Annotated in this window: 41 protein-coding genes and 5 pseudogenes (2 of these 46 cut by a window edge); 22 read left to right on the top strand and 24 right to left on the bottom strand. The window is 72.6% G+C overall.

Features of this window, described 5'->3' with window-relative positions; translation table 11 throughout:
- The 4 genes from IEZ11_RS16095 to IEZ11_RS16080 all read left to right on the top strand — a co-directional run.
- Positions 1-1,886, top strand: the 3' portion of a protein-coding gene (locus IEZ11_RS16095; RefSeq protein ID WP_189263405.1) for an FG-GAP-like repeat-containing protein. It extends 1,234 nt beyond the left edge of the window; only the last 1,886 of its 3,120 coding nucleotides appear in the window; its start codon lies off the left edge, out of view; it ends in the stop codon at positions 1,884-1,886.
- 264 nt (positions 1,887-2,150) lie between these two features.
- Positions 2,151-5,621, top strand: a complete 3,471-nt coding sequence (locus IEZ11_RS16090) for an ATP-binding protein (protein ID WP_189263404.1) — start codon at positions 2,151-2,153, stop codon at positions 5,619-5,621.
- Positions 5,622-5,834: 213 nt separating this feature from the next.
- A complete protein-coding gene (locus IEZ11_RS16085; protein ID WP_189263403.1) occupies positions 5,835-7,667 on the top strand; it encodes a serine/threonine-protein kinase in 1,833 nt (610 codons plus the stop codon).
- Complete coding sequence (locus IEZ11_RS16080; RefSeq protein ID WP_189263402.1) at positions 7,664-8,368, top strand: hypothetical protein; 705 nt, start codon at positions 7,664-7,666, stop codon at positions 8,366-8,368. The genes IEZ11_RS16085 and IEZ11_RS16080 overlap by 4 nt, the downstream gene beginning before the upstream one ends.
- Before the next feature lie 9 nt (positions 8,369-8,377).
- On the opposite strand, the gene IEZ11_RS16075 is transcribed toward IEZ11_RS16080, so the two are convergent.
- Complete coding sequence (locus IEZ11_RS16075) at positions 8,378-11,824, bottom strand: ATP-binding protein (protein ID WP_229713045.1); 3,447 nt, start codon at positions 11,822-11,824, stop codon at positions 8,378-8,380.
- 142 nt (positions 11,825-11,966) lie between these two features.
- On the opposite strand from IEZ11_RS16075, the gene IEZ11_RS52420 reads away from it, so the two are divergent.
- Positions 11,967-12,089: a hypothetical protein gene (locus IEZ11_RS52420; RefSeq protein ID WP_373294912.1), complete on the top strand. Its 123-nt coding sequence runs from the start codon at positions 11,967-11,969 to the stop codon at positions 12,087-12,089.
- On the opposite strand, the gene IEZ11_RS16070 is transcribed toward IEZ11_RS52420, so the two are convergent.
- Complete coding sequence (locus IEZ11_RS16070; protein ID WP_189263400.1) at positions 12,086-12,922, bottom strand: alpha/beta fold hydrolase; 837 nt, start codon at positions 12,920-12,922, stop codon at positions 12,086-12,088. The genes IEZ11_RS52420 and IEZ11_RS16070 overlap by 4 nt on opposite strands.
- Before the next feature lie 196 nt (positions 12,923-13,118).
- Here IEZ11_RS16070 and IEZ11_RS16065 point away from each other — a divergent pair, with 196 nt between their 5' ends.
- Positions 13,119-14,981: a glycoside hydrolase family 15 protein gene (locus tag IEZ11_RS16065; RefSeq protein WP_189263399.1), complete on the top strand. Its 1,863-nt coding sequence runs from the start codon at positions 13,119-13,121 to the stop codon at positions 14,979-14,981.
- Between the two features lie 111 nt (positions 14,982-15,092).
- On the opposite strand, the gene IEZ11_RS16060 is transcribed toward IEZ11_RS16065, so the two are convergent.
- From IEZ11_RS16060 to IEZ11_RS16040, 5 genes are all read right to left on the bottom strand, one after another.
- Positions 15,093-16,124: a cytochrome d ubiquinol oxidase subunit II gene (locus IEZ11_RS16060; RefSeq protein WP_189263398.1), complete on the bottom strand. Its 1,032-nt coding sequence runs from the start codon at positions 16,122-16,124 to the stop codon at positions 15,093-15,095.
- A complete protein-coding gene (locus tag IEZ11_RS16055; RefSeq protein WP_189263397.1) occupies positions 16,121-17,572 on the bottom strand; it encodes a cytochrome ubiquinol oxidase subunit I in 1,452 nt (483 codons plus the stop codon). The genes IEZ11_RS16060 and IEZ11_RS16055 overlap by 4 nt, the downstream gene beginning before the upstream one ends.
- 49 nt (positions 17,573-17,621) lie before the next feature.
- On the bottom strand, positions 17,622-18,416 hold the full coding sequence (locus IEZ11_RS16050; protein WP_229713058.1) for an SDR family oxidoreductase: 795 nt from the start codon (positions 18,414-18,416) through the stop codon (positions 17,622-17,624).
- Between the two features lie 229 nt (positions 18,417-18,645).
- Entirely contained in the window at positions 18,646-20,226 is a 1,581-nt protein-coding gene (locus IEZ11_RS16045; protein ID WP_189263395.1) for a GMC oxidoreductase, read from the bottom strand.
- Between the two features lie 112 nt (positions 20,227-20,338).
- Complete coding sequence (locus IEZ11_RS16040) at positions 20,339-21,268, bottom strand: cyclase family protein (protein WP_189263394.1); 930 nt, start codon at positions 21,266-21,268, stop codon at positions 20,339-20,341.
- 483 nt (positions 21,269-21,751) lie between these two features.
- Here IEZ11_RS16040 and IEZ11_RS16035 point away from each other — a divergent pair, with 483 nt between their 5' ends.
- The 3 genes from IEZ11_RS16035 to IEZ11_RS16025 are packed head-to-tail and all read left to right on the top strand — an operon-like array spanning position 21,752 to position 24,645.
- Entirely contained in the window at positions 21,752-21,991 is a 240-nt protein-coding gene (locus IEZ11_RS16035) for a ferredoxin (protein WP_189263393.1), read from the top strand.
- Entirely contained in the window at positions 21,988-23,382 is a 1,395-nt protein-coding gene (locus IEZ11_RS16030) for an NAD(P)/FAD-dependent oxidoreductase (RefSeq protein WP_189263392.1), read from the top strand. The genes IEZ11_RS16035 and IEZ11_RS16030 overlap by 4 nt, the downstream gene beginning before the upstream one ends.
- Positions 23,383-23,424: 42 nt before the next feature.
- On the top strand, positions 23,425-24,645 hold the full coding sequence (locus IEZ11_RS16025; protein ID WP_189263391.1) for a cytochrome P450: 1,221 nt from the start codon (positions 23,425-23,427) through the stop codon (positions 24,643-24,645).
- 23 nt (positions 24,646-24,668) lie between these two features.
- Here IEZ11_RS16025 and IEZ11_RS16020 read toward each other — a convergent pair whose 3' ends face one another.
- Both IEZ11_RS16020 and IEZ11_RS16015 read right to left on the bottom strand, forming a co-directional pair.
- Entirely contained in the window at positions 24,669-25,286 is a 618-nt protein-coding gene (locus IEZ11_RS16020) for an NAD(P)-dependent oxidoreductase (protein WP_189263390.1), read from the bottom strand.
- 50 nt (positions 25,287-25,336) lie between these two features.
- Positions 25,337-26,173 (bottom strand): inositol monophosphatase family protein, encoded by an 837-nt coding sequence (locus IEZ11_RS16015; RefSeq protein WP_189263389.1) that lies wholly within the window; start codon positions 26,171-26,173, stop codon positions 25,337-25,339.
- Positions 26,174-26,292: 119 nt separating this feature from the next.
- Here IEZ11_RS16015 and IEZ11_RS16010 point away from each other — a divergent pair, with 119 nt between their 5' ends.
- Positions 26,293-27,222: a LysR family transcriptional regulator gene (locus IEZ11_RS16010; RefSeq protein ID WP_308426477.1), complete on the top strand. Its 930-nt coding sequence runs from the start codon at positions 26,293-26,295 to the stop codon at positions 27,220-27,222.
- A gap of 22 nt (positions 27,223-27,244) precedes the next feature.
- On the opposite strand, the gene IEZ11_RS16005 is transcribed toward IEZ11_RS16010, so the two are convergent.
- The 7 genes from IEZ11_RS16005 to IEZ11_RS15975 form a co-directional block, all read right to left on the bottom strand.
- Positions 27,245-28,141: an alpha/beta fold hydrolase gene (locus IEZ11_RS16005; protein ID WP_189263388.1), complete on the bottom strand. Its 897-nt coding sequence runs from the start codon at positions 28,139-28,141 to the stop codon at positions 27,245-27,247.
- A 34-nt stretch (positions 28,142-28,175) separates the two neighbouring features.
- Positions 28,176-31,010, bottom strand: a complete 2,835-nt coding sequence (locus tag IEZ11_RS16000; RefSeq protein WP_189263387.1) for an AAA family ATPase — start codon at positions 31,008-31,010, stop codon at positions 28,176-28,178.
- Positions 31,011-31,100: 90 nt separating this feature from the next.
- A complete protein-coding gene (locus IEZ11_RS15995) occupies positions 31,101-33,836 on the bottom strand; it encodes an AAA family ATPase (RefSeq protein WP_229713044.1) in 2,736 nt (911 codons plus the stop codon).
- Between the two features lie 208 nt (positions 33,837-34,044).
- On the bottom strand, positions 34,045-34,866 hold the full coding sequence (locus IEZ11_RS15990) for an SDR family NAD(P)-dependent oxidoreductase (RefSeq protein WP_189263386.1): 822 nt from the start codon (positions 34,864-34,866) through the stop codon (positions 34,045-34,047).
- On the bottom strand, positions 34,863-35,675 hold the full coding sequence (locus tag IEZ11_RS15985) for an alpha/beta hydrolase (protein ID WP_189263385.1): 813 nt from the start codon (positions 35,673-35,675) through the stop codon (positions 34,863-34,865). Before IEZ11_RS15985 ends, IEZ11_RS15990 begins: the two co-directional genes overlap by 4 nt.
- 221 nt (positions 35,676-35,896) lie before the next feature.
- A complete protein-coding gene (locus IEZ11_RS15980) occupies positions 35,897-36,100 on the bottom strand; it encodes a cold-shock protein (protein ID WP_189263384.1) in 204 nt (67 codons plus the stop codon).
- 125 nt (positions 36,101-36,225) lie between these two features.
- Complete coding sequence (locus IEZ11_RS15975; RefSeq protein ID WP_189263383.1) at positions 36,226-37,572, bottom strand: glycoside hydrolase family protein; 1,347 nt, start codon at positions 37,570-37,572, stop codon at positions 36,226-36,228.
- A 180-nt stretch (positions 37,573-37,752) separates the two neighbouring features.
- Here IEZ11_RS15975 and IEZ11_RS15970 point away from each other — a divergent pair, with 180 nt between their 5' ends.
- The 4 genes from IEZ11_RS15970 (at position 37,753) to IEZ11_RS15955 (ending at position 42,218) form a co-directional block, all read left to right on the top strand.
- A complete protein-coding gene (locus tag IEZ11_RS15970) occupies positions 37,753-38,772 on the top strand; it encodes a LacI family DNA-binding transcriptional regulator (protein WP_189263382.1) in 1,020 nt (339 codons plus the stop codon).
- A 134-nt stretch (positions 38,773-38,906) separates the two neighbouring features.
- Entirely contained in the window at positions 38,907-40,259 is a 1,353-nt protein-coding gene (locus IEZ11_RS15965) for a sugar ABC transporter substrate-binding protein (protein WP_189263381.1), read from the top strand.
- 87 nt (positions 40,260-40,346) lie between these two features.
- Positions 40,347-41,345 carry a carbohydrate ABC transporter permease gene (locus IEZ11_RS15960; RefSeq protein ID WP_189263380.1) on the top strand — a complete coding sequence of 333 codons (999 nt, stop codon included), beginning with the start codon at positions 40,347-40,349 and terminating at the stop codon, positions 41,343-41,345.
- 6 nt (positions 41,346-41,351) lie between these two features.
- Positions 41,352-42,218 (top strand): carbohydrate ABC transporter permease, encoded by an 867-nt coding sequence (locus IEZ11_RS15955; RefSeq protein WP_229713042.1) that lies wholly within the window; start codon positions 41,352-41,354, stop codon positions 42,216-42,218.
- On the opposite strand, the pseudogene IEZ11_RS50810 reads toward IEZ11_RS15955, so the two are convergent.
- Positions 42,208-42,405, bottom strand: a pseudogene (locus IEZ11_RS50810) (helix-turn-helix domain-containing protein); the annotation flags it as partial. The gene IEZ11_RS15955 and the pseudogene IEZ11_RS50810 sit on opposite strands and share 11 nt — an antisense overlap.
- A 216-nt stretch (positions 42,406-42,621) precedes the next feature.
- Here IEZ11_RS50810 and IEZ11_RS15945 point away from each other — a divergent pair.
- From IEZ11_RS15945 to IEZ11_RS15935, 3 genes and pseudogenes are all read left to right on the top strand, one after another.
- A pseudogene (locus tag IEZ11_RS15945) lies at positions 42,622-43,122 on the top strand (sodium:solute symporter family transporter); the annotation flags it as partial.
- A gap of 822 nt (positions 43,123-43,944) precedes the next feature.
- A complete protein-coding gene (ltrA, locus tag IEZ11_RS15940) occupies positions 43,945-45,696 on the top strand; it encodes a group II intron reverse transcriptase/maturase (protein WP_189263379.1) in 1,752 nt (583 codons plus the stop codon).
- 102 nt (positions 45,697-45,798) lie between these two features.
- A pseudogene (locus IEZ11_RS15935) lies at positions 45,799-46,689 on the top strand (RNA-guided endonuclease InsQ/TnpB family protein); the annotation flags it as partial.
- A 33-nt stretch (positions 46,690-46,722) separates the two neighbouring features.
- Here the strand turns inward: IEZ11_RS15935 and IEZ11_RS15930 are convergent.
- Positions 46,723-47,892, bottom strand: coding sequence for a helix-turn-helix domain-containing protein (locus IEZ11_RS15930; protein ID WP_229713041.1), 1,170 nt, complete (start codon positions 47,890-47,892; stop codon positions 46,723-46,725).
- A gap of 153 nt (positions 47,893-48,045) precedes the next feature.
- On the opposite strand from IEZ11_RS15930, the gene IEZ11_RS15925 reads away from it, so the two are divergent.
- On the top strand, positions 48,046-48,282 hold the full coding sequence (locus IEZ11_RS15925; protein WP_189263377.1) for a hypothetical protein: 237 nt from the start codon (positions 48,046-48,048) through the stop codon (positions 48,280-48,282).
- Between the two features lie 911 nt (positions 48,283-49,193).
- Here the strand turns inward: IEZ11_RS15925 and IEZ11_RS15915 are convergent.
- A complete protein-coding gene (locus IEZ11_RS15915) occupies positions 49,194-50,630 on the bottom strand; it encodes a recombinase family protein (protein WP_189263375.1) in 1,437 nt (478 codons plus the stop codon).
- A gap of 36 nt (positions 50,631-50,666) precedes the next feature.
- On the opposite strand from IEZ11_RS15915, the pseudogene IEZ11_RS15910 reads away from it, so the two are divergent.
- The 3 genes and pseudogenes from IEZ11_RS15910 to IEZ11_RS15900 all read left to right on the top strand — a co-directional run.
- Positions 50,667-50,972 (top strand): annotated as a pseudogene (locus tag IEZ11_RS15910) (zinc ribbon domain-containing protein); the annotation flags it as partial.
- A 72-nt stretch (positions 50,973-51,044) separates the two neighbouring features.
- Positions 51,045-51,835: pseudogene (locus IEZ11_RS15905) on the top strand (sodium:solute symporter family transporter); the annotation flags it as partial.
- Positions 51,836-51,917: 82 nt separating this feature from the next.
- Positions 51,918-52,676 (top strand): class II aldolase/adducin family protein, encoded by a 759-nt coding sequence (locus IEZ11_RS15900; protein ID WP_189263374.1) that lies wholly within the window; start codon positions 51,918-51,920, stop codon positions 52,674-52,676.
- Between the two features lie 85 nt (positions 52,677-52,761).
- On the opposite strand, the gene IEZ11_RS15895 is transcribed toward IEZ11_RS15900, so the two are convergent.
- On the bottom strand, positions 52,762-53,805 hold the full coding sequence (locus tag IEZ11_RS15895; RefSeq protein ID WP_189263373.1) for a cation diffusion facilitator family transporter: 1,044 nt from the start codon (positions 53,803-53,805) through the stop codon (positions 52,762-52,764).
- A gap of 544 nt (positions 53,806-54,349) precedes the next feature.
- Positions 54,350-54,661: a hypothetical protein gene (locus IEZ11_RS15890; RefSeq protein ID WP_189263372.1), complete on the bottom strand. Its 312-nt coding sequence runs from the start codon at positions 54,659-54,661 to the stop codon at positions 54,350-54,352.
- 77 nt (positions 54,662-54,738) lie between these two features.
- Here IEZ11_RS15890 and IEZ11_RS15885 point away from each other — a divergent pair, with 77 nt between their 5' ends.
- Entirely contained in the window at positions 54,739-55,509 is a 771-nt protein-coding gene (locus IEZ11_RS15885) for a DUF1775 domain-containing protein (RefSeq protein ID WP_189263371.1), read from the top strand.
- Between the two features lie 14 nt (positions 55,510-55,523).
- Here IEZ11_RS15885 and IEZ11_RS15880 read toward each other — a convergent pair whose 3' ends face one another.
- The 3 genes from IEZ11_RS15880 to IEZ11_RS15870 all read right to left on the bottom strand — a co-directional run.
- Positions 55,524-55,973 carry a hypothetical protein gene (locus IEZ11_RS15880; protein ID WP_189263486.1) on the bottom strand — a complete coding sequence of 150 codons (450 nt, stop codon included), beginning with the start codon at positions 55,971-55,973 and terminating at the stop codon, positions 55,524-55,526.
- A 171-nt stretch (positions 55,974-56,144) separates the two neighbouring features.
- Positions 56,145-57,557, bottom strand: a complete 1,413-nt coding sequence (locus IEZ11_RS15875) for an alpha/beta hydrolase (protein ID WP_189263370.1) — start codon at positions 57,555-57,557, stop codon at positions 56,145-56,147.
- A 104-nt stretch (positions 57,558-57,661) separates the two neighbouring features.
- Positions 57,662-57,671: the 3' end of a sensor histidine kinase gene (locus IEZ11_RS15870; RefSeq protein WP_189263369.1), read on the bottom strand. Its footprint extends 1,061 nt past the window's final position; 10 of the gene's 1,071 nt are visible here — the last part of the coding sequence; its start codon lies beyond the right edge, outside the window — the gene reads right to left on this strand; the stop codon is at positions 57,662-57,664.

Here is a 57,671-nt window from a genome sequence, read left to right as displayed (position 1 = left end):
TGACGGCGTCCGACGCCACGGCGAGCCGCTCCGTCCACTCCGCCCTCTGCCCGTACGAGGGCACCACGTGCTCGGCGCTGTGGGGGAACCTCGACGCCCGGGACGTCTACCTCGACGCGAACGGCGGCACCGACGAGGGCGAGAGCCCCGGCGACGACCGGCTGGTCGAGATCGGCGGCCACGACCTGGACTTCGGCGGCCAGGGCGGCCACATCGTCGACGTCTCCGACGACTACGCCGTCTTCGACTCCGGCGGCACCGGCCCGGCGCAGTACGTCGGCGAGTTCGGCCAGGGGCAGAGGCTGAAGCGGTCCGTGCGCGCCGCCGCCCTGAACGGCTCCACCCTGTGGAGCGCCACCAGCACCGCCGGCAGGCTCACCTCGTACAGCATCCCGCTGGCGAAGACGCTCACCACGGTGACCGTCCCGGGCCTGGCCTGCGTGCCGAGCGAACTCCAGGCGGCGGGACGCTGGGTGTACTGGGCCTGCGGGACGGACTCGGCGGGCGTGTACGACAGCAAGGCCGGTACGGCGACCGCGGTCACCCCCGGTGACGTGCTGCTCGGTGACGGCTTCACCGTCCGCCACGACCACGGCGCGGACACGCTCGTCCTTGCCGAGGCGGCCACCGGCACCACCCGCACCATCGCCTCCGGTCTGGCCGACAAGGGCCTGACCGTGGACCGCCGTTACCGCTGGACGGTCGACGAGTACACGGGTCTGGTCGCCTGGTTCGACGACTACGAGCGCACCCACGTCACCACCACGGGCATCACCCCGTCCGCCGTGACCGCCTTCGAGACGTCCGTCGGCGACTACGTGGGCCCGGGGGCGCCCTTCGACGGCTCCTGGGTGCTGTCCCGCCCGGTCAGTTCCTGGTCGCTCACCTTCACCTCGCTCCACAGCGGCGCGAACGGCAGGGCCACCCGCACCCTCACCGGCGCCGCCACCCCGGCCCGGGTGACGGCGACCTGGGACGGGAAGACGGCGAGCGGGAGTCACTTCCCGAACGGCCACTACACCTGGACCCTGAAGGCGACCGGCCTCGGCACCGCCACGCAGTCCACGGTGACCGGCGGCGAGGGCTTCCTCCAGGGCGGGGCCCCGGTGCGCCGCGACTTCGTCAGCCCCGACGGCCCGGACGGCCGCGGTGACCTGCTCACCCTGAACTCCTCGGGCGGACTGACCTTCCACAGCGGCACGGGGACGGGGAAGCCCGGCGAGAAGTACACGGGCACCGGCTGGCCCACGAGCGTCACCGCGGTCCCCTTCGGCGATCTCAGCGGCGACCGCTGCAACGACGTCCTCGTCCGCTACGGCAGCGGCGCGCTGCGGCTGTACAAGCCCCGCTGCGGGGCGCCGGTCAAGCCGTCCACGTCGTACACGACCCTCGCGACCAGCGGCTGGACGCAGTACAACACGCTCACCTCGCCCGGCGACGTGAGCGGTGACGGACGGCCGGACCTGATCGCGAGGAACTCGTCCACCGGAGCGGTCTACCTCTACAAGGGGACGAGCACCGGCAAGCTCGCCGCCCGCGTCAGGCTCTACGACAACTGGAAGGGCTACAAGAAGATCGTCGGCACCGGCGACATCACCGGCGACGGCAAGGCCGACCTGCTGGCCCAGGACACGTCCGACAACCTCTACCGCTACGACGGCAAGGGCGACGGCACGTTCGCGGCCCGCGTCAAGGTGTTCTCGAACTGGGGCGGCTCGTACAACGCGGTCGTCGGGGTCGGCGACATCACCGACGACGGCAGGCCGGACCTGGTCTCCCGCGACACCAGCGGCAAGGTGTGGCGCAACAACGGGGACGGAAAGGGCTCGTTCGGCCCGCGGACGCGGATCGCGAGCGGCTGGAGCGGCTACAAGTCCCTGTCGTAGGCGCGGAGTCCGGCTTCCGGAAGGCGCCCGGGGACGTGATGTCCCCGGGCGCCTTCGTGCTGCCCGCGCCATGGCGGGCCCCGCGCGGCCGACCGCACGCGGCGGCACCCGAGCTCTCCCCGCCCCTTCGGCCCGGCGCCGGGAGCGTCGGCCCCGGCGGACGGACGTCGAGCGCCGTACGGCCATACCGATACGAAGAGGGCATGTCCATCGGCTCGCCGGCGTGGTCCAATCGGTCGTACCGCCGAGAGCCAGTGGGGACGTATGGAGCACGCCGACGGAGAGGGGCCGAGACCGGGCGCCCCGGGACCGGAGCCCCGCGGGGTCGCCGGGCTCCGGGTCGGTGTCCTCGGCGAACTGACCGTGACGCACGACGCGCGGGCGCTGAGCCTCGGCGGGCCCCGGCCGCGTGCGGTGTTCGCGCTGCTGGTGCTGGCCAGGGGCGCCGTGGTCACCGGCGACCGGCTGATCGACGCGGTGTGGGGCGAGGGGCCGCCGCCGAGCGCGGTCGGTGCCCTCCAGGCGTACGTCTCGCGGCTGCGCAGGGAACTGGAACCCGCCCGGACGGCCGGCCGCCGCAGCACCGTCATCGTGTGGGAGGGCGCCGGTTACGCGATCCGTCTCGCCGCGGACCAGGTCGACGCCTGGCGGTTCGAGGAACTGCTCAAGCAGGCCGGACCGGCCGGGCGGTCGGAGCCGCCGGCGCGGCGGGCGGCCCTGCTCACCGAGGCGCTCGCCCTCTGGCGGGGCCCGGCCTTCGCCGGGTTCGCGGACGGGCCGTGGGCACGGGCGGAGGCGGCGCGCCTGGAAGAACTGCGTGAGGTGGTGCGGGAACAGTTACTGGCCGCCCGCCTGGAGTGCGGGGAGCACACCGAGGCGCTGCTGGCCGAAGCCGAGGACCTCGTCGCCGGACAGCCCCTGCGCGAGGAGCGCTGGTCCCTGCTGGCCCTCGCCCACCATCGCGCCCGGGGCCGGGCCGACGCCCTCTCGGTGCTCCGCCGCGCCCGCCGCACCCTCGCCGACCGCCTCGGCATCGACCCCGGCCCCGCCCTGCGCGGCGTCGAGGCCGAGATCCTGTCCGACGCGCCGCGCCCCGCGGCCGCCCCCCGGCCGGCCGCACCGCCCGGGAGCGGACCCGCGGCGTCCGGGTCCGGCCCCGTCTCCGGTCGACTCGTCGAGCGGGAAAAGGAGTCGGCCGAGCTCCGGCAGTGCCTGTCGGACGCGGTCGCGGGCCACGGCGGGCTGGTGTGTGTCCAGGGCCCGGCGGGGATCGGCCGCAGCGCACTGCTGGCGGAGGCGGAGCGGCTGGGCAGGGAGTGGGGGACACGGGTGCTGGACGTCGGTGACGTGCGGGCATCCGCGGGGCCGCGTCGGCGCCGCCCGCACGACGTCGTACGCCGGTTGCTCGACGCGGTGGCCGCCGGGCCCGCCGGCACGCCCGCGGACCCGGCCACGCCGGTGTCCGACGGGCAGGCCGTCGACGGGCCCGCCGGATTCGACGTCCTGCACGGGCTCTACCGGATCGTCGAGCGGCTGGTCACCGACGACCACCCGGCACGGCGGCCCCTGCTCCTCCTCGTGGACGACCTCCAGGCGTGCGACACGACGTCCCTGCGCTTCCTGGCCCATCTGCTGCCGCGGGTCCAGAACCTGCCGGTCCTCGTCGTCACCGCGCTGCGCACCGGGGAGCCCGCCGCCCGGCGCGCGAGCGAGCAGCTGCTGGCCGACATCGCGCAGGACCCGGCGGTGGTGCACATCCGGCCCGAGCCGCTGAGCGCGGCGGGCGTCGCCCGGCTGGTACGCCGACTGCCCGGCCGCACGGTGGACGAGGAGACCGAACGTGCCTGTCACCGGGTGTCGGCCGGCCTGCCGCTGCTGCTGACCCAGGTGCTCGGGGCCCTGGAGACGGCGGGGGCGGAGGCGGCCGCGGGCCCGCGCGCCGTGACGGAGTCGGGCGTCCGTGCCGTCTCCGACCTCGTGCGCACCGTGCTGGACCGGCTGCCGCCCGCCGCCACGGCCGTCGTACGGGCGGTCGCGGTTCTCGACGGCGGCGGTGACGCAGGCGGCGGTGACGGCGGTGGCCCGGACGGCGGCAGTGGTGACGGCGGGGCCTCGCTGCCCGCGGTCGCCGCCTTCACGGGCCTGTCCGAGCAGGACGTGGCCACGGCGACGGCGGCCCTCGTACGGGCGGAAGTGGTCCGTGACCAGTACCCGTTGGCCTTCGTGCATCCGCTGGCCGGTGCGGCCGTGCTGCGGACGGTGTCGCCGCGGGAGCGTCCGGCCCTGCACGAAAGGGCGGCGAGACTCCTCGACCGTGCCGGTGCGGCTCCGGAGCGGACCGCCGCGCACCTGCTCCTGGTCCCCTACCGGGGCGACCCCTGGGCGGTCGGCGTCCTGCGCACCGCCGCCGCCCGCGCGACCGCCCGCGGTGCGAACGACACGGCCGCCACCCTCCTCACCCGCGCACTGCTGGAGCCGCCCGCGCGGGACGTCCGGCCCGAGGTGCTGCTGGAACTGGGGCGGGCCGAGGCACTCGTCGACGGGCCCGCCGCGGCCCGTCACCTGCGGGAGGCCTACGAGACGTCGTCGCCCCCGCGCGCCGGTGCCGCGTGCCTGCTCGCGCAGACCCTGATCCACACCGGCAGACCCGGCGAGGCCGCCGCGTTCGCGGTCCGGGCGGCCGCGGAACCGCCCACCGGACAGGAAGCCGTGGACGGTGCCGCCGACGAGCGGCAGGGGCTGCTGGCGCTGGCCCGGCTCGGCGCCTTCGCGCACGGGCTGTACACCGCGGGCGCCGGCGGTCTGGACGTCCCGGTGCCACCCCCCGTCGGGGACGGGCCGGGCGCCCGCATGCTCGCCGCCGAGGCGGCGAGGGACGCCACCGCACGCCGGCTCGACCGCGCGGCGGCCGTCGCCTCGGCCCGGTTCGCGCTCACGGACCGGGTACTGCTGCGCGGCGGAAGGGTGCTCTCGTGGTGCACGGCCGGTGTCGTGCTGCACCTGGCCGACGACGACGTCAGGCTGCTGTGGGACGAGACGCTGACGTACGCCGGGCAGCGGGGGTCGCTGATCGGGACGCTCTCGGCGCACCTGTGGAACGGGTTCACGCAGTGGCGGCACGGCGAGTTGGACCAGGCCCGCCGGTCACTGGAGACCGCGCTCGAACAGTTCGGCGCGTGGGGCGTCCCGCCCGGTGCGCCGCACTGCCACGCGTTCCTGACCGGGGTGCTGCTGGACCTCGGGGACACCGCGGGCGCGCGTGCCTGTCTGGAGCGGATGCGGGCGTGGGCCGGGGGCTACGAGGGGGCGCGGTTGCGCGGCGAGAGCGAGGCGCGGGTGCTGATCGCCGAAGGCCGGTACGCACAGGCGCTGGCCGCGCTGGACGGCGTACGGCATCTCCAGCCGGACGTGCCGAACCCGGTGTGGTGGGACGGGGATCTGCTGCGGGTACGGGCGCTGACCGGGCTGGGGGAGCGGGACCGGGCCGAACGGCTGGCGCGGGAACAGCTGTCGCTGGCCCGCAGGTGGGGCGCGCCCGGCACGGTCGGCCGGGTGCTGCGGCTGTACGGCGAGGCACGCGGGCCCGACGGCGGACCCGAACTCCGCGAGGCGCTCGCCCTGCTGGCCGACGGCCCGGCCCGCCTGGAGCATGCGCGGGTCCTGCGGTCCCTGCGCGCCCTGGCCGGTGGCGAGAGCGTCCAAGACGGCGTCGTACGCCGATTCCCCCCTGCGTGACCGGCGTACGACGCACCGTCGGGACGAGAATCCGACGGCCGACTTGCGATCGGCTTGCAAGCGGTTCGCAAGACCGATGGCGCATCATCCGTTCCGCGGACGAACCAGACGCATCACGAACCAGACGGACCGCACCGCACACCGACCACACAGCGGACGTACCGCGACGAACTGACGGGGGCGGCCCGGGGGACGGGCCGGGGGGCGAAGGACATGGGCGACGCGATACGCGCCGGGGACGGGTGGACGGTCTCCGGCTACACACACGACAAGGAACTGGGCTCCGGAGCCAGCGGGCGCGTGGTCCTGGCCACGCACGGCACGACCGGCACCCGGGTGGCGATCAAGTACCTCGCCGAGGAGCTCCGTGACGACCCCGCCTTCCGCGAGGTGTTCCGCGCGGAGGCCCGGCTGCTGGGCGAACTCCGCTCCCCGCATGTCGTCGAGCTGTACGAGTACGTCGAGAGCCCGCGCGGCGCCGCCATCGTCATGGAACTCGTGGACGGCGTACCCCTGCGCAGCCTGCTGCGGGAGCACGGCGCCACCACCCCCGAGGCCGCGCTGGTCGTCCTCAGGGGTTCGCTGCTCGGCCTCGCGGCCGCCCACGCGGCGGGGGTCGTGCACCGCGACTACAAGCCGGACAACGTCCTGGTCGCGGCCGACGGTTCGTCCAAGCTCGTGGACTTCGGCATCGCCGTGCCGAGCGGGGTGGCCGCGAACGCCTCCGGCACCCCGACCTACATGGCGCCCGAGCAGTGGACCGGCGGCGAGGCCGGACCGGCGACCGACGTGTACGCGGCGACGGCGACCTTCTTCGAGTGCTTGACCGGCATGAAGCCCTACCCGGGCCGGACGCTGGCCGAGCTGGCGATCCAGCACATCGAGGCGCCGATCCCGGACGAGCTGGCGCCCGAGCCGGTGCGCCCGCTGATCCGCCGGGGCCTGGCCAAGACCCCTGAGGAGCGCCCGGAGAGCGCGGCGGCGTTCGTCGCGGAGCTCGAAGCCGTGGCCGGGGCCGGGTACGGCGAGGAGTGGGAGGAGCGCGGCCGGCGCGAACTCGCCGCGCTCGCCGCCCTGTTCTTCCTCTCCTTCCCGACGGCGGACGGTTCCGCCTCGGGTACGACGGACCTGGCCACGACCACTCTCGGGGCGGGCGCCCGTCGGACGCCCCGCCGGAGCAGGAGGATGCTGGCCGGACTGACGGCAGGGGTCGTGCTGGTGATCGGCGGGGTCGCGGCGACGGCGGTCGCCACGGGCCTGGGCGCCGGGCACCGCACGACGAACGGGGCCGGGGCCGGGTCCGGTACGGATCCGGACGGGTCCACCGACGGTCCCGCTCCCAGCGGGTCGGCCGGCTCCCCCGACGCGGCTCCCTCGGCGTCGGACGGTTCCTCGTCGCCCTCCGCGACCGGCTCGCCCTCCGCGTCGGCGTCCGGGGAGGACAGTTCCTCGCCCGCCGGGTCCGCGGGCGGCGGCGCGGGCGGTACGACCACCACGGGCGGCGGTACGACCACCACGGGCGGCACGGGAACCACCGGTGGGACGGGAACCTCCGGTGGCACGGGTACCTCCGGCGGCGGTACGACCACGACGGGCGGCGGTTCCACGAGCGGCGGGGGTACGACGACGTCCGGCGGCGGTACGACGACGTCCGGAGGTTCCACGAGCGGCGGCAGCACCTCCGCGCCGCCCGCGCCCACCCTCGACGTGAAGTCCGCGCAGATCGAGGTGGTCGGCCCGACAGCGGCCACCTGCACCATCGTGGCCTCCGTCAGCGTGACGACGGACGGCGCCGCCGACGGCACGCTCTACCTCAGCTGGTACACCGGTGACTCGCCCCGCGTCGTCGGGACCGTCGTGGCCACCGACGCGGTCGCGCTGCCCAAGGGGAAGACGCAGATCTCGGGCCGCTACACCCACGCCTTCGCCGTCCCGACGCGCGACTCCTACCTCGGGGTCAGGGTCACCACCGACCCGGCCGCCGACTCGGGCAACGGTTCCTTCCAGGCCACCGCGGCCCCCGTCGACTGCGACCCGCCCCGATGAGCACACCTCCCGAGGACCCTCGACTGCGGTTCGCCCGCACCGGTCCGGCGGCGCCGCGCCCCGACGACCCCGATCTCACCGTCACCCTCCCGCCCGCGGACCCGGCCGCGACGCTTCACCTCCCGCCGTCGGCAGCGGCAGCGGCAACGGGAGCGGAAGCCGGAGCGACCGAGGGAGAGACCCGTTTCGGTCCCGGGACACCCGGTGCGCCGGGCCCGGCCGACGACCGTGCCACGGGCATCTGGCGGGGCACGCTCACCCCCGACGGCCCGGCCGCGGTGCCCGTCCGCCGTCGTCGGCCCTGGTGGCGCCGCGAGCTGCCGTCCCTGCTGGCGGTGGTCGCCGTCGTGGTGGCCGTCGTGCTGGGCATGCGCTCCTGCACCGCGGTCCGGTCACCGCTGCACGTGGTGGCCGCCACGGTCACCGTGCCCCGGGTCGGCCGCTGTGCGAAGACGGTCGTCGTCACCGGTGTCCTGAGGACCGACGGCAACCCCGGCACCGTCGACTACCGCTGGAAGCGCAGTGACGGCACGTCCTCCGCCGTTCTCCACCAGGAGGTCGGGGAGCACGTCCGGAGCTCCGAGGTCGTGCTGCGCTGGAGCTTCGACGGTCACGGCACCATGAAGGCCACCGCCACGCTCGACGTGCTCTCGCCGGACCCGGTGACGGCGTCGGCGAGCTTCACGTACGCCTGCTCCTGACCGCCGGCCTCACACAGGGCCGTGTCCGGTCGTCGCCGTGGCGTCCATGGCGGCGACCAGACCCGCCGCACCGCACTCCCGCGCGAGGGACCGCCCCCGGCTCAGCAGGGCGGCGGCCTCCTCCCGGGGCGCGTACCCGGCGAGCGCGTACAGCGCACGGGCGTACTCGAGCCGTGCCGGACCGGGCGCCAACAGGGCCACCGCCTCGCGGAGTTCGGGTTCGCCCTCGGGTCCGCGCAGCCGTCCGGCGATCCGCAGCACCCGTCCCACCGTGCTGGGCGCTCCCCAGCCGCGGGCCGCCGCCAGCTGCTCCGTGGCCAGGGCCAGTGCCTCGGTCCGCCGGCCGGCGCCCGCGAGCGCCCGCACCCGCAGCAGCGACCACGGCCACCACGCCGGGTTGGCCAGGGCGGGCTGGAGGTGCCGTACGTCGTCGAGGGCGGCCAGCGCCTCCTCGTACCGCCCCTCCGCGGTCAGCACCCGCGCCTCGCTCTCCCCGAGCAGCCGTCGGCCCTCCGCGCCCCGGATCCAGCCGCGCATCCGCTCCAGACAGGCGCGGGCCCCGGCGGTGTCGCCCAGGTCGAGCAGGACGGCGGTCAGGAAGGTACGGCCCTGCGGGGCGCCCGGGGCGAGGCCCCAGATCTCCGACTGCCCGACCGCGGTCTCCAGCGACCGCCGTGCCGCGGCCAGGTCGCCGTGGTGCCACTGGGTGAAGCCGCGCCACAGGTGCGTGGCGAGCACGGAGAACAGCGAACCGCGTTCCACGGCGCGGGCCACCGCGGTGTCCCAGAGCTCGCCCACCTCCTCGTCGGCGAGGTGCAGCACGATGCCCGCGGTGTAGAAGAGCATCTCCTCGCCGGCCGCCTGGAGCACGTCGTCGGCGACGGCGAAGCGGGCGAGCGCGACGGCCCGGGGCCGGTCGGCGCCGTCCGACGCCGCCTCCCGGGCGAGGTTGGCGGCGAGCATCCGGGCGCCGGGCCCCGCGCCCTCGACGGCCGGGTCCTCGACGCTCCGCCACAGCTTCTGGTCCAGGCCGTGCATGAACCCGCTGATGCGCTCCAGCGCCAGCAGCCCCTGCCGTTCGTCGCTCAGCCCGGCGGGCAGGTCCGCCGCCGCCCGGCGGGCGAACTCGGTCGCCTGGCCGTGGCCGCCGGCGAAGACCAGGATCCGGGCGAGCAGCAGGGCGGCGGCCGCCCTGCGCGCCGGGTCGGCCAGCGTGTCGTACGCCTGGCGCAGATGCTTCACGGCGGCCGGGCCGTTGCCGAGCGTCTCGGCACGCCCGAGGTCGAGCAGTACCTCGGGGCGGCGTTCGGGGGCAGGCGGTTCGGCGAGGACGCGGGTGAGGTACGTGGCGGCGGCGTCGGGGGCGCCACGGCCCGCGGCCTCCCGGGCCGCCGCGCAGAGGACGTCCACCACGTCGGGGTCGCCGCGGTGCGGGGCGAGCAGCAGCTGGGCCGCCGTACGCTCGGGCGGCGCGCCGGCGGCGGACAGCGCGCGGGCCGCCTGTTCATGACGCAACTGCCTTTCCCCGGGGGGTAGTTCGCGGTAGACGGCATCCCCGACGAGGGGGTGCACAAAGGCGTAGGGGTGGCCCTCGCGCAGGATCTCGGCCTGCACGAGCGGCACGATCGCCTGTGCCGCCGCCGCCTCCGGCCGCCCCATGAGCGCCGCCACCTCGGCGAGCGTCGCCGCCCCGTCCCCCAGTACGGCCACCGCCTGCGCCGCGTCCCGTGCCGCCGCGGGCAGCCGTGTCATCCGGCCCAGCACCAGCCCGGACACCGCCCGCGCCCCCGCCTCCGCGACTCCGTCGCTGTGCGCGGCGTCGGGCCGGGTCCCGCGCGCGTGCAGCGCCCGCAGCAACTGCCTCAGCAGCAGTGGGTTCCCGGCCGTGGCGCGATGGCAGGCCGCCGTGAACTCCTCCTGAGGCTCCTCGCCGAGCGTGTGGCGGACGAGACCGGCGACCCCGCTCGCCGTCAGCGGGGTGGGCCTGATCCGCACCACCGAGGGGTCCGACGTCAGCGCCTCGGGCAACTCCTCGCCCTGCTGCGGCTCCCCGGTGCGCAGGGTGACGGCGATGAGCACCGGCAGCCCCAGCCCTTCCAGCCGGGCCGCCAGATACGCCAGGTACCGCACCGAGCCGCTGTCGCACCACTGGAGGTCGTCCACCGCCAGCACCAGCGGTCCCGCCGCCCGCACCAGCTTCCGGGTCAGCTCGTACAGCCCGTTCAGCACCGCGAAGCTCTGCGGCTGCGGCCCGCGCACGGTTCCGAAGACCGCCCCCGCCGCGACGGCGGCCCCGGCCAGCAGCGACTCCTCGCCGCCGCTCACCACCCGCTCGAACAGCTGGCGTACGGCTCCGTAGCCGTAGTCCTTCTCCCGCAGGCTGCCCGTCGCGGTCAGGGTGGTCACCCCTTCCCCGGCCGCCAGTTCGGCCACCTCCCCCAGCAGACGGCTCTTGCCGATGCCGGCCGGGCCCTCGACGAGCACCACGCGGGGCTTGCCGTCCAGGGCCGAGCGCAGGCTGTCGCGCAACTCGGCGAGCTGGGGTCCGCGGTCCACGAGCACATCGGCCCGAGGGGCGGGCCGGGCCCCCGGACCGGCCGGTCCACCGGGTCCTGCCCCGGCGGTGACGGGCGCTCCGGCGGGCGCTCCGGCGGGGTGCCGCCCCGGGCGGGCAGGGGCGTCGAGGGCGGGGTCCTGGGCCAGGATCCCGGCCTCCAGCTCACGCAGGGCGGCCCCCGGGGCGGTGCCGGATCCGGCGGGCGGCAGGTGCCTCGCGCGGCGGAGCGTGTCGAGAGCGTCGGCCTGGCGGTGGGCGCGGTAGAGGGCGAGGGCGAGAAGGCGCCGGCGTTCTTCGCGCAGCGGGTCCTCGGAGACCAGGGATTCGAGTTCGGGCACGAGAACGGCGTCCTCGCCCCGGGCCAGGCGGGCCGCGAGCAGCCGTTCACGGGCGAGTTCGCGCAGCTCGGTGAGGCGGGCCGACTCCCGGTGGGCCCAGGGCTCGGCGGCGTACTCCGCGTAGGCCGGGCCCCGCCACAGCGCGAGCCCGGACTCCAGGACGGCCACGGCCTCCGAGGGCCGGCCCCCGTCGGCGTGCGCGGCGGCGGACCGCAGCGCCTCCTCGAACCGCCAGGCGTCCACCGCGTCGGCCGGCAGCCGCAACGCGTACCCCGCCCCCTCGCTGACGATGACACCCCCGCGCGCCCTCGCCTTCCGCTCCGGCTCCAGACAGCGCCGCAGATGCGAGACATGGGCCTGCAGCGAGGCGGCGGCCCGGCGCGGCGGAGTGCCGCCCCAGACCCCTTCGACCAGCCGGTCCCGGGTGACGACCGAGCCCCGGGCGACGATCAGCAGGGCGAGCACGGCCCGCTGCCGTCGCCCGCCCAGCTCCAGCGGCCGGGCCCGGAACGCGGCACCGACCTCACCGAGCACCGTCATGCGCAGTTCGTGTGGCGACACACACCGCATCAAACCAGAACATCCGTTCGCCGATGCCGCACATGCGCGGGAAGGGGACCCGAGGCCCTGGCACGGCAGCCGCACGACACCGCGGGCGCCCGCCCGACGGCCGTCCTGTCGCCCGCCGGTCATCGCCGCCCACGTGCTGGTACAGGCAGGGGGTCCGTACGCCCGCCCGCTCGGCCGGCAGACCCGTCGTCAGGTCGGTGAAGCCCACCTCGTCGGCGAGGGCGACACCCGCCGTGACCACGACCGCCGGGTCTAGGCGCGGGCGGCGTCGGTCCGGAGGAAGGCGAGCGTGAGGGAGACCACGTGGTCGGCGAACTGGTCGTGCGGGTAGTGCCCGGCGCCCTCGATCATCTCCAGGCGGCCGAGGCCGGCGGGGAGGGCGTCGACGATCGCCGCCCCTTCGGCGTGCGGGTCGGCCCAGTCGGGGTCGAGCGTGCCCATCACGACCAGGACCGGGCAGCGGACGTTGCCGAGCTGTGCGCCGGCGTCGGTCGGGGTGGTGCGGCCCATGCCCTGGAGGGCCTTCATCCGGCCCGGCTCGCGCAGCAGGGCGTCGACGCGGCCGAGCCGCTCGGTCCAGTCGGCCGGCTTCGTACCGGGGTAGGCGACGTCGAGGTACGAACGCCACAGCGGCACGCTGCCGAACGCGCCCGCGCCGAGCAGCCGCAGCATGCCCCGCCGGAAGCGCCTGACCCGCAGGTCGCCGAGGCGGATCGACTGCGCGCGGGTGAACGGCGCGAGCTCGACCACCGCGGTGATCAGCGAGGGCTCCTGGGCCGCGGCGATCGTGGCGGCGCCGCCGGATATCGAGTGGCCGACGAGCACGGCCGGGCCGCCCAGGTGACGGACCACGGCGAGCAGGTCACCGGCGATGGTGGTACGGCTCCAGGCCGGCCACTCGGCGCTGGACTCGCCGCAGCCGCGCAGATCGACGGCGGCGACCCGGTGGCCCGCCGCCACCAGCTGCGGGATCACGGCACGGTAGGCGGCGCGGCTGTCGCCCATGCCGTGCGCGAGCACGATCAGGGGGCCGGACCCCGCCACCTCGTAAGCGATCGTGCCGCTGTCGACGGCGAGGTACTCGGTCATGACACCCTCCAGTTGGCTAACGCTGTTAGCCATAAGCTAATGGCGTTAGCCGAACCTTGTCAACGGCCGGATCCCCGGCGCGGCCACCAGGACAGGGCGTCCCCGGCGTTGTCCGGCCCGACGAGCCGGAGCAGGGGGCGCGGCATACGCTGATCGAGGGGGCATTCGGGTGAATCGCGCACCGGAAGGGGCCCCGATGGACGACTACCCGCTGATCGAGAACCACGGGCTGATCGGCGATCTGCAGACCGCGGCGCTGGTGACCACCGACGGGGCGGTCGACTGGTTCTGCTCCCCGCGCTTCGACTCGCCGAGTGTGTTCGGAGCGCTCCTGGACAAGGAGAAGGGCGGCCACTGCACGGTCCGGCCGGCGCATCCGACCCATTCGACCAAGCAGCTGTACCTGCCCGACACCGCGATCCTGGTGACCCGGTTCATGACCGAGGCGGGCGCCGGCGAGGTCGTCGACTTCATGCCCGTGACCGGTACCAGGACCACCCGACGGCACCGGCTGGTGCGCCTGGTCCGCTGTGTGCGCGGCACCATGACGTTCGACGTGGACATCGCCCCGCGGTTCGACTACGGGCGCAGCAAGCACGAGGTGCACATCACCCCGCACGGGGCCGTCTTCGTCGCCGAGGACGGCACGGAACTCACCGTGAACCCCATCCGGGAGCCGGACGACGACCGGATCGCGGACATCCTGACGCACCGGGACGCCGACGTGCAGGTCACGCTGACCCTGCGGGCGGGCGAGCAGCGCGGGCTGATCCTGGAGATGGGCGCCGAGGGACCGCCCAGGGAGATCCGCCGCGAGGAACACGAACGGCTCTTCGAGGAGACGGCCGAGTTCTGGCGCTCGTGGCTCGCGCAGTCGACCTACGTCGGGCGCTGGCGCGAGGTCGTCGAGCGGTCCGCGATCACGCTGAAGCTCATGACCTTCGCCCCCAGCGGCGCCGTGGTGGCCGCTCCGACGGCGGCACTCCCGGAGCAGCTGGGCGGCGAGCGCAACTGGGACTACCGGTTCACCTGGATCCGGGACGCCTCCTTCTCCGTGTACGCCCTGCTGGGACTGGGCTTCACGGAGGAGGCCAGGGCGTTCATCGTCTGGCTGAGCGACCGGGTCAAGGAGCGGGCCGGCAGCGAGGGGGGCACGGGTCCGCTCAACATCATGTACAAGGTCGACGGCTCCTCCGAGCTGAACGAGCAGATCCTCGACCACTGGGAGGGCTACGAGGGCTCCGCCCCGGTCCGGATCGGCAACGGCGCCGCCACCCAGCTCCAACTGGACATCTACGGCGAGGCGTTGGACAGCATCTACTTCGCGCACCAGCGCGGCTTCCAGGTCGGGTACGGGGGCTGGACCTCGCTGCGGACGGACCTGGAGTGGCTGGCCGGCCACTGGGACCAGGCGGAGGAGGGCATCTGGGAGACCCGCGGCGGCCGTAAGGACTTCACGTACGGGCGGGTGATGTCGTGGGTGGCGTTCGACCGCGCGCTGCGGCTGGCCGAGTCGAAGGGGTGGCCGTCCGCGTCCGGACGCTGGCAGGCCGAGCGGGACGCCGTCTACGAGCAGGTGATGGCCAAGGGGTGGAGCAAGGACCGGCACGCCTTCGTCCAGCACTACGGCAGCGACGTCCTGGACTCCTCGCTGCTGCGCATGGCGACGGTCGGTTTCCTCACTCCCGGGGACCCGATGTGGGCCTCGACCCTGGACGCCATGGAGGAGGAACTGGTCAGCGACAGCCTGGTCTACCGCTACAACCCCGACGCGTCGCCGGACGGCCTGCGCGGCTCGGAGGGCACCTTCTCGCTGTGCACGTTCATGTACGTCGACGCCCTCGCACGCGCGGGACGCACCGACCGGGCGCGGCTCGTCTTCGAGAAGATGATGGGGTACGCCAACCATCTGGGCCTGTACTCCGAGGAGATCGACCCGACGGGCCGTCAACTCGGCAACTTCCCGCAGGCGTTCACCCATCTCGCGCTCATCGACTCGGCCATCACCCTCAACGACGCCCTCGACAGCCGGCGGCCGGGGCTCACCCAGCACGCCTGAGCGCTCCGCTGGAAGTGCCGCAATTGCTTTGCCGTCTGCCGTCTGCGGCGCCGTCGTGGCTGGTCGCGCAGTTCCTCCCCCAGCCTTCGGCCGGGGGTGCCCCCAGCGCCCCTACGGGGCGCTGTCCCGTCGCAGGTCGGCGTCGGTGAGGCCCTCCAGTTCGCCGTGGGTGTCCAGCCAGTACAGGAGGGCGACCGCGGGGACGACGAGGACGAGGGCGACGAGGGTGACCAGCCCCAGCCAGCGCAGTGTGCTGGGGGCGCCCGCGCCCTCGGCGACGGTCAGCGAGGTCGGGACGAGGTAGGGGCGCTGCGCCATGCCCCAGGCGATGACGGCGGCGGCGACCACGCCGACCGCGGTGACCCGGGACCAGGCCCCGGAGGGGCGGGTCAGCAGCCAGGCGGTCGCGAGCGTGGCCAGTACCGCCACGACGACGAAGACCAGGCCGACGCCGTGGGTGAGCCCGTGCCAGACGTGCGGCGCGTCGTCGTGGGTGACGACGAGGGTGACGACGGCGAGCACGGCCACGGCCGCGAGGGCGGCGAAGGACCGGTGCCGGAAGTAGCGGTCCAGGTCCGGTGCGGCGAAGCGGCGGGCGTCCGCGGCGAGGAAGACGGCGCCGAGCGTCGCCGTGGCCGCGACGGCCAGCAGGCCGAACAGCAGGGACGTGGGGTTGGCCCAGGCGTCCGTGGACGCCGTCGTCGTGGCGGTGACCCGGCCCGAGGCCACCCCACCGGCGGCGGTCCCCAGGAAGAACGGCGTCAGCAGCGAGGAGACGGCGAACACCGCCCCGTACAGGCGCCGGCCGGCCAGCCGCCGGGCGGGCCTGCGCAGGGCGAAGCCGGCGCCGCGCAGCACGATGCCCACGGCGGCCAGCGCCAGGGGCAGCCACATGGTGGTGAACACCCGCTGGAAGAGGACCGGGAAACCCGTCCACATGATCACCAGCACGAAGATCAGCCAGACGTTGTTGACCTCCCAGACGGGCTCCATCGCGTGGTCGATCAGCTGCCGCGGGCGCTTGCCGCGCGCGGTTCCGCCCGCGGTCAGGTCCCAGAAGCCGGCTCCGTAGTCGGTGCCGCCGCCGCAGGCGTACGCGGCGATCGCGAGCAGCAGGACGACGGCGATCACCCCGGCGATCACAGCCGGCTCCCGGCGGAGCGCGGCCCGTACGGCGTCTCGGTCTCCGGCGTGTCGGGCTCCGGGGTCTCCTTCGGCGGCCGTGGCCCGCCCTGTCCGTCGGCGAGCCGCCAGCGCGAGCGCATCCTGAGCAGCACCGCGAGAAACGACCCGAACACGAAGACGTACACGACGACGATCACCGCGAACATGATCCACAGACCGGTGGAGCGGGTCGCCGTCACCGCCTCGGCGACCCGCATGTTCTGGTAGACGATCCAGGGCTGGCGGCCCACCTCGGTGGTGATCCAGCCGCACTCGACGGCGGCCACGGAGGCCACGCCCGCGCACGCCGCGCCGCGGAAGAACCACGGGGAGGCGGGCAGCCGCCGGCGCCACAGCCACAGGCCGCCGTACCAGAGCGCGAGCAGGAGCAGCAGCGAGCCGATCCCGACCATGGTGTCGAAGGCCCAGTGGGCGATGGTGGCCTGCGTGGGCGTCGGCCGGTCGGCCGCGGGGACCGAGGTGAGCCCGGTGACCCGGGTGTCCGGGCGGAAGCCGGCCAGGACGGAGTCGAGTCCCGGGATCCCGATGCCGCCGGTGACGGTGCCGTCCGGGTGCAGCCGGCCGTACAGGTACTCCGTCTGGTGGGTGGCGGTCTTCCAGACGATCTCCATGCCGGCGAACTTCACCGGCTGCTTCTGGAAGACCTGCCGGGCGATGGAGTCGCCGAGCACGAACTGCACGGGCGTGCACACGGCGGCGAGTGTGAAGGGGACGGTGAAGCCGAGCCGGTGGTAGTGGTCCCGGCGGCCGCGCAGCCGTCCGACGGCGTAGACGCCGGCCACGACATAGCCCGCCGTCACGAACATCGCGAAGACGAAGTGCCAGTACTCCGGGCCGAACATGGGGGTGAAGACGGCTTTCCAGATCCGCACGTCGACCGGGTTGCCGGCGGCGTCGAGGGTGAAGCCCCGCGGGGTGTTCATCCACGAGTTGGCGGCCAGGATGCCGAAGGCGCCGAGCAGGGCCACCAGCGGCAGCGGCAGCCCGAGCAGGAAGTGGGTCCGGGAGGGGAGCCTGCGCCAGCCGTAGAGGTAGACGGCGATGAGGACGGCCTCCAGGAAGAACGCCCAGGCCTCGACGCCGAAACCGATGCCGAAGACATCGCCCCAGCGGCCCATCAGGCCCGGCCACAGCAGTCCGAACTCGAAGGACAGCACCGTGCCGGTGACCACCCCGATCGCGAACTGCACCGCCATGACCGCCGACCACCGCCGGGCGAGCAGCAGGGCGGTGGCGTCGCCGCGGCGCAGGCCGTAGCCGTGCATGAGGAGCGTGATCAGCGGCAGCGCCACGCCCATGGGCACCAGGATGATGTGGGAGGCCAGGGTGAAGGCCATCATCGATCGGGCCGGCAGCGTCTGCGCCGGTGGGTCCGCCAGCAGCAGGACCGTGTGGACCGTGTGCATGTGTCGTCTCTTCGGGGCCGGCGCGGATGGGACGGGGCGGTCGCCGCTGTCAGCCGCCGGTCGCGAAGCCCGGGAAGAGCGTCATCCCGCCGTCGACGTACAGGGTGGTGCCCACCACGTAGTCCATGAGGTCGGAGGCGAGGCCCACCGCCGCGTGGCCGATGTCCTCGGGGTCGCCGACACGGTCGTAGGGGATCAGCCGCAGCAGGTCCTCCAACGCCTCGGGCGTGTCCCAGGCGCTGCGGTTGATGGGGGTCCTGATGGCCCCGGGGGCGATCGCGTTCACGCGGATCTTCTTCGGGGCGAGTTCCTGGGCCAGCGTCTCCATCATCATCTGCACCCCGCCCTTGGAGGAGGCGTAGTTGACGTGCCCGGCCCACGGGATGATCTGGTGCACCGAGCTCATGCAGATGATCTTCCCGGCCGCGCGCGACACCTCGGGCACGACTCCGCGGCGCAGGAACTCCTTGGTCGCCTCGCGGGCGCACAGGAACTGCCCGGTGAGGTTGACGTCCAGGACCTTCTGCCACTGGGCGAGGGTCATCTCGGTGAACGGGGCGTCCCGCTGGAGTCCGGCGTTGGCGACCAGGATGTCGATCGTGCCGAACTCCCGGACCATCCGGTCCGTCATGGCGACGACCTGCTGCTCGTCGGAGACGTCCGCCTCGTAGGCGGCGGCCCGGACCCCGAATCCGGTGATCTCCTCGACCACCTTCTCGGCCTCGTCCTTGCCCGCCACGTAGTTGACCACCACATCGGCCCCGGCCCGGCCCAGGGCGACGGCCGTCGCCCGGCCGATCCCGGAGTTCGCGCCGGTCACGAGCGCCTTCTGGCCGCGCAGCAGATGGGCGGGGATCACGCCCTGGGATGTCCCGGGTGCTCCGGATGTCGCCTCGGTGGAACTCACGATGTCCTGCTCCTCCACTGCGTGCCCGCTTCCGCCGGGCCCGTCGCCCGGAGGTCCGGGCATCAGACAAGCACCGGGGACAGACGCGGGCGCGCCCCGCCGGACCGCGTTGCGCTGCCCGGCGGAGGAACTTCGCCCGGTCGGGGTCCGGACGCCCGGCGCGGGCTCAGCCCAGTCGCTCCAGCAGGTGGTCGCCGACCCGGAGGGCGTTCGCGATGGCCGTCAGGGACGGATTGACCGCGCCGATGCTCGGGAAGAAGCTCGTGTCCACGACGTAGAGGTTGTCCAGGTCGTGCGCCTTGCAGTTGACGTCCAGGGCCGAGGACGCCGGGTCGGTGCCGAAGCGCACGGTGCCGGCCTGGTGGGCGGTGGCCCCGATCGGCATCCCCTTGTGCAGGTAGATGCTGCGGGACAGCAGCCGGTGTTCGCGCATGCCCAGATGGCCGAGCAGGTGCTGAAGTCTGTGCCGCAGGCGCTGCAGGCCCTCGATGTTGTTGCCCTCGTCGAGGGTGAGCCGGATCTGCCCGTCGTCCTCCAGGGTCACCCGGTTGTCCGGCCGCGGCAGGTCCTCGCCGCACAGCCAGAAGTCGACGGCGTGATGGGCCAGGACCTCGAACGGCAGGTCCGGCATGACCGCCCCGGCCCAGCGCGGGGCCTCGCCGTGGATCTGCTCGGCGTCCGACTTGCCGAGCATCTGGATCCCGCCGAGCGGATACTCCCAGTCGTCCGCGCCCAGGTACCAGTCGTGCAGGGCCAGGGTCTTCTGGAACCGGGTGTCGTTGGGTTCCTCCGAAACGGCCATCAGCGCCAGGTTGTTGTGGCGCATGTAGTGCCGTCCGACCACGTCCGAACTGTTCGCGAGACCGCGCGGATGCCGGTCGTTCGCCGAAGCCAGCAGCAGTGCCGCCGAGTTGACGGCCCCGCACGCCACGACCACGACATCGGCCGAGAACCGGGCCTCCCGTTCGCCCGGGAGCCGGGCGACGACGCTCGTGACGCTGCGCCCGCCGGCGTCGGTCTCCAGCCGGGTCACCCGGGCGTCGGTGACCAGCTCCACGTTCGGGTGCGCCAGGGCCGGCTCCACGCAGATCACCTGGGCGTCCGACTTGGCGCGCAGCAGACAGGGGAAGCCGTCCACGCGGTCGCAGCGGATGCAGACGCTGGAGTGGGTGGCCCGGCCGTCCTCGTCCTGGGTGAGGTTCACCCCGATCGGCAGGTGGAAGGGGTGCAGTCCCTGCTTCTCCAGGTCCATGCTCAACTGCTCGATACGCGGCTCGTGTTCGACCGGCGGATACGCGTACTGGGCGCTGCACGGCCCCTCCCAGGGATCCTCGCCGTGCCGTCCGTGCACCAGGTAGAGGTGTTCGGCCTGGGTGTAGTACGGCTCCAGGTCGTCGTAACCGATGGGCCAGGCAGGGGAGATGCCGTCGTGGTGGCGGAGTTCGCCGAAGTCCTCGGGGCGCAGCCGGAACAGGGCGGCGCCGTAGAACTTGGTGTTCCCGCCGACGTAGTAGTTCACCTCGGGCGGGAACTCGTTGCCGTGCCGGTCCAGCCAGAACTCCGGAGCGCGGTACTTGGCCTTCACGAACACGGCCGTGGAGTCCCAGTTGTCGCGCTCGCGCGGCAGGTAGCCGCCGCGTTCGAGGAGGAGGATCCGTTTGCCGGACGGGGCGAGGCGGTGGGCCAGGGTGCCGCCGCCGGCACCGGTGCCGATGACGATGACGTCGTACGGGGGCAGGGCGTCCATCGCAACCACCGTCCTTGTTCGCGCGGTCCGCGGCCGGTGCGGTCTCCCTCCTCCGAACGTACGCGCCGTACGGGAGTGCGTCACCCGGAGCCCGCCCGCCGCTCCGGCGCGGTCACAGCACGGCGATCGGGTTCACCGGGGAGCCGGTCGCCGCCGGGAGCCGCAGCGGGGCGATCACGCACAGGAAGTGCCAGCGCCCCTGCTGCTCGCACACCGGCACCAGTTCCTCGAAGTCCAGCCAGTCCAGCAGCGGCAGCCCCAGGGCGTTGACGGCCAGCACATGCACGGGAAACCCGATCGTGGGGACCGCGCTGGGCGCGGCGTCGCTGTTGCCGTCCGAGCCCAGGACCGACACGCCCCGTTCGGCCGGGAACTCCATGGCCGTCGGGTGCAGGCCCGCGCGGGCCCGGGTCACGTCCCAGGGACCGAGGGCGCGGCGCCGCAGGCGGTGCCCGACCCGTACGAACAGCAGGTCACCCGGGCCGACGGCGGTCCGCTGGGCGGCCTCCGCGGCGACGAGGTCCCCGGCGGTCACCTGGTCGCCGGGCTCCAGCCAGCGCACCCCGCGCAGCCGGGGGATGTCCAGCAGGACACCCCGGCCGACGATGCCGTCCCGCACCAGATCCAGCGTGAGCGCCCCGGCGCCGTCCGGGGTCACCGTGCTCGCCGGGACGCCGCCGTACAGCTCGCCGTCGAAGATCACGTGGCACAGGGCGTCGAGGTGGGTGTCGACGTCGCCGTGCACGTTCATGGCGAACCGGTCGCGGGCGAACACGAGCCCGGGTGCGCCGGTCTCGCCGGGCGCGGGCGCCGTCATCCGATGGGTCGCGGGCTCCGGACTGTCCGGGCCGCTCCGCGTCTCGACGGGCGCGGCCAGCGACACCGTCCGCCCGCACCCGACCTCGGCGGCGGCCGCCACCACCCGCTCCGGCGTCAGCCGGTCCGCCCCACCGCCCGGGGCCCGGCTCCGCAGCCGCCGGTACAGGTCGCGGAAGCCCGCTTCGGAGAGGGGCCGCGGTACGCCGGTCTGATCCTGGGCCATCGGAAACCTCCTGCTCCTGCCGGCCCGGCCACACGCCGGCCGAGGCTGTCAGCGCCCCGTAGGGGCGCGGGGAACCGCGCGACGGGCCACGACGGACCCGGAGTCGACACCGAACGCCGTGGTGGTCCGAGAGTGCCACGATCCGTCGCCGGTCGCGTTGCGCATCGTCGGGGCCGGCCGCGCGGTTCCCCGCGCCCCTTGCGGGGCCGCACGCCGGACGCGGGTCGCCGGGTTCCCGGGGTGCGGGCGAAGGGCCTGCGGCATAGGCTGAACGGGCGAAATGTCAGGGTCTTCAGGCGGTTTCGCGGCCGCCGGTCGCCGCCGACGGGTGACGGCCGATCCTCTCTCGCGATGACAATTCCTCCCGCGGAGCCCGACGAGCATGGTGCGCCGCCGCGCGGTACGCCGGACCGTCCCGCGCTTCCCTCACCGCAGGGGCGCCGGCTTCAGGGTCCGCGGTCTGCAGCCCCTGTGGAGGCCGGGATGCGAGTCGTCGTTGATCTTTCCCGATGCGAAGGGTATGCGCAGTGCGCGTTCCTGGCTCCGGACGCGTTCCGGATGCACGGCGAGGAAGCGCTGATGTACGACCCCGAACCCGACGACGCCCAGCGCGAACGGGTGCTGCGCGCCGCGGCGGCCTGCCCGGTCCAGGCGATCCTCGTCGACCGGCTGGAGGGGCGGACGGCGGAGCAGGACGTCCCGGTGACGGCGGCGAGCTCATGACCAGCGCCGACAACCTGCGCGCCTTCCGGCGCGACGGCCGCATCGTGATCGTCGGCGCGTCGCTGGCGGGCCTGCGGGCCGCGGAGTCCCTGCGCGACGAGGGTTTCACCGGATCGCTGACGATGATCGGCGACGAGCTGGGCGAGCCCTACGACCGTCCCCCCTTGTCCAAGCAGGTGCTGACGGGCTGGGTGCCCGCCGGGGGCACCACGCTGCCGCGCCGTCGTGACATCGACGCGGAGTGGCTGCTGGGCGTCCCCGCGAGCGGCCTCGACCTGGCCACCGACCATGTCCGGCTCGCCGACGGATGCGAGGTCCCCTTCGACCGGGTGCTGATCGCCACCGGGGTACGGGCCCGGCCCTGGTTCGTGCCGAGCGAGGCGGAGCTGGACGGGGTGTTCGTCGTCCGGACCCGTGAGCACGCCGAAGGCCTCCAGCGGGCCCTCGCCGCCGGGCCCTCCCGGGTGCTGGTCATCGGCGCGGGATTCACCGGCTCCGAGATCGCCTCCATCTGCCGGGAGCGGAACATCCCGGTGACGGTCGCCGAACTCGCCCCGTACCCGCTGGTCGGGGCGCTCGGCGCGATGATCGGCGAGGTGGCGGCGGAGATGCAGCGCGCCCACGGTGTCGACCTGCGCTGCGGGGTCAAGGTCACCCGGCTGGAGGGCGACGCCCAGGGGCGGCTGCGCCGGGCCCACTTCGACGACGGCAGCACGGTCGACGCCGACGTGGCGGTGGTCGCGCTCGGCGGCATCCGCAACACCGAGTGGCTGCAGGGCTCCGGGCTGGCGGCCGGTGTCTGGGGCGTCGCCTGCGACACGGGCTGCCGTGCCATGGACCTCAACGGCCTGATCACCGATGACGTCTTCGTCGCCGGGGACGTGGCGCGCTGCCCGAACCCGGTCTACGAGTACCGGCTGATCTCGCTGGAGCACTGGGCCAACGCCGTGGAGCAGGCCGAGATCGCGGCCCACAACATGGTCAACGGCCAGGCGGAGCGCTGGCCGCACCTGTCCATCCCGCGGTTCTGGTCGATCCAGTTCGGCGTCAACATCAAGTCCGTCGGCGTGCCGACCTTCGCCGACGAGGTGGTCGTCACCCAGGGATCGGTGACCGATCACCGCTTCGTCGCCGCGTACGGCTACCAGGGCCGGGTCACCGCGGCGGTGACCTTCAACAACGCGAAGTGGCTGGACCACTACCGGCGTCTCATCGAGACGGCCGCGCCCTTCCCGCCGCCCTGCCCCACGCCGGACCAGCCCCTCGACACGAAACCGGTGCCCGTCGACTTCCCCGGCCCCACCCTGCTCGCCCAGGGCGCGACCGTGGTCGTCACCGGACACGACCCGGGCGAGCGACGGGTCACGGCCGCGCACCAGCATCACCGGTAGGCCCACCGGCAGATCCACCGGCAGGAGGGAAAGGCAAGCGAGATGACCACGACCGAGATGCCCGACACGCTGCACCGGATCCTCGACTACTCCTCCCGGCCCGACCCGTACCCGCTCTACGCCGAGCTGCGCAGGACACCGGTGGCCCGGCAGGAGGACGGCAGCTACGTCATCAGCACGTATCGCGAGCTCGCCGACATCCTCCACAACCCGCACCTGAGCTCCGACGTCCGCAACCTGACGCATCCGATGCCCTCGGCCGAGGGCGCGCCCACGCCGGCGTTCATCAACATGGACCCGCCCCAGCACGACCGCCTGCGCCGGATGGCGATGCGCCACTTCGGCCCTCCGAACACCCCGGGGCTGGTGACCGGCCTGGAGCCCGACCTGACCGCCACCGTCGGCGGCCTGATCGACGACTTCGCGGGCAAGGAGCAGATCGACATCGTCGACGACCTCGCCTATCCGTTCCCCGTCTCGGTGATCTGCCACCTGCTCGGTGTGCCGCGCGAGGACGAACCGAGGTTCCGCGTGTGGGTGAACGACCTCATCAACTCGATCGACTACGACGCCAGGACCGACCCGAAGGAGAAGCTGGAGGACGGCGTGCGGGCCCGCAAGGACCTGCGCGAGTACCTCGGGGGCCTGGTGGAACAGCGTCACGGCCGCCCTGGCGAGGACCTGTTGTCCCTGCTGGCCAACGACGACGGGCCGGACGGGCGGATGACCGACGAGGAGATCATCAGCACCGCCAACCTGCTGCTGATCGCCGGTCACGAGACCACCGTCAACCTCATCACCAACGGCATGCTGACCCTGCTGCGTCACCCGCGGATCCTGGAACGGCTGCGCCGCGAACCGGATCTGGTCGTGCCGCTGGTCGAGGAACTGCTGCGCTACGAGCCGCCCGTGCACATCATTCCCTGGCGGGCCGCGTACAGCGACATCACCGTCGGCGACACCGTCATCCCCAAGGGCTCGCAGATCATGCTGATGCTGGCCTCGGGCAGCCGGGACCCGGACCGCTTCCACGATCCGGACCGCTTCGACCCCGACCGCACCGACAACCAGCACCTCGGCTTCGGCAGCGGCATCCACCTGTGCTTCGGCGGCCCGCTGGCCCGGCGGGAGGCCCAGATCGCCCTGGGCGAACTGGTACGGCGCCTCGACGCGCCCGCCCTGCTCGCCGACCCGCCACCGTACCGGCGCAGCCCCGTACTCCGCGGGCCTATCCATCTGCGTGTCGAACGGAACGGCGGATAGCCCCGAGCCCGGGACGGCGCCGGTCAGTGTTCCAGGGGGACGGCGATCTGCCCGGGGAAACGCGGGGTCTGCGCCTCGTCGAGCATGGCGGCGGCGACCGTCTCCCGGCTGACGCGGGCCGGGAAGAACCGCCTGGGGGTCTCGGCCAGCCCGACCGTGCGGCGGCTCGTGCTCGCCGGGCCGTTCGCGAACGGCCCGGAGTGGAAGACCGTGCCCCCGGCCGCCAGCACGGCGGCGTCGGCGCTGATCTTGTCGGTCAGTTCCGCGCCCATCGCCCTGAGCAGGGTGCGGGTGGCGAAGCCGGCGGCCCGCGCGGACGGACCCGTGCCGTAGGCGCCGAGCCAGATGATCCGGCCCGGGTGCGCGTCCAGTACCGCGCGGGAGCCGGCCGTGAGCGCGCCGGGTCCGTCGCCCTTGGCGATGCCCAGGCCCGAGAGCACGATCTCGCTGCCGCGCAGCGCCTGCGCGATGCCGGCCGGATCGCGTACGTCGGCGGCCACCCGGGTCAGCCGTGGGGAGTCGGGCACGGTGACGCGCGCCGGGGTGCGGGCGACGGCGGTGACGGTGTGTCCGCGTTCGAGGGCCTGGCGGGTCAGCGCGAGGCCGACGGCGCCGGAGGCGGCCAGGACGGTTATGTTCATGACGGGTTCCTCGTGTTCGGGTTCTCGGCAGGTGGTGGTCGTGTGTCCGGTCAGGCGACCGTCGCCAGGACCTGGACGGCAGCGGCGTGCAGCGCCGGAGGGGTGGCCAGGACGGTGTCGGCGCCCGGGGCCCACGGCGTGCCGTCGATCCGGGTGACCACACCGCCGGCCTCGGTGACCATCAGGGCGCCGGCCGCCACACCGGGCAGCACCGGCTCGTACTGCCAGAACACGTCGTGGTGCCCGGCGGCCACCAGCAGCATCGGGAACGTGGAGGGCACGGCGGCGCGCACCAGCAGGGCGCTGTCGAGCATCGCCGTGATCGACTGCCCGATGCGCCGGTAGGTGCCCTCCTGATCGGCCTCGGCCTGCCCGGTCACCACGATCGCGGCGTCCAGGCCGGTCTTCGCCGAGACCTTGAGCGCCGTGCCGTTGAGGTGGGCGCCCGCGCCGCGCAGCGCGGTGTAGGTGAGGTCGCCGACGGGCTGGCGCACCACGGCCAGCACCGTCCGCCCGTCGCGCACCAGCGCCACGGTCACCGCCCACTCGGGCAGTCCGTGCACGTGGTTGACGTTCCCCTCGACCTCGTCGACCACCCACCATTCGCCCGGCGGCAGTTCGGCGGTCTCGTACTCGTCGGTCAGCCAGCGGGCTCCGGGGCGCAGCGCGGTCAGGGCCGGGCGCAGGATGTCGAGCGAGACCCGGCTGTCGGCCGTGCCGGACCGGAACATGTCCGCACGTCCGGCCGGGCGGGCCGTGGTCGAGTACCTGGCCTCCAGAGCGCGGCCCGCCTCGGCCGCGATCTCGACCACCGCGGCGAGCAGCGTGCGGTCCTGGGCCGAAGCGGCAGTGCTCACGGAGGCGTCGGCGGTGCTGGGAACGGTCATGACGCAGCCCTCTCAGGTGGGGTTCCGGGACCGGTCGGGCCCTGGTGACGCCAACGCTACGAGCGCTCTCGCATGATCTCCAGTGCACTCTTGTAAGGTCATCAGTTACCGTGGTGCATGTGGATCTGAACCTGCTGGTCGCCCTGGACGCCCTCCTGGAGGAGAACAGCGTGGCGGCGGCCGCCGACCGGCTGCACCTGTCCCCGCCGGCCATGAGCCGCACCCTCGCCCGCATCCGCAAGGCCACCGGCGACGACATCCTCGTGCGCACCGGGCGCACGATGACCCCGACCCCGCACGCACTGGCGCTGCGCGAGGAGACCCGGGACCTGGTCGCGCGCGCCACCGCGGTGCTCACCCCCGTGACCGCGCTCGACCTCGACACGCTGGAGCGCAGCTTCACCCTGCGCTGCCACGACGCGCTCGTGTCGGCGCTCGCCCCGCTCCTGACCGCGGCCGTCGCCGGCGCCGCACCGAACGTCTCGGTCAGGATCCTCGCCGAACCCTCCGCCGACGTCGCCGACCTCGCGCGCGGCCACACCGATCTGGAGGTCGGGGCCACGGCGCCGCAGCGGCCCGAGATCGCCGCCCGCCGCATCGGCACCGACCGGATGGTGGCCGTGCTGCGCGCCGACCACCCGCTGGCCACCGGCACGCTCACCCCCGAGCGCTTCGCCGGGGCCGAACACGTCACGGTCTCGCGCCGCGGACGACTCACCGGCCCCATCGACGACGCCCTCGCCGGTCTCGGCCTGCGCCGACGTGTCCGTGCCGCCCTGCCCACCACCGCGGCGGCACTCGAACTCGCCGCCCGCACCACCATGGTCACCGCGGTCGCCGAGCAGGTCTGCCGGCCGGCCTGGACCGGTCTCGGACTACGCGCCCGCGCCCTGCCCTTCGACCTGCCTCCCGTCCCGGTCATCGTCGCCTGGCACCACCGCTACGACAGCGACCCCGCCCACACCTGGCTCCGCACCGAACTCATGACGGCGCTGCGGACCGTCCTCACCGCACCCGAGCCGGAGACCGACCCGGTGGGCGGGGCGTGACAGCAGGGCGCCGCGGTGGTGTCTATCCACGGCCGGCGAAGAAGTCCAGGTAGGCGTGGGCGAGTGCGTCGGGTGCCTCCAGGGGGATGTTGTGGCCGGCGTGCTCGATGACCGTGCTGCGGACGTCCTTCGCGACCCGCGCCATCTGCCGGCCCGGCTCCGCGCCCAGGTACGCCCGGCCGCCGACCGCCAGCACCGGGCAGGCCAGCGGGTCGGCGAACTGGGTCCGGTTCTGTGCCGCGTCGGTGTCGGTGGCCCGGTAGAGCTCGAAGACGGCGTGGTTGCCCCCGGGTTGCTCCAGGCCGCGGGTGTATTCGTCGGCGTCGGCTTCGGTGTAGGCGCTGGGAACCGCCATGATCCGGCGCATGAAGTACGTCCAGAACGCCCGCTCACGGCCCGCGAGGAGCAGTTCCGGATAGTGCGGCAGGGCGAACAGCGTGCGGTGCCAGCCGGTCCGGGGGTCCTCGGGCGCGAGGGCGGCCGGGTCCGGTACCGGAAGGCCGGGCAACCGGGTCTCCTGGTAGACGAGTTGCACCACCCTCGGCCGGTGGAAGGCCGCGACGGCGTACGCGACCGCGGCGCCCCAGTCCTCGCCCACCACACGGAACCGCTCGAAGCCCAGAGCCGTCATCAGCCCCGCGACATCGCCGGCCAGGGTCCGGGTGTCGTAGCCGGACGGCGGTCGCGCGGAGCCGCCGAAGCCGCGCAGGTCGAGCACGACGACCGTGTGGCGAGGGGTGAGCAGCGGGACGACGTGGCGCCAGAAGAACATCGTCTTCGGGACGCCGTGCAGGAGTACGACCGGTTCGCCCGAGCCCGCCAGCGCGTAGTGCAGATCGACGCCGTCCACGGTGTGCCGGCCGTGACGCAGCCGGGCACCCGTGTGGTCGGTCATTCCGTGCGCTCCGTCACCGGTCATCGCGGCCTCCTCGGCGTTCGGGGGGCCCAGACCATCACGTGCGCCGGCGGCTCGCACCGGGGTCGGACCCCGGTTCGCCGATCGCCCGCGGGATCTGCCTCCGGGAGGTGATGCCGAGCTTGCGGAACACCTTGTTCATGTGGAACTCGACGGTCGAGGTGGTCACGAACAACCGCGTCGCGATCTCCACGTTGGTCAGCCCCGCGGCGGCCATGGCGGCCACCTGCCGTTCCCGGGGGGTGAGCACGAACCTGGTCTCCTCGGTCCGTACGCGGGCCGTCTCGCCGGTGGCCAGCAACTCGGTCCGGGCCCGCTCGGCGTACGGCACCGCACCGAAGGCGTCGAAGCTCTCGTACGCGGCACGCAACTGGGTCCTGGCATCGGAACGCCGCTTGCGGCGGCGCAGCCACTCGCCGAACAGCAGCCGGGACCGGGCCTGTTCCAGGGCCAGCGGGACCTGCCCCAGCAGCTCGACCGACTCCCGGTAGGACTTCTCGGCGTCGTCGCCGTCGGCCGTCAGCGCGCGGCCGAGGGCCAGGGCGCCCAGGGCCCAGGGCGTACCGGCGAGCGGGGCGCGCTCCTCCAGCCGGACCAGGGCCGCCGCGGCCGCGGCACGGTCACCGGTGCGCACCCCGGCCTCGACGAGCAGCGGGAGGACGAGGTTGCCGCAGGCCGGGGGGTCGGCCTCGAACACCGCCTGGGCGTGCCGCGCCGCCTGCCGGTAGCTGCCCTGCCCGAGCTCGAACAGGGTCAGCGCGTGCCGCGCCAGCAGGTGGAGGACGCCGTGGCCCATGCCCGTCATCTGCTCGGTCCGCCGTGCCGCCGCCCGCAGTTCGGCCTCCCGGCCGGTCAGGGCGAACAGGTGGAGCCGGTTGATGTCGCCGCCGCCGGGGAAGCCGGTGTCGGCGGCGATGTCGTCGAACTCGGCGTAGCGGACCTCCGCCTCCGTGAACCGTCCGTCCCAGAGGTCGCAGCGCGCCGCGACGAGCAGCGTGATGCTCAGCGCGTACAGCGCGCCGGCGTCGCGGTCCGCCGCCGCCAGCCGGTCGGTGAGTTCGCGCTCGGCCCGGACGTCCCACAGGTCGTCGCAGGCCATGGAGAGCATCACCGCGAACGGGCTGTTCCCGTCCCCGGTCCCGCGCCCGGTCCCGTGGCCGTCCCGCAGCAGGCCGAGGGCGGTACGCAGCACGGGCGCGCCGTGCTCGTAGCCCTCGGCCACGCGCCGGGCCAGCCCCTCCACCAGCAGGTCCCGGCCGTACGCGGCGGTGTCCGGAGCCGGCCGGGCGGCGGCGACGGCCGCCCCGACCTCGGCCAGCGACGTGCCCTGCACCCGGTCGTGGGCGACCAGCGCCGCGTGCAGCGCCTCCCGGAGCAGCTCCCAGGTCAGCCCCGGGTCCTGCGGACCGAGCCGGGCCACCGCGTCCATCAGCATCGCGGGGACGTCGGCGACGACGATCCGGAACATCTGCGCGGTGGCCCGTATCCGCAGCTCACGGATGCGCAGCACCGGGCCGCGGAGATCGGCGCCGGCGAGGTCCAGCGCGGTCCGGGCCGCCGCCGCGTCGCCCGACATCAGGTGGGCCTGCGCCGCGTCCAGCAGCCGCTCGGCCCGGCGGTCCGGGGCGCCGGTGAAGTCGACGGCCCGCGACAGGAACAGGGCCTGCTGGGAGTAGCCGCCGCGGGAGCGGGCCCGCTCGGAGGCGGCCTCCAGGTCGTCGGCCACCTGGTCGTCCACGCCCTCGGCGGCCTCGGCCCGGTGCCAGGCGCGGCGGTCGGCGTCCCGTACCGCGTCGCAGGCGGCGGCCAGGGCCGCGTGCACCCGGCGGCGTTCGCCGGCTCCGGCCCCGGCGTACACCGTCGAGCGGATCAGCGGATGCCGGAAGGCCGTCGGCAGGCCCCGGCCGAGGATGCCCGCGGCGACCGCCGGTTCCACGGCGCGGGCCGACAGGCCCAGCCTTCCGGCGGCCCGCCACATCAGCCCCGTGTCGTCCGAGGGGGCCGCCGCGAGCAGCAGCAACAGGGTCCCGGTGGCCGTCGGCAGGGCCCGGACCAGTCCCTGGAAGTGGTCCTCCAGGAGCCGGCCCACCGGCAGCGGATCGGGCAGCGGGGCGACACCGGAGAGCTGCTCGGCGGTCAGGGCGTCGGCCAGCTCCAGCAGCGCGAGCGGGTTGCCGCCGGTGCCGACGACGATCCGGTCCGCCACCGCCGGATCCACCCGCCGGGTGCCGGAGGTGAGCAGGGTCCTGGCCTCCGACTCGGCCAGACCGGCCACCCGTCGCGTGCTCAGCGCGTCGAACAGGCCCTTGTCCCCGGCCCCGTCACGGACCGCGAAGATCAGGCCCAGGGAGTCGGCGTGCAGCCGGCGGGCGGTGAACGCGAGCGCCTCGGCCGACTCCCGGTCCAGCCACTGGGCGTCGTCCACCAGGAACAGCAGCGGCTGGTCGGCGGCCACCTCGGACAGCAGGGTCAGCGTGGCCAGACCGACCAGGTAGCGGTCCGCGGGCAGCCCGGACGCCAGGCCCAGGGCCGCGTCCAGCGCGGCCCGTTGCGGCGCGGGCAGCAGGGCCGCCCGGTCCAGGAACGGCCGCAGCAGCCGGTGCAGCGCGCCGAAGCCGAGACCGGTCTCCTGCTCGACCGGGGTCAGCCGGACCACGCGCACCTCCGCGGCCCGGTCCGCGGCGTACTCCAGCAGCCGGGTCTTGCCGATGCCGGGTTCGCCGGTCAGCACCAGGGCTCCGCTCAGCCCGTCGCGCACCGCGTCGAGCAGTCCGCCGATCGCCTCCCGCTCGGCGCGCCGGCCGACCAGGGCCGTGGGCAGCCCGGATGCCTGTGGTGCCCGCGCCGCCCACTGGGCGCCGTTCCACGCCATGGGACCGCTCCCCCCGCTCGTCGATACCCCGCACGGGAAACGCTAGGAGCGTCACGCGGGCGGCAGGTAGCGTCATGTGACGGTCGTCGGTCAGCGCAGGGTGCTGACCACCGTCCGCAGCTCGGCGCGCGAGACCACACCCAGCTTGGGGAAGATCCGGTGGAGATGCGAGCTGACGGTCCGGTGCGACAGGTAGAGCCGCTGCCCTATCTCACGGTTGGTCAGCCCCTCCGCGGCCAGCTGCACGATCTGCAGCTCGTGGGCGGTCAGCCGGTCACGGGCGTCCGGGGCCCGGCGGCGGCTGGTCTCGCCCGCGGCCCGCAGCTCCCGGCGGGCCTTCTCCCCCCAGGGGATGGCGCCGAGCGCGTCGTACATGTCGCGGGCCGCCCGCAGGTGGTCGCGGGACTCGACGCTGCGCCGCCGGCGCCGCAGCCACTCGCCGTAGACCAGGTGGGTGCGGGCCCTGGTCAGCGGCCAGGCGCTGAGCTCGGCGCCCAGCGCGGCCGCGAAGAGCGGTTCGGCGTCCTCGTCGGCGGCCAGCACGGCCCGGACCAGCCGCAGGTCGGCGTGGAGCACCGGCGCCGGGGTGACCGCGGCGACCTCCTCCAGCTCCGCCACGACCGGGAGCACGTCGGCCAGCCGCCCGCAGTGCGCCGCCGCGTCGACCAGGTCGCCCACGGTGGTCAGCCGCAGGGCGACCTGGAAGGCGGGGTCCGCCGGATCGTGCAGCCGGCGGAAGTGACCGAAGGCCTCCTCGAACCGGCCCGCGCCGAGCGCGGCCAGCCCGCGTGCCGTCGACGCGGTGGCCAGCACCGGACGCGCCCCGACCGGAAGCCCGATCTCCTCCGCCTCCCCGGCCAGCCGCAGGGCGGAGTCCTGCTCACCGCGCAGCGCGGCCAGCTTGGCCGCGGTGGCGGTCATCAGCCCGTACATCATCGTCTGGCTGGTCTCGCGGGCCAGCCGCCGGGACTCCTCGGTCGCGGCGATCGCCGCCCCGAGGTCGCCGACCACCAGGGCGCTCCACGCGTCCGCGCCGACCGTCCGGGCCAGCAGCCCCAGGCGGCCCTGGGCACGCAGCGGCGCGCCGCCGGCCGCCGAGAACGCCCGGGTCAGGTCGAAGCCGCCGGCGAGGAGCGTGGCGGTGCTGAGCATGCGGTAGGCACGGCCGTCGTCGCCCTCCTTCGGTACGACCGGTACGACGTGCCGGGCCCGGTCCAGGACATAGGCGCCGCGGTCGACCGGCGCGGCGTAGGCGCAGATGGCCAGCCGCCACGGATCGAGCTCGTCCAGCCCCATCCGCTCCACGGCCAGCAGGATCCGGCGGCGGCCGTCCGGCCCCGGATCGGACCAGAAGCACAGCTGCGCCGCGCTCCACAGGATCCGCAGCGCCAGCGCGGGGTCCTCCGCGGCCATCTCCTCGGCGAGCGCGGTCAGGGAGATGGCACCGGACGAGTGGCTGCGCAGTCCCTCGTCGAAGCTGCCCCGCAGCCAGACGACCGTGGCGTGCTGCCGCCGGGACAGCGGCCCGGTGAGCGCCTGGTCCAGCAGCCGGGTCACGGTCTCGGGGCGGCCGAGCTCGGCGGCGAAGTCGGCCGCGCGCAGCAGCCGTTCCGCCCGGTGGCCGGCGTCCTCGCTGAGCGCGGCGGCCTGTTCCAGGGCGCTGACGGCGGCCGCGATGCCGCCGCGCCGGGCGGCCCGGTGCGCGGCGTCCTCCAGCGCGGCGGCCACCGTCTCCTCGGGGCCGTCGGCCGCGGCGGCCCGGTGGCGTGTCTGCCGGTCCGGGTCCGCGTCGAGCACGGCGGCCAGGGCGGCGTGCGCGGCGTGGCGGACGGCGGCGGGCATGGTCTGGTGGATCGCCGACCGCATCAGCGGATGCCCGAACCGCAGGTCGGTGCCGACGACCTGGACGAGCCGGGCGCGCACGGCCGGGTCGAGGTCCGCGGCGCCGGCCGCCGCACCGGTGAACTCCCGGGTCGCGCGGTAGATCTCGGGCAGCGAAGGGCTGTCGTCGAGGGCCGCGATCCGCAGCAGACCGCGGGTGCTGTCGGGCAGGGTGTCCAGGCGGTCGGTGAAGGCCCGTTCGAGGCGTTCGGTGAGGGGCAGCCGGGAGATGTGCGGGTCGGCCGAGGCCCCGAGGGTGCGCGACAGCTCGGTCAGGGCCAGGGGGTTCCCGGCCGCCTCGGCCAGCAGCCGGCGGTGCGCGCCGGGACGCAGGCCCGGGGCGCGGTCGGCCAGGAGTTCGGCGGCCTGGCCGTCGTCGAGCGGGTCCAGGACCACGGAGGTGAGTTCGTCGGGGTTCAGCCGCGACCGGTGGCCGTCGCGGGCGGCTCCGACCATGACCACGGGTTCCGTGCCGATCCTGCGGGCCACGAAGGCGAGGACGCCGGCGGTGGCGTCGTCGAGCCACTGGACGTCGTCGGCCAGGACCAGCACCGGTGCGGCCGCGGCGGCGTCGGCCAGCAGGTTGAGAACGGCCAGGCCGACCAGGAAGACGTCGGGGACACCGGCCTCGGTGTGTCCGAGGGCGGTGTCCAGGGCCTGCCGGTGCGGCGCGGCGAGCTCGGCGGCCGCCGCGTCCAGCGGGCGCAGGACGAGTTGCAGACCGGCGTAGGGGATGTCGCTCTCGGCCTCGACACCGCTGGTGCTCAGCACCCGGTAGCCGAGCCCCTCGGCGAGCGCGGCGGTCTCGGTGAGCAACGCGGTCTTCCCGATGCCGGGCGCCCCGCGCAGCAGCACCGCGCTCCCCTGGCTCCGCGGTCCGGTCAGCAGCCGACGCAACAGGTCCAGCTGCTCGTCCCGGCCGATGAGCCCCACGTCGTCCCCCATCAGCAGGGTCCCCGGGCTGGGGCCACCTGAAAGATCAGGGTACTGCGCCGCGGCCGGCGAGCTGAGAGGTAAAAGAGGACGCGACAAACCACCGCCTCGGCTCGACGGCCGGTAACAGGTGCTGTTCCTGGACAGCGGCTTGGTGACTTGGCGGCTGGGTGGTCTGCGCGTGCCCGGCGGGGTGGTGAACCCTGCCGGGCCGTACCGCTCAGAGGGCGTCGAGCATGCCGCCGTCGATCCCGAAGTCCGCGCCGGTGATGTTCCCCGAGCGCCGGCTCGCCAGGTAGAGCACGAGGCCGGCGACCTCGGCCGGGGTGCTGAACCGGCCGGTGACCGCCTGCCCGGCGGCGGTGCGGGCCACCTCGCCCGGATCGACGCCCAGCGACCGCCCGACGGTGTCGGCGACGCCGCCCGCGCCCTGCCACAGCGCGGTCTCCACCGGCCCGGGACTCACCGTGTTGACGCGGACGCCCTCCGGCCCGACCTGCTTGGACAACGCCTTGCAGAAGTTCGTCAACGCCGCTTTGGCCGCGCTGTAGTCGATGACCAGGGGATCGGGCAGCCGGGCGTTGACCGAGGAGACGGTGACGATCCGTCCGTCGCCGCTCGCGATCAGGTGGGGCAGCGCGGCCCGGGTGGCCCGTACGGCGGTCAGGAAGTTGACCGTGAACGCCCAGTCCCAGTCGGCGTCGGAGACGGCCTGGAAGCCGTCCACCCGCGGCCGTACCGCGCCGACGTTGTTCACCAGCACGTCGACGCCCCCGTACGCGGCGACCGCCTCCGCCACCAGTGCGGCCGGTGCCTCGGGCTCGGTCAGGTCCACTTCCACGACGGTGAGTTCGGCGCCGTCCTTGACCAGGGAGTCCAGGGCATCGGTACGACTGCGCGAACCGGCGACGACGCGGGCACCGGCGCCCAGCAGGGCCTCGACGACCGCCAGTCCGATGCCGCGCCCGGCCCCGGTGACCACGGCGCGCTGCCCGGCCAGACCGAGGTCGAAGCGGGCGGATTCGGAACCGCCGGTCGTCATCGCGCCGCCTCCAGGTTCTGCCGGCCCAGCCAGGCCAGGACGGTCTCGGCGACCTCGCGCCAGCCGCTGTCGATGGTCAGGGAGTGCCCGCGGTCGGGGAACCCGATGATGTCGGTGACGGCGTCGGAGTGCCGGTACTGCTTGAGGGTGGCGCGGGTGACGGCCTCGGGAACGGTGTGGTCCTTGCCGCCCGAGATCAGCAGCAGCGGGCCCCGCCCGGAGTTGTCGGTGGCGACCTTCGCCGGGGAGTGCGGGTTGAAGTTGGCCGAGGCGGCCTCGTAGAGCGGCTTGCCGGGGGCCGGGATGGTCCAGCGCTCGTACAGCTCCGCGGACTCCTCCTCGGGGATCGCGTTGCCGAAGGCGAACCGGAACTGCTCGGCGGTCAGGGACACCGAACGGTGCTTGTTGGCCGGGTTCTTGAAGACCGGGAAGGTCGCCTTCAGCGCGGACAGCGGCAGCGGCAGTACGCCCTTGATCTGCGCGGCGTCGATGGCGACGGCCGCGGCGGCGCGGTCCTGGCCGAGCAGCTTCTGCGCGATCATGCCGCCGAAGGAGTGGCCGATCAGGACGGGCGGCGCGGGCAGTTCGGCGATCAGCGCCGCGTAGTGCTCGACGACGTCGTCGATGCCGTGGTCGGCGATGCTCTCCGGGTTCGCGCGGGCCTCCTCGACGGTGTCGGGGTCGCCCGGCCAGCCCGGGGCGGACGGTTCGTAGCCCTCCTGGCGGAACAGGTCGGTCCACGGCTGCCAGGAGGCGCTGTGCAGCCACAGCCCGTGGATGAAGTAGACGGGGATCGGGGCGGCGGTCATGGCTCGGCCCTCCTGCGTGACGAGGTGTCGTTCCTGCGACGCCCCACCCAACCCGGTTCCCGGCGTGCTCGAACCGTGGTGACACCCCAGTCCTTCACGGCCGTACGCCGAACGGCCCCGTGTCCCGGGAGCCTCGGCACCCGGGCGGACCGCCGACCGGAGGCGACGGGCGACTGCCGGTCGGCGCGTCGTACTCGTGGCCGGCTGGACCGTCCGGCGGTCTAGATCAGGTGCACCTGCTGGGCCTGCGGACCCTTCTGACCCTGGCCGATCTCGAACTCGACGCGCTGTCCCTCCTCCAGGGACCGGTAGCCGTTGCCCGTGATCTCCGAGTAGTGCACGAACACGTCAGGTCCGCCGCCGTCCTGCTCGATGAATCCGAAACCCTTCTCCGCGTTGAACCACTTCACGCTGCCTTGAGCCATCTCTGTTCCCTCGCCTCACGGCCACGACCCGATCGTCGCGAACCGCCGACGATTGTCCCCCGACTCGGTGAGCGAGAACCCTTCGCCGACCCGTTGGAACACGAACGAGTGACCCGGGGGCGGGTTCAGCGGGGCGTCGCCGGCCCCGGCCATACGGCGGATGCGTCGTCCCGGGTCGGGTCGGGCAGACGGAGGGGGCGGACGGGGACGGTGCGGTGGTGTCCGTCCGTCGTCGCCGTCCAGGGGGCCGGGCGGCCCGAGTAGCTCAGGGTCGTCAGGACGAAGACGCCGTCGGCGTAGACCTCGACGTACTCGCCGACGGTGAGCACGCGCAGCGTGCTCGCGGGCTCGGCCAGGACGGTCTCGCCCAGGAGGGCGCCGGCCGGGCCGCCGGCCCAGAGGTTCTTGCCGTCGCAGCCGACGACGAGGGCGGGGCCGCCGTCGTCGTCCGTGCGGAGGGTGATCTCGACCCGGCCGGAGACCTCGATGTCGCCCACCGCGTGCAGCGTCGGCTCCGTCGTCTCCGGCCGGAGCCAGCCGTCCAGGCCCGGCCACCACTCCAGGCGGGGTGCCGAACCCTCCGGTACGGCAAGGGACTTGGGCTGGGCCAGCATGCCGCGGCAGCGCTCGCCCGAGTCCGTCAGGCCGACCCGGCGGGGGGTGGTGTGCAGGACGACGCGGGAGCCGTCGGGGGCGGCGATGACGCGCGGGGCGTAGGAGCCGGTCGGGCCCAGCGGGCCGCGGCGGGTCCAGGGGCCGCGCAGCCGCGGTGCCGTCCATGACTCGAAGCCGCGCGTCGAGCCGATCGAGCCGATCAGCAACCAGCTGCCGTCGTCGAGGCGTTCGAGGACCGGGCACTCCAACTCGTCGACATCACCGGGGGAGACGAGCGGCGGGTGGACCGTCCAGTGCTCCAGGTCGTCCGAGGTGGCCCAGGCGACACAGCCGCTGACCTCGACGGGCAGCGCGGCGTCGGCGGCGCAGACGACCATCACCCAGCCGTCCGACTCGTCGTCGCGGACGACGAACGGGTCGCGCCAGCCCATGCGTTCGCCGGTGCGGTACCAGCGGGCGTCCGCCTCGACCACGGGACCGGTGCCGTGGCGGCGCCAGCCGGTGCCGTCGGTGCGGTCGGAGTGGGCGAGGCCGACGGACTGGAGCGGCCAGCCGCCGTCCGTGAGTCCGCTCACGCCCGTGTAGAACATCGCCATTCCGGAGCCGTACGCGACGGGGTGCATGGTCCACACCGCCTGCTGGTCGAAGCGGTCGGGCAGGCCGTTGCCGAAGACGGTGCCCGCGGGCCGCCAGCCGACCAGGTCGGTGGAGGTGGCCCGGCCGTAGGAGGTCTCCATCCTCAGGTGGTCGAACTCACTCGTCCACGGGCCCTGCAGATGCAGCACCGCGTAGGTGCCGTCGTCGTCGCGGAGCAGGGCGAAGTCGTTCACGCAGAGGCCGGGCGGGGCGTATCGCATGCGCATTTCCTGTCGGCTCGCAGTGCTCAAACGCATGCGCTGAGCAGTGGCACAAAAGATCTCGCTTGGGAATTGGCCCAAGTAAAACTGAACGCAAACGCTTGCGCAACAGCGAGCTCCGGCTTACGGTCACGTCACCCCCAGATCACACCGATGTGAAACAGACGGGAGAAAAGCGCTGTGACCGTCAGCATCACCGATGTCGCCCGCGCCGCCGGAGTCTCGGCTTCCACCGTGTCCCGTGCCCTGCGCGGCCGGCCGGGCGTCTCCGACGAGGTGCGGGCGCAGATCACGGCCGTCGCCACCCAGCTCGGCTACACGGCGTCCCGGTCGGCGTCCAGCCTGGCCAGCGGACGCACCTTCACCATCGGGGTCGTCGTCCCGTACGTCGGCCGCTGGTTCTTCGGCACCGTCCTGGACGCCGCCGAGCACGTGTTCAGCGCCGCCGGGTACGACGTCCTGCTCTACAACCTCGGCTCGCCGGAGACGCGCAAGCGTTTCTTCACCAGGCTGCCGCTGCGCAAGCGGGTGGACGCCGTGCTGTCGCTGCTCATCCCCGACGAGGAGGAGTCGGCGGCGCTGCGCTCCCTCGGCGTGCCGCTGGCCAGCACGGTCGGCGGCGCCCGGCCCGGCTTCAGCGTGGTCGGCATCGACGACCGGGCCGGCGCCGAGCACGCCGTACGGCATCTGGTGAACCTCGGCCACCGCCGGATCGGCATGATCAGCGGGTCGAGCGGGGAGCAGCACTGGACCACGCCGGTCGCCCGCCGCCAGGCCTACCTGGACGTGCTGTCCGACGCCGGGATCGCGCACGACCCGGCCCTGGAGGCGGACGGCGACTACACCGTCGAGGGCGGTGAGCGGGCCATGACCGAACTGCTGGCCGCCACCCGGCCGCCGACCGCCGTGTTCGCGCAGTCCGACGAGATGGCGATGGGCGCGCTGCGCGCGCTCAGGCGGCATCGGCTGCGGGTGCCGGACGACGTGTCCGTGGTCGGCTTCGACGACCACGAGCTGTCCGACGTCCTCGGGCTGACCACCGTCGCCCAGCCGGTGGCCGGCCAGGGCGCCGAGGCCGCCCGGCTGCTGCTGCGGCAGCTCGACGAGCCGGACGGCGAGCGGGCCGGGCATGTGCAGATGCCCATCCGGCTCGTCCTGCGCGAGACCACCGCACCGCCGAGCCCGCGCGGCCCCCAGTAGGCACGCGCGGCCCCCGGTAGGCACCCGGGACCCCAGTAGGCCCTCGGGGACCGTCAGGCCCCCCGAGCTCCCCCACGCCGGAAGCACCAGCGCACGCACCACGAACCCTCGCACCCGCACGGAGGCACCACACCATGAGCCCGACCAGCCCGAACCGCAGAAGGTACCGCCGCACGGCCGGTACCACCCTGGCCCTCGCCCTGCCCCTCGCCGGCCTCGCCGCCTGCGGTGGCGGCAGCGGCCAGGACACCGCCGCCTCGGCCGGCAGCGGCAAGGGCACCATCAGCGTCTGGGCGCACCAGGGGCAGAAGAGCGAGGACACCGCCCTGCAGAACGCGGTGACGTCCTTCAACTCCTCGCAGAGCAGGATCAAGGTCGAGCTGAAGCTGATCCCCGGTGACGACTACACCAAGACCATCACCGCCACCGACGCCTCCAAGCTGCCGGACGTGATGGAGTTCGACGGCCCGACGATGGCGAACTTCGTCTACAACAAGAAGCTCGCGGCCATCGACGACTACGTCTCCGCGAAGACGATGTCCAACGCCACCGACGCCAGCAAGGCGCAGGGCGAGATCGACGGCAAGCACTACGGACTCGGCATGTACGACTCCGGGCTCGGTGTCTACGCCAACAAGAAGCTGCTGGACGCGGCCGGGGTGAAGTACCCGAAGAAGGCGACCGACTCCTGGACCGTCGCCGAGTTCGACAAGGCGCTGAAGGCGCTCAAGGCCAAGGACTCCGACGGCAAGGTCCTCGACATCCAGGAGAACAACGGCCTCTCCAACGAGTGGGGCACCTACGGCTTCTCGCCGATCGTCTGGTCGGCCGGCGGCTCCCTGCTGAAGAACGGCAAGGCCGAGGGCGCCCTCGACAGCGCGTCCGTGGTCTCGGCGCTGAAGACCTTCCAGTCCTGGAAGAGCGATGTCGACCCCAACACCGACGGCAACGCCTTCGCCAAGGGCCGGGTCGCGCTGAGCTGGGTCGGCCACTGGATGTACCCGACCTACAGCAAGGCCCTCGGCAGCGACCTGGTGGTGCTGCCGCTGCCCGACTTCGGCAACGGCACCAAGACCGGCCAGGGCTCCTGGGCCTGGGGCATCGGCGCCGACTCCAAGAACGGCAAGGCCGCCGGCGCCTTCCTCGACTACCTGCTGAACGACACCAACGTCACCGCGATGACGACGGCCAACGGCGCCCCGCCCGCGACGAAGTCCGCGCTCGCCGAGAGCTCCCTGTACAAGAAGGGCGGCCCGCTGGAGCGCTTCGCCGACCAGCTCGACAAGCCGTGCGGCGACAGCGACATCACCACGTCCTGCGTCGCGGTGACCCGCCCGGTCACCGCCGGATACCCCACGGTCACGGCCAAGTTCAGCGAGGCCCTGAACTCGATCTACGGCGGCGCCGACGTCAAGAGCGCCCTGCAGAAGGCCGCCCGCTCCATCGACCAGGACTTCTCCGACAACGACGGCTACCAGATCCAGTAGGACCCCTCGGCCGGGCGGGTGCGCGTACGACGCCACGGGCGGCGCACCCGCCCCGGCCGGCGACAGGACCGGAACAGGACCCCCACCGTGAAGACCGTGGAACCCGCGCACGCAGCGCCCTCCCGCAGCCAGGAAGGACCACCCGTGACCTCCGTGAAGCCGGCGCGCGCCGGGCGGCCCAGGACCAGGAACCGGGACTGGCTGCACGGACTGCTCATGTCCACGCCCGCCGTCGCCGGCCTCGTGGCCTTCGTCGGCATCCCGTTCGGCTACGCCGTCGTCCTCTCCTTCTACAACGTGCGCCTGGGCTCACCGCTCGCGCCCAGGTTCTTCGGCCTGGAGCAGTACCGGCGGCTGTTCACCGACCCGGACCTGTCCGGCCCGTTCCTGCGGGCGCTGCTCAACAACCTGACGTTCGCGGTGGTCGTCGTACCGCTCCAGACGGGCCTCGCGCTGGGCCTGGCGATCCTGCTCAACCGCAAGCTCAGGGCGATCGGCGTGTTCCGGTCCCTGTTCTTCATGCCGGTCGTCTTCCCGATGACCCTGGTCGCCGTCATCTGGCGGCTGATCCTCGCCCGCAGCGACCAGGGGCTGCTCAACTCCGCCCTGCACGCGGTGACGTTCGGCAACTGGGGCGCCTTCGACTGGCTCGGCGACGCGGCCACCGCGATGGCCTCGGTCATCGTGCTCTCGGTGTGGCAGGGCGTCGGCTTCCAGATGGTCATCCTGCTGGCCGGCCTCCAGCAGATCCCCGGCGAGCTCTACGAGGCCGCCGAACTCGACCGCGCCACCCGGTGGCAGCAGTTCCGGCACGTCACCCTGCCCGGCATCCGCGGCACCCTGGTCTTCGTCGCCATGCTGACCTCGGTGCTCTCCTTCCGGGTCTTCGACCAGGTCTACGTCCTCATCCACGGCGGCGGCCTCGACGAGGACGCCACCCGCACGGTCATGTACGAGGCCGTCACCACCGCCTTCGACCAGAACAACATCGGCCAGGCGTCCGCGATCACCGTGGTCTTCTTCCTGATCGTCGTCGCCCTGACCATCGTCCAGCGCCGCGTCGTCCGGCCCGACAACGAGGACTGATCCCCGATGGCGTCCACCCCCATGGCCACGACCCGCGCACCGCGCCGCCGCCTGCGCCGCTTCACGGACTACGCCGTCCTCACCGTCCTGGCGTTCGTCTTCGTCCTCCCCGTCCTCTACCTCCTCCTCGGCAGCCTCAAGCCCTCCGACCAGGTACTGAACGGCCTCTCGGGCTTCCTCCCCACCCACCTCACCCTCGCCAACTACGCCCACGTCCTCGACGCCCTGAACTCCGACAGCACCGGCTACTTCTGGCGCTTCATGGGCGTCTCGCTGCTCGTCGCGTTCGTGGTCGTGACCGGCGGCCTGTTCGTCAACTCGATGGCCGCGTACGGCATGTCCCGGCTGAAGTGGCGTGGCCGCGAAGCCGTGTTCACGCTCGTCCTGCTGCTGATGCTGGTGCCGTTCGAGTCGGTTGCGGTCCCGCTCTTCTACCTCTTCAACGACCAGCGCAACACGATCTACATCCAGGCCGTCCCGTTCATCGCCAACGCCTTCTCGATATACCAGTTCCACACGTTCTTCCGCTCGATCCCGCCGAGCATCGAGGAGGCCGCCCGGCTGGACGGCGCGGGCCCCTGGCGCACCTTCTTCGCGATCGTCGTCCCGATGTCGAAGCCCGCGTTCGCCTCGGTCGCGATCCTCACCTTCCTCACCCAGTGGGGCTCCTTCCTCTGGCCGGTCCTGATGGTCTCCGACCCCTCGGTCCGTCCCCTGCCGCTGGAGATGAGCGTCTTCCAGGGCCAGCAGCCCGTGGACTGGGGCGAGATCCTCGCCTTCGGCGTCCTCCTGGTGCTGCCCGTCCTGGTCGTCTTCGCCTTCTTCCAGCGCTGGTTCGTCCAGGGCGTCGCCAGCTCGGCCGTCAAGGGCTGAGCCACTCCAGGGCGAACCAGAGTTCCATGCGGACCCCGGGGTCCTGGAGGTCGACGCCGAGCAGGTCGGCCACCCGGGCCAGGCGGTGCCGGACGGTGTTGCGGTGGATGGCCAGGGCCGTCGCGGTACGGTCCCAGCTGCCGTGCAGGGCGAGCCAGGTGCGCAGGGTGTCGAGCAGGACCTCGGCGCCCGGCTGGCCGGCCGGGACCGGCGGCACCTCGGCGTGCACGGGGGTCACACCGAGGCCGAGCGTGGCGACCCCGGCGGCGACCACCCGCCGTACGGACGTGTCGATGCCGTCCGCGTCGTCGGGGAGTTGTACGCCGGAGGTGAGTCGGAGCTCGCCGTCGACGAGGCAGGGGAGGTGTCCTCCAGCTCCGTGGTGCCGACCGTGCCGACTGGGCGTGCCGCATCCAAGAGCGACTTTCTGGTCGCTGGCAGACGCCTCGGCCCCCTCATGTGCACCGGCACCATGGCCGCCGTCGGCCTCGGACTGCTCGCACTGAGCGTCTTCTTCTCCGCCCGGATCGCCCGGCTGCGCGTCTACACGGTCGCCGAGATGCTCTCGCTCCGCTACGGCGACGCGGCCAGCGTGATCTCCGGTCTCGTCATGGGGGTCTACACCCTGATGCTGGCGGTGACCTCGACGATCGCGTACGCCAGCGTCTTCGACGTTCTCTTCGACGTGCCGCGCTGGGTCGCGGTGGGCGTCGGCGGCACGATCGTCGTGGGCTACTCGGCGCTCGGCGGCATGTGGTCCATCACGCTCACCGACATGGTGCAGTTCGTTGTGAAGAGCCTCGGCGTGCTCGTCATGCTGCTGTCGATCGCGGTGGTCAGGGCGGGCGGCTTCGGCGCCGTGGCCGACCGGCTCCCGCACGGCTACCGGGAATCATTCGCAGTGTTCCGGCCTTCGGATCGGGGGTGAAGCGAATCTTGTGGTTGCGACGCGGAGCGTCGCGGTGGCGTTCCGGCGGAGCCGGACCCGGCTCGTTACGGTGATTTGTCGTTCACATGTTCCCGGTGACGACGCGGGTTCGGTTTGCCTAGTGTGATCGTCACGCAGCTCCGGTACGCCTTCAGGGTGCGACACGAGGTCGCACCGCTCAAGTGGACAACACCGCTTCAACGGGGTTGTCCCAGACCAGTGTTCTGAGGTCTGGTCCCACGCTCACATGCGTCGCTGGCAACGGCGGGGTGTGAAGCTGAGCGCTCAAGGCCCAAGAACGTCAAGGCATCTGACGTCACAGGCCGAGGGACAGTTCGGAAGGGTGAACGAAAGTGAACCCCTGTCAAAACCTCGTCAGCGTTACCCGCCCGATGTCGAGCAAGAGCGGCGGTCATGGCCCGGACGCCGGGAAGCGTCAAGCGGAGCCGAGGGTCTTGACCCAAGGCTCGTGAACACCGCTGGCCACGGGGCAAAAGGGGCACCCTCCCCGGACGCACCTTGACGGTGCGGAACGTGGAAACCCGGTTGAGGTCCAGAGCGATCTGGTAGGCCGACCGCAAGGAGAGCGGAATTCTTCAGCCGGACAGGATGGTTCAAGAAGCGAATGCCGGTCCCCGAAAGGGAAAGGGAAATCGGGCGAACATGCCCGTATAACCTGCCGGATACGGGGATTTCCCCGGCCCGAAAGGGAGCAGACGTGAACCAGGTAAGCCTTTGAAATGAACTGAGAAGAAGCCCGAACCGAGGGGCAAGTTAGACGCCGGAAGGACGGTGGACATGTCTGCTCTGCCGCTCGCCCCGGCGAACGGACCCGAGGACGCCTCCACGCTGTGGCACCAGATCGACTGGAGTCAATGCGAGGGGGAAGTACGGCGACTGAGACAGCGGATCTTCAAGGCCGCGCAGGAAGAAGACTGGCCCAAGGTCAGAAATCTTCAAAAGCTCATGCTGCGGAGCTACTCCAACACGCTGGTGAGCGTGAGACGAGTGTCCCAGCTGAGTACTGGCCGCAAGACGGCCGGCGTCGACAGGAAGAAGGCGGTAACGCCCGAGGCCCGCTGGAATCTCGCATCAGAGGTCCATCGGGTCGAAGAGCCCTGGCGAGCCATGCCGGTCAGACGGGTGTACATCCCGAAAAGCAACGGGAAGCAACGCCCACTCGGTATTCCGACGATTCTAGACCGGGCCATGCAGGCACGCGTCAAAAATGCGCTGGAACCCGAGTGGGAGGCCCGTTTCGAACCCCGGTCGTATGGTTTCCGGCCGGGCAGAGGATGCCACGACGCAATCGAGGCCATTTTCGGGGCGACGGCACGCAAGAACGCCAAACGCCTCTGGGTTCTCGACGCCGACCTGTCAGCGGCATTCGACCGCATCGACCATCCTCGCCTGATGGACGCTGTCGGGGGATTCCCCGGCCGGAGTCTCATCCGGGCGTGGCTGAGCGCCGGTGTCGTCGAAGAGGGCCGCTTCACACCAACCGAGGAGGGAACTCCGCAGGGCGGTGTGATCAGTCCGCTGCTGATGAATGTGGCACTGCACGGGATGGAAGAGGCAGCAGGGTGCCGGTACTGGGGAGCCGAGGCGAAGACATACGAGCCGAAGGCCGCCCCCAGGACTCCGATCCTGATCCGTTACGCGGATGACTTCGTGGTCATGTGCCACAGCAAGTCCGAAGCGGAAGGCATCAAGGAACGGTTGGCAGAATGGCTGGAGCCGAGAGGACTGCGGTTCAACGAAGGGAAGACCCGGATCGTCCACATGGAGGATGGGTTCGACTTCCTCGGCTTCAACATCCGCCGCTATGACGGAAAGCTACTCATCAAGCCAAGCGCTGACGCTGTCAAGAGACTCCGGGAAACCCTACGCACCGAAGTGAAGGGCCTGTACGGCTCCAACGCGGCGGGAATGCTCAGGGCGCTGACGCCGATCATCCGCGGATGGTCGGCGTACTACCGGAATGCGGTTTCCTCTCAAACATTCTCAAGTCTCGACCACTATGTGTGGGGGCTGCTCTGGGAATGGGCGAAACGGAGCCATCCGAGAAAGTCGAGGGTCTGGGTAGCCAACAGATACTTCGGCAGGTTCAACGAGTCCAGAAACGACAAGTGGGTGTTCGGGGACCGGAACAGCGGCGCCTACCTCCCCAAGTTCGGCTGGACCAGGATTGTCCGCCACGTGCAGGTGAAGGGTGCGGCATCCCCCGACGACCCCGCCCTGGCCGAGTACTGGCAAGGACGCCGCCGCAAAAAGGCGCCACCGCCGATGGACAAAGTGAGTCTGTCCTTGGCGTACAAGCAGAAGGGGCTCTGCCCACTCTGCAATCAGGCGCTCATCGCCGGGGCCGAGTACGAACCGGACAGCCCACGCGAGTGGATCAACTGGTTCGCGGCCTCGAAGAAGATGCTGCACAAGCATCACTTCGTTTACCGGCGAGACGGCGGCTCCGACGATCGAACCAATCTCCGTCTCGTGCACTCCGCATGCCACCGACAGCTACACGCTCAAGATGGCGTGCAGGCCAAGTGAAACTGCGCTGGCCCATGGGGCGAGCTTGAGCCGTGTGCATTGAAAGGTGCACGCACGGTTCTGAGGGGGCCGGGATGCAGTAATGCATCCCGGCTACCCGACTTGTACCCCGATGCCGCTCAGCAGGCCGCGCTGGCCAGGGCGTTCGGGTGCGCCCGTGTCGTGTTCAACGACGCGGTCCGAGCCCGTGAAGACGCGCGAAAGGCCGGGCGACCGTTCCCGGCGGCCGGGGAACTGTCCCGGAAGCTGATCACCGAAGCGAAGCAGACGAAGACGCGGTCCTGGCTGGGCGAGGTCTCCGCTGTGGTGCTCCAGCAGTCCCTACGGGATGCGGAAACCGCGTACCGCAACTTCTTCGCCTCCCTCAGCGGCGTCAGGAAGGGTCCGAAACTGGGTGCGCCGCGCTTCAAGTCCCGCAAGGACGCGGCGCAGTCGGTCAGGTTCACCGCCAACGCGCGCTGGAACATCACCGACGGTGGCCGTCTGAGCCTGCCGAAGATCGGCGCGGTGAAGGTGAAGTGGTCCTGCACCCTGCCCACCACCCCCACCTCCGTCACCGTCATCAAGGATGCGGCCGACAGGTTCTTCGCCTCCTTCGTCATCGACACCGACCCCGCCGCTGACCAGGCGCGAATGCCGGAGACTGACCGCACCATAGGCATCGATCTCGGCCTCACCCACTTCGCGGTCCTCTCCGACGGTACGAAGATCGACTCCCCGCGCTTTCTGCGGCGCGCGGAGAAGAAACTGAAGAAAGCTCACAAGGAGCTGTCCCGCAAGCAGAAGGGATCGAAGAACCGGGCCAAGGCACGGGTGAGAGTCGCCCGCGCCCACGCTAAAGTCGCCGACGCACGCCGTGAGTTCCACCACCAGCTCTCCACCAGGCTGATCTCCGAGAACCAAGGGATCGCCGTGGAGGACCTGTCGGTGGCGGGACTGGCTCGCACCAGGCTGGCCAAGTCCGTCCATGACGCGGGCTGGTCGTCATTCGTCAAGGGTCGTTCATGCAGTCTTGACTTCCTGGGGTCAGAAAGGCAGACCAGCGCGCTTGGCCAGCCGTGTCAGCCTCGGGTTGCTGCGGCGGTGCAGTGAGGTCAGCACCCGCATGAGCTCCTGGCTCGTCGGGTGAACGCGGGCCATCTCGGGAGCGATGTTCCAGGCCTCTTCGAGGGCTTCGAGGGCGGAGTCCCGGTCGCCCAGGGCCAGATGCGACCGGCCCAGGTTCATGTGCAACGGGCCGATGCGGGTCGCGGGCAGTGAGGTGCCCTCCCGGATGAGGTCGTCCGCTGTGTCCAGCGCTCGGCGGTGCTGGTCCATGTCGGAGTACGTCGAGATGACGTGGGTGGCGGTCTGGTCCGGCCCGAAGTGGATGCCGTGCTCGTCGGCGTCCCCGCCGTAGTCCTCGGCCGTCCGCCATGCCGCCCGGATGTGCTCCCCGGCGGCGGCCTCGTCCTTCAGCCGACCGGCCAGCGTGAGCCCCCGCAGGTGCAGGATGCCCAGGCCGAACGCGCGGTCGCGACCCTCCAGTGTGGACTCGGCCTCGACGATCGCGCGGTCGACGATCGCCATCCCGCCCGCGAAGTCTCCCGAGTTGAGGAACGTCCCGGCCTCGTCCCGGGCGGCCACCGTGGCGGCGATCGGGTGAGCACGTTCTGAAGCCAGCCTCTGCTTCATGACGGCCAGTTCGGCCAGGTGCATCCAACGGAACCTGGCGGCGAGCCAATACACCACCGAATACGTGTCGGCGACCCGGGTCCACGCGTCGGGCGACTGTGTGGCGTGCGCGTAGTTGGTCGACTTCGCCAGCACCCCGGGCAGCTCCTGAAGGACTGCCCCCAGTTCGGTGCGGTAGCGGTACTCGTTCAGCCGGTCCAGTTCGCGCGGGAGGTCCTCGGGATGCGGTGGCGGGGCGTCCGGGATGTCGAAGCGCCGGATGGCGTAGTTGAGCGCGGCCAGGCTCGCCTCGTCCGTCCTGGCGACGGGTTCCGTACCCAACAGCTCGTCGAGCGTGAGCCCCATGGCCTGTGCGAGGGACGCGGCGATGCCCTGTGTGAGGGCACGGTCGCCGATCTCGATCTTGCTGAGCAGTGAAACCGACACACCTGCCCGCCGGGCAAGGGCGACCTGGCTGAGGCCGCGTGCCTTGCGGCAGACGGCCACGTTCGTACCGGGTCCGGGAATCCTGATCGCGCTCATCCTGTACGTCTTCCCCGCTCGACGTCCGTTGCGTCCCATCGTCTCACCCCACCCCTCCCGCCCCCGGCCGTTGTGCAAGAGCTGTGCAAGTTGGTTCTGCACAACGGGAGTTCTCTTGGGTGACACACGTATGCCCAGGTGGGACGAGGACTCATGACACAGATTGAGAAGCCAGCCACGATGCTCGACTACGGCACCCTGCCGTACCCGCAGGGCACGCTCGTCGAAGACAGAGCCTCGGGACGCACGGGTGAGCTCCAGGACGTGATCGAGGAACGGCTGAAGGACTCCGGCCGGATCGTCAGCCGGACCGCGTACATCCGCCCGCGAGGGGGTGGCATCGAGTGGGACACCCCTTTGGACCACGTCCGGCGCGCCGAGACCGATTAGGCGTCCCGACGAAACGTGCAGCCCTCGTCGTCCCCGGTGATGTGATCGGTTACGAGGGTCAGTGGCGCAGGGTGAAGACGGTGAAGGCCGACCGGGGACCGATGGGCGGGCTGGCCGTCGTGGTCTCCTGGGAGGAGGGCGGCACCGCCCGCTTCCCCACAGGGGACGAACTCCTCCTCGGCGATCAGGACGCCGACTGACACGTCTTCTCCCCGGTGAGCGGTGCAGGTGGGCACGTCGCCGGCCGCAGAGACTTTGGGCGGGAGCTGCCATGGGGCGAGTGAACAGGGGGCCTTACGCTCGCCAGCGGATCGGGCAGTCTCTTGGGAACTGCCCGCAATAGCCCGATCGGCCCCCTGTTCTTCGAGGCTCGCCCCATGGTGGCTGCCTAAAGTCTCGGAGGCCGTCGACCCCCAGCCCACCACGTCCCGGGCCGAGACGGCTGGTCGACGTTCTCTTCCTCTGGCGTGCTGCGGTGCGGGGCGACCGGCGACCGGACGGGACCGGCGGTCACGCCGCATGCCCGGTCGGGGCGGCCGGGTGGCCCGGCGCGCCGCAGGCGCGCCCTTGAGGAAGTAAAGGCTGTTTCGACCGATGCCGGTTGCTCACGCCAGGGGCGGAGTAACTGCCGTGATTTCAGGCGGCGTTATTGGAGCCACTTCTGTCAAGCCCCGCTGGCATCATGTAAGGACGAGTGACGACCGAAGCGAAGGGAGCAACGCCATGGACTGCCGCGACCCACCCACACCACCGACACGGAGGCATACCCAGGTTGCGCGCCCAGCGTTCCCATGACGATCAACGCACACGGGCCGTCAGACGACAGGCGGCGAAGTTCCCGGCACGGATAGGACCGAAGAGCGCGGCACGGCTCGCACGGCTCCTCGGCCCTCATAACGATGACTGACGACCTAGTCGAGCGGGTTGGGCTCGATCTCTATGCGGTCGAAGTCCAGCCCCTGGCCCCGCTTGCTCGTGGGGTGGATGATCACAGCGGCGAACAGGAAGCGGAAGACGGCGTTCATACGGGCGTAGTCCTTCTCCTCCTCCAGCCGTCGCCAGTTCTTGCGCGCGTCCGGCCCTACGATGCCGTCGAGCACCGCTACGGGCCGCTGCACGGTCCGGCGCTGCCGCTCCTTGATCCTTTCCTCGATGACGCGGCGCATGGACCGGTATTCCGGGGTCGGGATCTCCTTGGACAACCACATCTGATTCAGCTCCGCGAGTTGCGCGGCGTCGTCCTCGTCGGCGGCCACGTCCTGTGACGGCCGGATGGTGGTGGCGGGCTGGCGTCCGGTGATGTCGAGCTTCTCCAGCACCTCAAGCGCCACGTCCCGGGTGAAGGCTTCGAGCGGCTCGGCGGTGATGGCGCGGGTGCAGCGCTCCTGGCCGTAGGCGGCGGCCCGGGTGCACCGGTAGATCGGCTTGATCCGGTTGCTGCTGCCTGACATCCGCATGCCGCAGGTGCACATCACCACCCCGCGCAGCAGGTAGTAGCGGTGCTCGGCAGTGCTCTTGCCGCTGTGCGCAGCCCGGTAGGCGCGGAGCTGCTGAACCTCCTCCCACTGGCCCACGTCAATGAGCGCGGGCCACTCGCCCATGCCGATCCGCTGGCCCCGGTGCATCTGGATTCCCGCCACGTACGGCACGGACAGCAGATTGCGGACCTTGTTGGGCTGCCACTGCGCCCCTTCGGCCGTCGTGAGCTGGCGTGCGTGCAGGTCCTTGGCTATGGCGCTGGCCGTCTCTCCGTCCAGGAAGCGGCGGAAGACCTCCCGGACAACCTCGGCCTCCTCCTCGATCACGGTGTAACCGTCCTTGGCGTAGCCGTAGCGGCGTCCCCCGTGCGGCTTCCCGGCGCGGGCCCGGTCCTCCAGCGCGGCTCGGGTGCGGCGGGAGGTGTCATCGGAGGAACGGCAGGCGTGCGCCACCTCGATACGCAGGATGAACCGGTCGTCCGGGTCCGATAGGTCCTTGCGGTTGGCCTGCCCGTGCAGCACCACGTGCTGATCGTCCGCGATGGTCAGGAGCTTTTCGAGGTCCTTGGGCTGCCGCATCAGCCGGTCGGGGTGGTAGACGATCACATGCCGGTACGCGCCCTCGCCCATCCGCACCAGTAACGCGTCCCAGCCCGGCCGCTTGCGGTTGCGCCGCCACGCGGAGCGGTTGTTGTCCACAAACACATCCGCCACCCGCGCCCCCAGCCGCTCCGCCACCTCCCGGCAGATCCGTTCCTGACGGTCCACCCCCGTCTGGTCGTCGTCCCCAGCCTGCGATATCCGGCAGTAGATCGCCGCATCCTCACCAACTACACTGTCCTGCTTGGAAGTTGCTGGCTGTCGAGTCATATCTAGACTGTATGAACGACCACTGACATTCGTGACATGCTGGAGTACAAAGCCGCCCGGTACGGCCGCACTCTGGTCAAGATCGGCCGGTTCACACCGACCTCCCAGACCTGTTCCACCTGCGGCGCCAAGGACGGACCCAAACCCCTGAACGTGCGGGAATGGACCTGTACCGCCTGCGGTACCGTCCACGACCGGGACACCAACGCCGCGATCAACGTGAAGACGGCCGCCGGACTGGCGGTATCGGCCTGCGGAGCGCCGGTAAGACCAGGAGTAATCCCGGCACAGCGCGAAGAAACAGGAAGCCACGGATTCCCGACCGGAAACCGTGCCGCGTAGCGGCACAGCAACCAGTCAAGGAAGGCCGGAATCCTCGCCCCTTCAGGGCGAGGAGCATGTCAATTCTCGCCCACCTCCATCCTGATCTTTACCTTCGGCATGCTGATCGGGCAGGACCGGCCATACCTCCCCATACGCGCGTCTTCACCGCCCGCAGCGACAGGGTCGCCTCCTGGGGCGGCACCGTCGCCGGTGTGTACTGCCTGGCCTACGCCCTGGCCGGCGCGTTCATCGGGATGGCGACGAAGACCCTCTACCCGAACCTGGCCGACGCCGACCAGGCCTTCGCCACCATCGTCAGGCACGTCCTGCCCACCGGCGTCCGGGGCCTGGTGCTGGCCGCCGCGCTGTCCGCGATGATGTCCACCGCCAGCGGCGCCCTGATCGCCTCCGCGACCGTCGCGAACAACGACATCTGGGCCCGGCTGCGCCGCCGCACGGTGTCCGGGGACCACGACGAGATCAGCTCCAACCGGCTCGCCATCGGCGTCCTGGGCGTCGTCGCCATGGGCATCGCCTGTGTCCTCGGGGACGTCATCGCGGCGCTCACCGTCGCCTACAACCTGCTGGTCGGCGGCCTGCTGGTGCCGATCCTCGGCGGCCTGGTCTGGCGGCGCGGCAACCTGCCGGGCGCGCTGACCGCGATGATCGCGGGTGGCACGACGGTGGTCACCCTCATGTTCACCGACGGCCTGCTCGCCAACGAGCCGATCTACTACGGCCTGCTCGCCAGCCTCGTCGCCTACGTCGGGGTCAGCCTCGCGACCAGGCCGACCGAGGAGGCGGTCCTGGAGACCTGGCGCCGCCGCCTGGCGGGCGAGCCCGCCCCTGCCACCGCGGCCCCCGAACTCAGCGCCGCCTGACCCACCGCCCCCGCATCACGCACCCGCACCGCACCACGCACCGGCGCCCGCACGTGCCCGTACCCCGCCGAAAGGTCCCCCGATGCCCACCCCCGCCTCGGAAGAACTCCGTCTGCGCCGTGAACTCGCCGCCGTCTACCGGCTGGTGGCGCACTTCCGGATGACCGACCTGATCTTCACGCACATCTCGGTACGGCTCCCGGGCCCGGAGCACCACTTCCTGATCAACCCCTACGGCCTGCTCTTCGAGGAGATCACCGCCTCGAACCTGGTGAAGATCGACCTGTCCGGCAACCCGGTCGAGGAGACCCCGCACCCCGTCAACCCGGCCGGGTTCGTCATCCACAGCGCGATCCACGCCGCCCGCGCGGACGCCCAGTGCGTCCTGCACACCCACACCAGGGCCGGCTGCGCGGTCGCCGCCCAGGAGGACGGCCTGCTCCCGCTCAACCAGATCTCCATGGAGTTCTGGGGCAGGCTCGGCCACCACGCCTACGAGGGCGTCGCCCTCAACCTCGCCGAGCAGCGGCGGCTGGTCGCCGACCTCGGCGGCCACCCGGCACTGCTGCTGCGCAACCACGGCCTGCTGACCGTCGGCGAGACGCCCGGCCAGGCGTTCCTGCGCATGTACTACCTGGACAAGGCCTGCGAGATTCAGACCACGGCCATGGCCGGGGGCGCCAAGCTCGTCCTTCCCGACCCCGAGGTCTGCGAGCTCACCGCCCGCCAGCTGACGGGCGAGGAGCACGGATCCGACCTCCAGGACGACCGGGCCGCCGAACTCGCCTGGTCGGCCCTCCTCCGGCTCGCCGACCGCATCGCCCCGGACCACAGGGACTGAGCGCCCCGAAGGGGCGCGGGGAACTGCGCGACCAGCCACGACGGCGCGGCAGACGGCGTATCGCGGCGCCCCCCCCGCGAAGCGGTCAGTGCTCGTGCGGCTCGTCCCGGTGGACCGGCCCGTGCGACTCCTCGCAGTGGCCGTCGTCGTCCAGGGGGAGCAGGTCGCGGTCGCCGGGCTGGGCGCCCTGGAGCACGGCGGCGGAGGCGTGGTCGACCTGGAGGGTGGTGTGGGTGATGCCGTGGTCGTGGCGCAGGAGTTCCTCCAGGTCGCGGCGGACGGCGTGGCAGTCGCCGCCGGGCTCGACCAGGATGTGCGCGGACAGGGCGGCCTGGCCGGAGGTGATCTGCCAGACGTGCAGGTCGTGGACCTCGACGACCTTCGGCTCGGCGACCAGCTTGTCACCCAGGGCGTCCGGGTCGACGTGCGCCGGTGCCGCCTCCAGGAAGATGCGGCCGGACTCGCGCAGCAGCCCGTAGCCGGCCTTCACCATCAGGGCGACCACCACGAGGGTGGCGATGGCGTCGGCGCGGGCGAAGCCGGTCAGGACGACGATCAGGGCGGCGATCGCGGTGCCGATGAAGGCGAACAGGTCGTTGAGGATGTGCTGGTAGGCGCCCTCGACGTTGAGCGACGAACGGTTGGCCCTGGACAGGCACCAGGTCGCGGCCACGTTCACCACGATGCCGACGAGCGCGGTGGCGAGCATCAGGCCGCCCTCGACCTCGGGCGGGGAGACCAGCCGGCGTACGGCCTCGTAGGCCAGCCACGCCCCGAGCAGGAGCAGGGTCAGCCCGTTGGCCTGGGCGGAGAGGATCTCGGCGCGCTTGAGGCCGTAGGTGAAGCCGCCCTTGGCCGGCCGGGCGGCCAGCCGCATGGCGATCAGCGCGAGGACGATCGAGGCGGCGTCGGTGAGCATGTGCGCCGCGTCGGAGATCAGGGCCAGCGAACCGGCGACGATGCCGACGACGACCTCGACCGCCATGAACCCGGTGATGAGGGTGAGGGCGATGGCCAGCCAGCGGCGGTCGGCGTCCGGTGAGACGCCGTGGGAGTGACCGGCGTGCCCGGAACCGTGGTCCTGCCCGTGGTCGTGTCCGTGTCCGTGTTCGTGGCCGTGCTCGCTCATGCTGATGTCTTCCCCCTCGCGACGGGTGCCCTCCCGCAGTGAAACCCACCCGTCCGGGAATCGCCAAAGGCTGCACCGGTGACCGTTGTCATGTCCGATAGTGGGCGGCTGACCTGCGGAAACGATGCGGATCGGGTGAGTGGCGGCAGACGGCGCGCAGAGGTCGGTACGCTGCCGGGGCGCGCCGGGAACCCGGCCCGCTCCGTCGTCGAGGGGCGAACGTGCCGCGTGATCACCTGACCGGTCGCGCGGAGACCTGCGTCCGGGCAGGTCTGTTCGCCGCGCTCGGCACCGTGCTCGCGGCCCTCGGCCATCACACGGTCGCCGAGGGCGCGGTGCCCTGGCGGCTGTTGGGCGCGATGGCCCTCGTCCAGTTCACGGCCGTCGGGCCACTGGCCCGCCGACGCTGCACGCCCGCCGCGACCGTCCTGTGCACGCTGGCCGTGCAGGGTGCGCTGCACCTCGCGCTGTCCGGTGCGGACGGCGGCGCCCCGGCGGCGATGCCCGCCGGGCACACCGCGGCCGGGGACGGGCACGCCTGGCATCACGCCGGGGCGGCGATGACCACCGCCCACGTGGTCGCCGCGCTGGTCGTGGCCTGGCTGCTGTGCCGGGCGGACGCCCGGACGGCGGCCGCGCTCGCCGTGCTGGGCACGGTCGCCGGGGCGGCCGTGACGGCCGTGGCCCGGATGCTGCCGCGGCCGGTCCGTGACAGCGGCCGGACGGCGTCCGTCCCGCCCGCCGGCCGGTGGCCGGGTGCCTTCTCCGAGACGGCGGCGAAGCCGGGGGACGACGTACTGGAGCACGCGGTGGTGCGCAGGGGACCACCGCGCCGGGAGCACCTCCCGTGCGTCACCCGGTCCCGGCGGCTACGGGACCGGTACCTCCCGTACCCGCAAGGAGCTCCCTGTGCCCACACCCATGTCCACACCCATGTCCACACCCACACCCGCGCCCCGTCACCCGGTGGTCCGCGCCGGCCGCCGTGCCGCTCTCGCCGGTGCCGCCGCGCTGACGGCCGTGCTCGCCCTGGCCGCGCCGGCCGCCGCCCACGCGGAGGTCGAGGCCGACACCCCGCGGGCCCTGGCCGAGAACGTCACCCTCAGCTTCGTCTCCGAGGCCGAGTCCGGCACGGCAGGCTTCACCGAACTGCGCGTCGTGCTGCCCGAGGGCATCGCCCCCGGTGACGTCCGGCTCGGCGAGGCGCCCAAGGGGTGGCGGCTGACGGCCACGGGCGACGGCTACCGCATCGCCGGGCCCGCCCTGAAGGCCGGAGTCGACGCCGAACACACCATCAGGGTCCGGCAGTTGCCGGACGCGAAGGAGATCGCCTTCAAGACGGTCGAGACCTACAGCGACGGCGAGGTCTCCCGCTGGATCGAACTGCCCGGCGGCGCCGCGGAGCCCGAACAGCCCGCGCCGGTCCTGAAGTTGAAGCCGGCGGCCCCGGGCGCCACCACCGGCCCGACCGGGACCCCGACGCCCACCCCGTCGCCCACCCCGTCGCCCACCCCGTCGGCCACCGAGCCGGACGCCACCGCCACCGCCACCGGCACCGCCACCGAGGCCGACGCCGCGCGGCCGGACGACAACAGTTCGACCGGCGTGGTCATCAGCGCCGTCCTCGCGGCGGTGGCCCTGCTCCTCGCCGGAGGGTGGTGGCTGGCGAAGCGGCGCGGGACCACGCCGCCGTCACAGGGCTGACCCCCGCCGGTCCGCTACGACGCGCTCGGTTCCGCTGCCGGGCCGAAGCCGCGCAGTTGCCGGATCGTGCCGCCGAGCCTGTCGCGGAACCCGTCCAGCAGCTGCGGCTGGGCGCTGACGATCCACCGGGTGCCGACCAGGTACTTGCCACCGTACCCGGAGGCGGAGTCCAGCCAGGTCTCCTTGAGTTCGTCGGTGGGGAAGGTGGTGATGAGGTAGTCGACCTTCTTCGTGTGGCACACGCCCTGGCGCAGTTCCGAGGCGGCTATGCGGATCTTCGGTGTGCAGCCGGTCAGGCCGGCGATCACCTCGACCTTGGCCGGCGCCACGACACCGTTCGCGGGGGCGTCGGTCACGGCGGTCCTCGACCGCTTTCGCTCGCTCTCCGTGGAGTCGTCACCGCCGCCGCAGGCCGCGGTCAGTGGGACGAACGCCAGGGTCGCGGCCAGCGCCGCGCCGCGCATCAGGCGGCCGGTGTGCTGGACTCGTGGCTGCTGCGACACGTTGCCTCTCCGTCTCCGGGTGGGTCCTGCCCGCGGCCGGCGGCCAGGCGTACGACAAGGGGTACGGGCGAACATCCGGGACCGTTCACCCGGTATGTCACGGTGAGCCCGTACCGGCCTCGTCGCGGCGGGTCAGCGGCGGGCAGGGGGTACCGGGCGGTCGCGGCCGACCGTCAACCGCGCCGGGCGGTACGGCGTGTACGCCGCCCCGTCCAGGCCGAGCGCGGTGGCGGACCGCTGGAGCGCGGCGGGTGTCGCGGCGTCGTCCCACCGGCCGGTGTCGACGCGGTGTTCGAGGGCGTGCAGGGCGGCCAGGGTCTCGGCGGTGGTGAAGGCGCAGTGGCCCTGCCGTGCGACGTACGCCTGCCGCAGCAGCGCGCCGTCACCCGCGGCGCGCACCCGGGCGGCGAAGCGGTTCTCCTGCTGCACCGGGACCAGGTTGTCGGCGGTGGTGTGCACGTCGAGCAGCGGCACCCCGAGTCCCTGGCCCGCGGCGGACGTCCGTCGTGCGGTACGGACCGCGGCGGGATCGGCGGTGACGCCGGCGCCCGCGGTGAGCGTCCGCAGGTCGGCGCCCAGGTCCAGCCCGGCCGTCCGGTACAGGGCGCGGACCTGGGGCGCGTGTTCGGAACCGGCGAGCAGCCGGGCGTAGTCGACGCCCCGGTTCCAGGAGTTGTTGCCGCCGACGGACTGCTCGACGGCGTACCGGCCGCCCTCGACGAACGCCAGGATGCCCTGGGCGAACCAGTCGTACTGCTGCGCCTCCTGGCCCGCCCAGTCCGTCGCGCCGGGCGCGGTCTTTCCGGGGGACCAGGCGGGCAGGTTCAGGAAGGCGGCGGCGAGCGCGATCCGGGCACGGCCCTGCGGGGTCGCCTGTGCGGCGGTGACGGCGGCGGTGAGCGTGTCCGCGGTGGCGGCGGCCTGGTCGGCGGAGCCGAAGCGGACCAGTCGCACGTCCTGCGCCGGCAACAGCAGCCGGGCGACGGTGTACTCGGCGTCCAGCTGGTAGTTGTCCAGGTCCGTCGCGCCCGCGACCAGGCCGCACTGGCCGAGCGCGCCGTCGATCCGGCCGGCGCCGTCCCGGGCCAGCTGCGCGTTCACGAGCCCGCCCATGGACTGGCCGATGGCGAGCGTGCGCCGCGGTGTGCCGATCCTCGCGGTGACCGCGCCGAGGGTGGCGAACTGGTCGCGTTCGGCGCTGTCCAGGGCCCACATCGAGCCATGGGGGTCGTACGACGATCCCGCCAGCGCGTAGCCCTCGGCGAGCAGTTCGGTGCGGACGGCGTCGGTGGGGGCGTCCCTGGCGACGGTCGGGCCGAAGCCGTGGCTGAACAGCAGCAGGGTGCCGTTCCAGTGCTCGGGGACGTCCGCGATCCAGGTGGCGCCGTCGGGGAGGGTGCCGGTGAGACCGCCGGTGACCTGGGTGTCCGCCTCGGCGGCGGGTGCGGGCAGGGCGATGAGGGCCGCCGCGGCGAGCGAGGCCAGAGCGGCGAGCGTGATACGCGGCCGGCTCCGGGAGACGCGCGGACGAGTGCTGACAGCCATGGAAGTGCTCCTTGCGGGTGGGGGCGGGGAGCTGGGCGTGCCGAGTGAAGGCACCGAGGAATGTAGGGCTAATTTCTTACGGCGGTCAACATGGTGCACAACATTTAGGCCTGG

The organism is Streptomyces fuscichromogenes (genome assembly GCF_014645815.1).
Lineage (GTDB): Bacteria > Actinomycetota > Actinomycetes > Streptomycetales > Streptomycetaceae > Streptomyces > Streptomyces fuscichromogenes.
The sequence above is the reverse complement of the archived record's forward strand: the minus strand, read 5'-3'. Positions and strand labels throughout refer to the sequence as shown.

Coding starts and splice junctions, on each gene's coding strand:
- IEZ11_RS15995 (WP_229713044.1), bottom strand. CDS start 33,836: ATGGGGGACGACGTGGGGCTCATCGGCCGGGACGAGCAGCTGGACCTG.
- IEZ11_RS15925 (WP_189263377.1), top strand. CDS start 48,046: ATGACACAGATTGAGAAGCCAGCCACGATGCTCGACTACGGCACCCTG.
- IEZ11_RS15900 (WP_189263374.1), top strand. CDS start 51,918: ATGCCCACCCCCGCCTCGGAAGAACTCCGTCTGCGCCGTGAACTCGCC.
- IEZ11_RS16070 (WP_189263400.1), bottom strand. CDS start 12,922: ATGACCGAGTACCTCGCCGTCGACAGCGGCACGATCGCTTACGAGGTG.
- IEZ11_RS16090 (WP_189263404.1), top strand. CDS start 2,151: ATGGAGCACGCCGACGGAGAGGGGCCGAGACCGGGCGCCCCGGGACCG.
- IEZ11_RS15880 (WP_189263486.1), bottom strand. CDS start 55,973: ATGCGCGGCGCGGCGCTGGCCGCGACCCTGGCGTTCGTCCCACTGACC.
- IEZ11_RS15930 (WP_229713041.1), bottom strand. CDS start 47,892: ATGAGCGCGATCAGGATTCCCGGACCCGGTACGAACGTGGCCGTCTGC.
- IEZ11_RS15955 (WP_229713042.1), top strand. CDS start 41,352: ATGGCGTCCACCCCCATGGCCACGACCCGCGCACCGCGCCGCCGCCTG.
- IEZ11_RS15985 (WP_189263385.1), bottom strand. CDS start 35,675: ATGACCGCCGCCCCGATCCCCGTCTACTTCATCCACGGGCTGTGGCTG.
- IEZ11_RS15990 (WP_189263386.1), bottom strand. CDS start 34,866: ATGACGACCGGCGGTTCCGAATCCGCCCGCTTCGACCTCGGTCTGGCC.
- IEZ11_RS15875 (WP_189263370.1), bottom strand. CDS start 57,557: ATGGCTGTCAGCACTCGTCCGCGCGTCTCCCGGAGCCGGCCGCGTATC.
- IEZ11_RS16005 (WP_189263388.1), bottom strand. CDS start 28,141: ATGACCGGTGACGGAGCGCACGGAATGACCGACCACACGGGTGCCCGG.
- IEZ11_RS16080 (WP_189263402.1), top strand. CDS start 7,664: ATGAGCACACCTCCCGAGGACCCTCGACTGCGGTTCGCCCGCACCGGT.
- IEZ11_RS16025 (WP_189263391.1), top strand. CDS start 23,425: ATGACCACGACCGAGATGCCCGACACGCTGCACCGGATCCTCGACTAC.
- IEZ11_RS15885 (WP_189263371.1), top strand. CDS start 54,739: ATGTCCACACCCACACCCGCGCCCCGTCACCCGGTGGTCCGCGCCGGC.
- IEZ11_RS16045 (WP_189263395.1), bottom strand. CDS start 20,226: ATGGACGCCCTGCCCCCGTACGACGTCATCGTCATCGGCACCGGTGCC.
- IEZ11_RS15980 (WP_189263384.1), bottom strand. CDS start 36,100: ATGGCTCAAGGCAGCGTGAAGTGGTTCAACGCGGAGAAGGGTTTCGGA.
- IEZ11_RS15965 (WP_189263381.1), top strand. CDS start 38,907: ATGAGCCCGACCAGCCCGAACCGCAGAAGGTACCGCCGCACGGCCGGT.
- IEZ11_RS16040 (WP_189263394.1), bottom strand. CDS start 21,268: ATGGCCCAGGATCAGACCGGCGTACCGCGGCCCCTCTCCGAAGCGGGC.
- IEZ11_RS15895 (WP_189263373.1), bottom strand. CDS start 53,805: ATGAGCGAGCACGGCCACGAACACGGACACGGACACGACCACGGGCAG.
- IEZ11_RS15975 (WP_189263383.1), bottom strand. CDS start 37,572: ATGCGATACGCCCCGCCCGGCCTCTGCGTGAACGACTTCGCCCTGCTC.
- IEZ11_RS15915 (WP_189263375.1), bottom strand. CDS start 50,630: ATGACTCGACAGCCAGCAACTTCCAAGCAGGACAGTGTAGTTGGTGAG.
- IEZ11_RS16000 (WP_189263387.1), bottom strand. CDS start 31,010: ATGGCGTGGAACGGCGCCCAGTGGGCGGCGCGGGCACCACAGGCATCC.
- IEZ11_RS16030 (WP_189263392.1), top strand. CDS start 21,988: ATGACCAGCGCCGACAACCTGCGCGCCTTCCGGCGCGACGGCCGCATC.
- IEZ11_RS16015 (WP_189263389.1), bottom strand. CDS start 26,173: ATGACCGTTCCCAGCACCGCCGACGCCTCCGTGAGCACTGCCGCTTCG.
- IEZ11_RS16085 (WP_189263403.1), top strand. CDS start 5,835: ATGGGCGACGCGATACGCGCCGGGGACGGGTGGACGGTCTCCGGCTAC.
- IEZ11_RS16035 (WP_189263393.1), top strand. CDS start 21,752: ATGCGAGTCGTCGTTGATCTTTCCCGATGCGAAGGGTATGCGCAGTGC.
- ltrA (WP_189263379.1), top strand. CDS start 43,945: ATGTCTGCTCTGCCGCTCGCCCCGGCGAACGGACCCGAGGACGCCTCC.
- IEZ11_RS16020 (WP_189263390.1), bottom strand. CDS start 25,286: ATGAACATAACCGTCCTGGCCGCCTCCGGCGCCGTCGGCCTCGCGCTG.
- IEZ11_RS16065 (WP_189263399.1), top strand. CDS start 13,119: ATGGACGACTACCCGCTGATCGAGAACCACGGGCTGATCGGCGATCTG.
- IEZ11_RS16055 (WP_189263397.1), bottom strand. CDS start 17,572: ATGCACACGGTCCACACGGTCCTGCTGCTGGCGGACCCACCGGCGCAG.